Source organism: Sphingomonas degradans (genome assembly GCF_053502645.1).
Genome location: NZ_CP177172.1, coordinates 3,733,399 through 3,787,943, shown reverse-complemented (window position 1 = coordinate 3,787,943; position 54,545 = coordinate 3,733,399). Strand labels below are relative to the sequence as shown.

Here is a 54,545-nt window from a genome sequence, read left to right as displayed (position 1 = left end):
GGCACAGCGGGGGGCGGCGCGGCTCGATCTGGGGCCGAGCGCGATCGCGACGGTGCCGGTCGCGCACCGCAATTTTCGGCTCGCGCTCGACTGGCGCCAGCGCGTGGCGGGCGATGCCCGGCCCGGATCGGGGCTGGCGCTGACATTGGCGAGCGATTTCTAATCGCTGGCCTTTTACCCCGGGGCGCAAACACGGTATCGGCTGGGCACCATGGATTTGTACCTCCCGATCGCGAACCTTTCGGTCAACGCGCTGGTGATCGTGGCGCTGGGGCTGGGCGTCGGGCTGTTGTCGGGGATGTTCGGCGTCGGCGGGGGATTCCTGACCACGCCGATGCTCATCTTCTATGGCATCCCACCCACCGTCGCGGCGGCGTCGGCGGCGAGCCAGGTGACGGGCGCCAGCGTGTCGGGGGTGTTCGCGCATTTCCGGCGCGGCGGCGTGGATGTGCAGATGGGGGCGGTGCTCGTCGCGGGCGGCATTTTGGGCAGCGGGATCGGCGCGTGGCTGTTCACCGTGCTCCAGAACAGCGGGCAGATCGATGTCGTGATCGGCATCCTCTATGTCGTGCTGCTCGGATCGATCGGCGGGCTGATGTCGAAGGAAGCGGTACAGGCGATCCGCGTCCGGCGCGGTGCCGTGGCCCCGCGCCCGCGCAAGCGGCGGCACCATCCGCTGGTGTCGGCGCTGCCCTTTCGCTGGCGATTCTATGCCTCGGGCCTGTACATCTCGCCGCTCGCGCCGCTGATCCTGGGCGTGTTCACGGGGATATTGACGATGCTGCTGGGCGTCGGGGGCGGGTTCATCCTGGTGCCGGCGATGCTCTATATCCTCGGCATGGGGACGCAGACGGTGGTGGGGACGTCGTTGTTCCAGACGCTGTTCACCACGGCGGTCGCGACCATGGTGCACGCCACCACGACCAAGGCGGTGGACATCGTCCTCGCCGCGCTGCTGCTGCTCGGATCGGTGGTGGGGGCACAGCTTGGCGCGCGCTTTGCCCAGCGCGCGCGGCCCGAATATCTGCGGCTGATCCTGGCGCTGATCGTGCTTGGCGTAGCGCTGCGTATGCTGCTGGGGCTCGCGTGGCAGCCGGACGAGATCTATTCGGTGACGGCGGCATGAGGCGCGCGGCGGCGCTGGCGCTGGTTGCGCCGCTGGTGATGGGCCAGGCAAAGCCCGTGCTGGTGCCCGACGTGTCGCAGCGCGCGATCGAAATCGCCTACAGCTTTACCGGCGCCGAGCTGCTGCTGTTCGGCGCGATCCTCTATCCCGGCGGGCGCACCCAGCCGGGGGAGGGCGGGGCGGACATCGTGGTGGTGGTGAAGGGCCCGACCGAATCGGTGCAGGTGCGCGAGAAGGAAAAGGTCGCCGGCATCTGGGTCAATGCCGATCGGATGCGCTATCGCTCGGCCCCCAGCTTCTACGCCATTGCGTCGTCCCGGCCGATCGGCAAGCTGGTCGATGCGCGGACGCGGGCGATCTATGAACTGGGCGTCGACAGCCTGCAACTCTCCCCCGCGTCGAGCGCCGCGCCCGAGGATCAGCAGCGCTTCGATCGCGGGCTGGTCGACCTGCGCCGGCGTAGCGGGCTGTATTACGAGGCGCCCGGCGCGGTGGAGATCACCGACGGCGTGCTGTACCGCGCCCGGCTCAACATCCCGGCGCGGGTGCCGGTGGGGCGGTTCACGGCGGAGACGTTCCTGATCAAGGACGGGCGCGTGCTGGCGGCAGCGGTGCGCCCGATCGAGATCCGCAAATCGGGGTTCGAACGCTTCGTCGCGCGTAGTGCGGAGCAATATTCGATTGCCTATGGCCTGGTCGCCGTCGCGCTGTCGGTGTTGCTCGGCTGGGGCGCGGGCGCGCTGTGGCGGCGGTTTTAGCCGCGATGCGCCGATGGGCAAAACCGTTCGCTGGGAACCCAATATTTACCCAATGGCGGCAAGGGTTACGCCCTTAACCGGGGAGTATTCCGATGAACGGCCAGTTCGGCGCACCGCGCCTCGAAAATGCGGCGCCCATCCTGTCGGGCGCCCCGGGCCGTGCGACGCTGCCCCCGATCGGCGCGATTCTGGAGATTTCGGGCGCGTCGAGCACCGCGTTGTTCGACCTGGGCGAAGTCGAGGCGCTGGCCGACAGCACCGACATCGCCATCGCCCATGCCGGACAGGTCGGCAGCCAGGTGAAGGTGCGCGTCGGCAATGCCTGGCTGATCGCCAATGTCCGCGCGCTGAAGCTGGAAGGCAGCGACCGGATCGCCGCGCAGATCGATTTCCTGGGCGAAGGCGACGAGGAGCGGCTGACCGGCAAGCTCTATAATTTCCGTCGCGGCGTGACGCGCTATCCCACGCCCGGCTGTCCGGTGTTCCCGGTCTCCACCGCCGACCTCAAGCAGATCTACGCCGCCGACGACCGCGCGCATATCGAGATCGGCAATGTCTATCCGACCAAGGACATTCGCGCCGCGCTGTATGTCGATGCGATGCTGGGCAAGCATTTCGCGCTGCTCGGCTCGACCGGCACCGGCAAATCGACCGCCGCCGCGCTGATCCTGCACCGCATCTGCGAACTCGCGCCGCAGGGGCATATCGTCATGGTCGACCCGCACGGCGAATATGGCGCCGCGTTCAAGAGCATCGGCGCGCTGTACGACGTGTCCAACCTCCAGATGCCCTATTGGCTGATGAACTTCGAGGAACATTGCGAAGTGTTCCTGACGACCGAGGGCTCGGCCCGCCAGGTGGATGCCGACATCCTCGCGCGCTGCCTGCTCCAGGCCAAGGGCAAGAACCGGCTGGCGCAGGAAATCCCCAAGCTCACCGTCGATGCGCCCGTGCCCTATCTGTTGTCGGACCTGACCCAGATCCTCCAGCTGGAAATGGGCAAGATGGACAAGGCGACCGACACTGCCCCCTATCTGCGGCTGCGCAGCAAGATCGATGAGATCAAGAGCGATCCGCGCTATGCCTTCATGTTCTCGGGCATGCTGGTGGCGGATACGATGGCGAATTTCCTCGCCCGCGTCTTCCGCCTGCCGGGCGACGGCAAGCCGATTTCGATCATCGACGTGTCGGGCGTGCCCAGCGAGATCACGTCGGTGGTGGTCGCGGTGCTCAGCCGGATGGTGTTCGACTTTGCGATCTGGTCGCGCGGCGAGGCGCGGCGCCCGGTGCTGCTCGTGTGCGAAGAGGCGCACCGGTATGTCCCCAATGAGCGCAACGCCGATGGATCGTCGGTGGGACGAATCCTCAGCCGGATTGCGAAGGAAGGGCGCAAATATGGCGTCTCGCTGGGGCTGATCACCCAGCGTCCGTCCGACCTCGCCGAAGGCGTGCTGTCGCAGTGTGGCACGATCCTGTCGATGCGACTGAACAACGAGCGCGACCAGGCATTTGTCCGCGCGGCGATGCCCGAGGGCGCGCGCGGCTTCCTCGATGCCATCCCGGCGCTGCGCAATCGCGAGTGCATCGCGGTGGGCGAGGGCGTCGCCACGCCCATCCGGCTGCTGTTCGATCCGCTGGAGGAGAATAAGCGCCCTGCGTCCGAAGACCCGCTCTTCTCCGCGCTTTGGCGCCAGACCGGCGGCGAAGAGGAAATGCTGGCCCGCACGATTCGGCGCTGGCGGTCGCAGGGGAAGTAAGCGCGGCGTAGTGCGGGCGGCGTGCCGCCCGCGCCTCAATCGTCCTCGTCGCTGAGGCCGTGGCCCACCGGCACGCGCAGCATCGCGCCCAGCCGTGCCTTGAACTGGTTGAGGTCGCCGCCGGTCAGCTGGCGGACGGACGTGAACGCCACCGAGCGCGGGTTCACCGCCATGCCATTGCGATAGAGTTCGTAATGCAAATGCGGCCCGGTCGACAGGCCGGTATTGCCGATCGCGCCGATCTGTTGCCCCTTGCGGACATGCTGGCCGTTGCGCACCAGGATGCGGCTGAGATGGCCATAGCCGGTGCCGAACCCCCCGCCATGGCTGAGCTTGATGAAATTGCCATAGCCCGAGCTGCGCCCGGCGAACTGGACCACCCCGTCGGTCGCGGCGAACACCGGCGATCCCCAGGCGGCGGCGATGTCGATCCCCTTGTGCATCCGGGTAAAACCCAGCAGCGGATGGCGCCGCATGCCGAAGCCCGATGAAAAGCGGCCATTGGCGGGCATGCTCATCATGCCGGTCTTGTTGCCGCGCCCGCCGGCATCGAACCATTCGGTCTTGCCGTCGCTTTCCCACGGCGCGAGCTGGACGTTGTTGGCGCAGCCGGTGACGCCGGCATACATCAGCGTGCCCAGCTGGACCTCGCCGGTGGCGGCGCGCGCCTGGCCGACGATCAGGTCGAACTTGCACCCCGATCCCAGCCGCGAGACGGGCACCCGGCTCGCCACGGTCTTGATGAAGGATTCGACGGCCTTGGCAGGGGCGCCGGCGGCGCGGGCGGAGCGGTAGAGGCTCGATCCGATCACCCCCTGGATGCGCAGCGGGGTGCGATCGATCGCGATCGGGATCTGCTTGAGCGCCAGCGTGCCGCCATCGCGCGCCACTTCCAGCTTGAGGTCGAATTTCGCGCGGAACGCCAGTTTCTCCAGCGGGCGGGGGTGCGCCTTGTCCGGGCGGCGGCCGAGCGTCAGGTCCAGCATCGTGCCCGGCTGGATGTCGCCCAGCGACACTGCGTTGGCGATCAGGTTGCCGACCTGGCTCGCATCCGCCTGGCCCACGCCCGAACGCTGGAGCACCCCGACCAGCGCGGTGCCGGTGCCCAGCTTGGCAGTGGATTCGATGATCGGGCGCTCGGGCGTGTCGGTCAGCGGGGCGACCAGCCGCGTGGCGGCGACGCGGTATCCGGTGGTGGCGCCCTGTGCGAGCGGACGGATCGCCTGCGCGCGCGCATCGTCCCAGTCGCTGCCCTGGAGCGGGGCGGGGACATTGCCGTAAATCGGCGTCTCGAACCCCGGCGCCAGCAACAGCGTGACGGCGCAAAGCCCCAGGCACGTCGCCGCGCCGCGAAACCAGGTGAGGGTGCCGATGCGCGCGCCCAGATCGGGGGCGAAATCAAAGTCGGATGCGATCAGCGGGGCGCGCTTGCCAAAGCCGGTATTCCGCAGCGCCGGAACCCTGGCGGCGACTCCCGCAGAAGCGCCGCTCAGCTCCAGGCCATGGTCATTACGCAGGAACAAGGCGCGCTGCCCCCCGAAACTCAGATCGAAGCTGCCGTATCCCCCGGCACGGACACGATCACTGTGGAGGGCAAGGTTTAAAGTCAAATTAAGCAGGCCCGTTTTGCCCATCCGGTGCGGCGAGATGTGCCGTGTCCGAGATGAGGGGAAATTTCAGGATGAAGGCCAGTAAAACCAACACGGTTAATGCCTGTTTTCAACCGGGGGGAGTTGCTTAAGGGCCGGTCCGGGGCAATCTTGTGCGCGATGAGCCAGTTCGCGCGTTCCCCCATCACGGCCGTTCTGGGTCCCACCAACACGGGCAAGACGCACCTCGCGGTCGAGCGGATGTGCGGGCATTCCAGCGGGATGATCGGCTTTCCGCTGCGGCTGCTGGCGCGCGAGGTCTATGATCGCGTCGTCAAGCTGAAGGGCGAGGCGCAGGTCGCGCTGGTCACCGGCGAGGAAAAGATCGTTCCGCCCAAGGCGCGGTGGTTCCTGTGCACGGCTGAATCGATGCCGATCGGCGGCGCGCCGGGCGGGGCGGGAATCGACAGCGTGATTCCGGGCGAGCTGGCGTTCGTCGGGCTGGACGAGGCGCAGCTGGGCGCCGACCCGGAACGCGGGCATGTCTTTACCGATCGCCTGCTGCGTGCGCGCGGTCGCGAGGAGACGATGATCCTGGGTTCGGATTCGCTGCGTCCGATGCTCAAGGCGCTGGTGCCGGATGCCGAGGTCATCGGCCGCCCGCGCTTCTCGACGCTCAGCTATGCCGGGGCCAAGAAATTATCGAGGCTCCCGCGCCGCTCGGCGATCGTCGCCTTCTCGGCCGAGGAAGTCTATGCCGTGGCGGAGGCGCTGCGGCGGCTGCGCGGGGGCGCGGCAGTGGTGATGGGGGCGCTGTCCCCCCGCACCCGCAATGCCCAGGTGGCGATGTTCCAGGCTGGCGAAGTCGATTATCTGGTCGCGACCGACGCGATCGGCATGGGGCTCAACATGGACGTGGCGCATGTCGCCTTCGCCTCGCTTTCCAAGTTCGACGGGCGGCGCCAGCGGCGGCTGACCATCGCCGAAATGGCGCAGATCGCCGGGCGCGCCGGACGGCACCAGCGCGACGGCACCTTCGGCGCGCTGAACGAGGAAGGGCCGAACGCCTTCACGCCCGAGGAAGTGCTGGCGATCGAGGGGCATCAGGTGCCCCGGCTGGAGCATCTTTACTGGCGCGAGGGCGAGCCCGATTTCGACAGTATCGAGGCGCTGGTCGACAGCCTGGAGCGCAAGCCGCGCCACGACGTGCTGCGCGCCGCGCCCGAAGCGATCGACCTGGCGGTGCTCAAACGGCTGGCAGGCGAGGATTGGGTGCGCGCCCGCGTCCGCGCGCCGCGCATGGTCCAGCGGCTCTGGGCGGCGTGCGGGCTGCCCGATTTCCGCAAGCTGGGGGTCGATCCGCACGCGCGCTTCGTCGGGCGGCTGTTCGGGCATTTGTCCGAAGGGCATGGCCATGTCCCGCACCAATGGTTCGCCGACGAGATCCAGCGGCTCGACAACATGGCGGGCGATGTCGAGACGCTGGCCGGGCGGATCGCCGCCGCGCGCAGCTGGGCCTATATCGCCCACCGCGCCGACTGGCTCCAGGACCCGCGCCACTGGGCGGAGCGGACGCGCGCGATCGAGGAGAAGCTGTCCGACGCGCTGCACGCCAGCCTGACCCAGCGCTTCGTCGATCGCCGCACCACCGTGCTGCTGCGCCAGATCGGCGCCAACCCCGCCGACCTGCCGGTAACGATCGGGGCCGAGGGCGAAGTCACGGTCGAGGATCACCCGCTCGGCCGGCTGGAGGGATTCCGCTTCACCGTCACCCCCGATGCCCGCGCCACCGACAAGCGCATGCTACTCGCCGCCGCCGAGAAGCGGCTGGGGGGCGAACTGCGCAAGCGTGGGCGCGCGCTGGCCGAGGCGGAGGATGCGGCGCTGGCGCTGGTCGGCAGCGTGATCGCGTGGAACGGGCACGGCGTCGCCGCGCTGCAACCGGGGCCCACGCTGGCGCGCCCGCGCATCGTGCTCGATCGCCCGCTCGACGTGCTGGATGCACAGGCGCGCGCGGCGGTGCAGGCCCGGCTGGAGCGCTGGTTCGGCGATCGCATCGCCCGGCACCTGCCGGTGTTCGCCGCGCTGGATGCCACCACGCGCGATGCCGCAGCGGGGGCGCCGCTGCGTGCGCTGGCCACGGCGCTGCTCGAGGCGGGCGGGCTGTTGCCGCGCCGCGCGGCGGGGCCGCTGGTCGATGCGCTGGACGGCGATGCGCGCAAGCGGCTGCGCAAGATGGGGGTGACGATCGGCACGCTCGACCTGTTCGCGCCTGCGCTGCTCAAGCCCGGCGCGGCGCGCTGGCGGCGCGAGCTGATGGCGTTGGCCGATGCCCCGCGCGACGGGGCGACCGTGCTGCCGCGCGCCGCGCCCGGTGCCGATCTGCGCCACGGGTTTCGCCCGCTCGGCGCGCAGGCGGTGCGGATCGACCTGGTCGATCGGATCGCCCGCGCAGCGCATGATTCGCGAAAGGGGCGCAAGCCGTTCGCGCCCGATCCGGCGCTCGCGACGTCGATGGGGCTGCTCCCCGAAACGCTGGCGCGGTTGATGGCGCAGCTGGGGTTCCGCACCGCGCGGGGCGATGCCGCCGCGCCGCAACGCTGGATCTGGCAGGGGCTGGTGCCGCCCGCCCCGGTCAAGGCGCCGCCGCGCGACAATGCCTTTGCCGTGCTGGCCGCGTTGCGCGATGGCTGACCCCAGCGTCCGGCTCGACATCTTCCTGTGGTATGCGCGGCTGGCCAAGTCGCGCAGTGCGGCCCAGGCACTTTGCGAGAAGGGCACGCTGCGGCTCGACGGGCGCCGGATCGAGCGGTCTGCGGCGCCGGTGCGGGTCGGCTCTACCATCGTGTTCGTGCTCCACGGCACGGTCCGCGCGCTGCGGGTCGAGGCGCTTCCCCGCCGGCGCGGGCCGCCCGCCGAAGCAGCTGCGCTTTACACCCCCCTCGAAATCCAGCGTCCCAAGGCCGTTGACGGGGCGGAGGACGACGCATAGCAGGGGCGCGATTCTTCGTATCTGCCCAGGAGCCGACCCACCATGACCTATGTCGTCACCGACGCATGCATCCGGTGCAAGTACATGGACTGTGTCGAGGTGTGTCCCGTCGACTGCTTCTATGAGGGCGAGAACATGCTCGTCATCAACCCCAATGAATGCATCGACTGCGGCGTGTGCGAGCCCGAATGCCCGGCCGAGGCGATCCTGCCCGATACCGAGAACGGGCTGGAAAAGTGGTTGGAGCTCAACCGCGCCTATTCCGAGGAATGGCCCAACATCACCCAGAAGGGCGAAGCGCCTGCGGACGCCGACGCGTTCAAGGGCGAAGAGGGCAAGTTCGACAAGTATTTCTCGGCCGAGCCCGGCACCGGCAACTGATCGGCGCCGCGGCCTCGTCCGCGCCCGGTAACCGCGCGTAAACCACCAAAATCCGGGAACGGCACAGCTTTTGTGCCGTTTCACGGTGACGTTTGGCTGGTAATTTTATTACGAGCGTGTTAAATAGGCCACGACGAAGGTGGAGAATCGCCTTCGCCCGGAGAACTTGGGAAGTTGCCCCGATCCGCCGGTCCGTACCGCCTAGCGCGCTCGGGTCGACGCCGCAATCGTTCGGGGCCGGTAATTCACGGAAAGGTTTCTCGCACATGGCTGCAAAGGCGCTGTCCTTCGACGTCGGCGATTATGTCGTTTACCCCAAGCACGGCGTGGGCCGTGTCATCGAGCTGCAGAAACAGGAAATTGCGGGCATGCAGCTCGAGCTTTACGTACTGCGTTTCGAAAAAGAGAAGATGACGCTCCGCGTGCCGACCAACAAGGCCGAGAGCGTCGGCATGCGCAAGCTGTCCTCGGACAAGACGCTGCGCGAGGCGCTTGAGACGCTCAAGGGCAAGCCCCGCGTCAAGCGCACCATGTGGTCGCGCCGCGCGCAGGAATATGAGGCCAAGATCAATTCGGGCGACCTGGTGTCGATCGCCGAAGTGGTCCGCGACCTGTTCCGTGCCGAGGACCAGCCCGAGCAGAGCTATTCCGAGCGGCAGATCTTCGAAGGCGCCGCCTCGCGCCTCGCCCGCGAACTAGCCGCGATGGAACAGATCGACGAGCCCGCCGCGCTGGTGAAGATCGTCGATATCCTCAAGGTGGCGGCGGCCATCCACAACAAGGACAAGGTCCCGGCCTGAACGCCGGCACCCGTGCTGAAATAGCGAAAGGGGCAGTCGGCAACGACGGCCCCTTTTCCTTGCGCACCATCTGGTGTATTGTTGGTGCAATACACATTGTCGGGAGACCCTATGCGCATGTTCGTGATCGCTGCCCTGCTGCCGCTGGCGGCATGCCAATCCGCCTGGGAAAAGGACAGCCAGGCCGTGCCCGCCACGGGAACCGGCGCCACCCGCAGCGTTGCCGCAACCGGCTTCACGGCGGTGGAGCTGCGCGGGTCGGACGATGTGGACGTGACGATCGGGCCCAATTTCGCCGTCACCGCCGAGGGACAGGCCAAGGTGCTCGACCAGCTGGAGATCACCGTGGTCGATGGCCGGCTGCGCGTCGGGCGCAAGCGCAACAGTGGCAATTGGAACTGGAACGACGACAAGGGCGCCCGCATCCATGTCGTGATGCCGCGCCTGACCGGGGCGAGCGTCGGGGGATCGGGCAATCTGAGCGTCGCACGGGCCGAAGGCGCGTTTGAAGGCGGCGTGTCGGGTTCGGGCGACCTCGACATCGCCGACATGCAGGTCAGCGCCGCCACCTTCGCCGTCGCGGGCTCGGGCACGCTCACGGCGGCGGGCCGGACCGACAAGCTCGAAGTGTCGATCGCCGGATCGGGCGATGCCGACCTGGAAGGCCTGACCGCAAAGAGTGCGCAAATCTCCATCGCGGGCTCGGGCAGCCTGAATGGTAATGTCAGCGGCCCGGCAGAGGTGTCGATCGTCGGATCGGGCGACGTCACGCTCAAGGGTGGGGCCCAGTGCACCGTCCATGCCGTCGGCTCGGGCGAGGCGGACTGTAGCTGAGCGCTTGCGCAGCGGCACGCGCCGGGCGAGGATCGCGCGCATGCGCATCCTTGCCCTGCTCGTCCCGCTGCTGACGCTTGCCGCCGCGCCCCCGCTCGACGAGCGCAGCGTGATGGTGACCGGATTCGACCGCCTTCGCGTCGAGGGTCCCTTTACGGTGACAGTGGTCGACGGATCGCCCGGCGCCATCGTGCGGGGCGATTCCCGCGCGCTCGATCAGGTTGCGGTGCGCGTGCAGGGCACCACGCTGGTGGTCAACACCGGCACGCTCGGCTGGGAGCAGCGGGCGGGCGGGCGTGATGTCGCACCGGCGATCACCGTCTCGGCTACCGGGCTGCGCGGCGTGCAGGTCACGGGCGGTGCGCGCGTGCAGGTGGCGGGATTGCAGGGCACGCGCGTCGATGTCGGCGTCAATGGTGCCGGGGCGATCGACATCGCCCGCCTTTCCGCCGACGATCTCGCGGTGACGCTCACCGGCACCGGCCGCATCGCGATCGGTGGCGGCACGGCTGGGCGCGCGCGGATGCTCTCCTACGGCGCCGGCACGATCGATGCGGACGGCCTGACGGTGGGCGAGGCGAATGTGCGCGCGGAAAGCACCGGCGCGCTGGCGCTGGGGGTGCGGTACACCGCCACCATCGCCGCGCTGGGCGCGGGGCCGGTGCGGATCGTCGGCGCGCCCGAATGCACGGTCAGCGGCCCCGGCCCGGTCGATTGCGCCAATATCAAGCGGCGCTGAGCCTCGCGTTCACGCCGCGATCGGGAAGCGCAACAGCCGGTCCTCCAGCGCGACCAGTGCCTGCGCGCCGCTTCCCACGGCGCGGACGATTTCGGGATGGTGCGCGTCCAGCCCGCCGGTCAGCGCGCCAAAGGCGGGAAAGACCAGCTTGCTCCCGGTCGCAACGAAACACCGCCGCGCGACCGCCCGGCCCCGCACGCTGATCCGCAGCTTCGGGTGGAAATGCCCTGACATTTCGGGCCGCGTCTCGCGCGGATCGGCTTCGTGGCGCAGCACGATGCCGTCGATCACGGCTTCTTCCTCGATCCGCCCGCCGCAATGGTCGACGAACTGCGCGTCATGGTTGCCCGTGATCCAGCGCCAGTCGAGCCGCGCGGTCAGCCCGGTGAGCATCGCCCGTGCCGCCTCGGGCAGTCGCTCGCACCCGTCCGAATCGTGGAAACTGTCGCCCAGGCACCATAATTCGGTCGCGCCGGTGCGATCGACCAGCGCCGTCAGCGCGCTCAGCGTCGCGAGCGAATCATAGGGGGGCAGCATCTGCCCCTTGCTCGCAAACCAGCTCGCCTTTTCGAAATGCAGGTCGGCGACGAGCAGCGCGCGCCGTGCCGGCCAGTAGAGCGCGCCCTCGGGCAACGCGCTGAATTCCTTGCCAGCGAACGAAAGGGGAACCATGGCCCCGCTATCCGTCCGGCAGGCCCCGGCTGTCAACAGCGCAGGATCGGCACCCGCCGCTTTTCGAAGGTGATGACGCCGTGCCCGGCATCGATGCGCTCGACGCGATAGGTGCGCCGCGTCGGCGGGTCGAGCTTGACCGGCGCCTCGCCGCCATTCTCGAAGCGCTCGGTGACGGTTTCGGTCAGCATGTCACCCTCCAGCGCCCACCGCCCGACTTCGCCCGCATTGTCGAGCGCGCCATCGGCTTCGTAATGAATCACGAAATCGGTCGAGCAGGTCGCGTCGAACGACCATGCGCCGACGATCCAGTCGCGCAGGGGCGAGGCTGGACCGGGCGTGGTGGATGGCGTGGCGGGCGCAGCCTGTGGAGGCAAATCGCGCTTCTCGACCGCGTTCGCCGCCGGCGCGCCGGGCGAACATCCCGCCAGCGCCACCAGCGCGATTGCCGCCGCTATGTATCCCCGCTGCCCCATGCCGCCGCGTATAGCGGAATCGCCGCCGCGCGGGTAGCGGCGACGGCGTGCGCGATCAGTTGGCGGGCGTCTTTTTGGGGGTCACCCACACTTCGACCGGCGACACCACCTTGCCCGGTGCGGGCTTGCCGACATGGACGCGCTCGGCTGTGACGAGTTCGCCGGTTTCCAGCGTGAAGGAAGCCCATGGCTTCGGCATCCGGCCAAAGCTCATGCGTTGAATCGGTTGGCCGGTGGTCGTGTTCATGATCGTTGCGATGATACCCATCGCGGCCCGATAGCCACCCCGGCGGCGCCGTGTCCAGCGCCGCCGTGCAGGCGATCAGGAAGTAAAGACCGATCGGCTCAGCTGGTCGCGCACCAGCGTGCGCCCTTCTTCCATCCGCGCGCGCACCGCGCGTTCGGCCCGCGCCATCTCGGCGGCCAGCGCCAGCCGGCGGGCGCCGATCGCCTGGAATTGCGCGCGGTCGGCGGGGCTGTTGAACCCGAAATAGCCGCCCGCGTTGAACCAGCTGCGCCGCGCGAGCAGGGCGCACAATTCGCCCGAGGCATCGAGCATCGCGATCTGGTTGGCCAATAGCGTGTCCGTCGCCGGATCGGGATTGGTGGCTGCGGCGATCTGGAGCATCCCCTGCCGTGCCCGGGGCGGCAGCGTGGCGGCGGCGATCGCCGCGCGTAGCGCCGCGGCATCGGTGCCGCGCCTTGCCGATTGCTTGCGGGCTAGGTCCTTGATCGCGTCCAGCCCGGCGCAATGCTGGATCGCGCGCGGGTCCTGCTGGAGCAGATAGGGGCTGTTCAGCGCCCCCAGCCCGAATGCGCCCATCGCGTCCGCGAACGCGCGCTGGTCCGCCAGATCGGCCTTGAGCGACTGGACGAAGCGCGCGGACACCGGCCCGCGCGCGCTGGCGTCGGCGGGCATCAGCGGCGCGCCATTGGGGGCGAACTCGATTTCGGCAAAGCTGCTCGCATCGGCCCGCGCCCGCGTCTGGTACTGGGCGTGCGCGATCAGCCCCGCGCCCGCGCCGGCGGCGATCAGCAGCACCAGCGACCCCAGCTTCCACGCCAGTGACGCATAGCGGACGGTGACGACCAACCCCACCAGCCACAGCGCAAGGCCCAGCCCCCCGCCCCCCAGCACCAGCGCCGCCATCGGGCGCGGTGCCGCCAGCAGCGGCGCGGCCACGGCGGCCAGCACCAGCACGGCGTTCCCGCCCAGTATCGCCAGCACGGGATGGTCGTGCGGCGTCTGCGCTTCGTGAACGGCGTCCTCCATGTCGAAATCTCCCCCCGGATAGCGCGACTGTACGCAAGGCGGGGGCGGGCGCAATGCCGCGCGGGACGGTAAATACCCGGCGCGGGGCCTTGCCAGCGGCGGCACTCTCGGCGCAATCGGGCATGATGCACCGCACAACGCTTCCCGACGCCAAGGGCCTTCTGCTCGGCATCTGCGCCTATGTCATCTGGGGCGTGCTGCCGCTCTACTTCCACCTGCTGAAGGACGTGCCGCCGCTCCAGATCCTTGCGCATCGCGTGCTGTGGTCGGTGCTGCTGCTGATGGTCCTCGTCCTCGCGCTGAAGAAGGCGCGGCCGATCCTGGCGGCAGCGCGGGGGCGCACGCTGCTGCTGCTCGCCGCCAGCGCCGCGCTGATCGCGATCAACTGGTACACCTATATCTGGGCGGTCCAGCACAACCATGTGCTCGAGGCGAGCCTGGGTTATTTCATCAATCCGCTGCTCAACGTCGCGCTCGGCATGCTAGTGCTGCGCGAGCGGTTGCGGCGGTGGCAGGGGGTGGCGATCGCGATCGCCGCCGCCGGGGTCGTGGTGTTCGCATCGCAGGGGGGCGGGGCGCTGTGGATCTCGCTGGTGCTCGCGGCGTCGTTCGGCGTCTATGGCCTGCTGCGCAAGGTGGCGGCGATCGACGCGCTGGGCGGGCTGACGGTGGAAACGCTGCTCCTCGCCCCGCTGGCGCTGCTGGTGCTGTGGCAGGCATCGGCGACCGGGCAGGGGGCGATGGGGCATGACGCCCGCACCGACATATTGCTGGTCCTGGCGGGCATCGTCACCGCCGCGCCGCTGCTGATGTTCGCCGCCGCTGCACGGCGCATGCCCTATGCCACGCTGGGGCTGATCCAGTATATCGCGCCGTCGCTGCAATTTGCCGAAGCGGTGCTGTTCGGCGAGCGCGTGGGGCCCGCGCATGCGATCACCTTCGCGCTGATCTGGATCGGCTGCGGGCTCTATGCGTGGGACAGCCTGCGCAGCGCGCGCGCCGCGCCGCTGGTGATGGAGCCCGACTGACGGCGATTACCGCCGGCGCTGGATGGCACCCACCACGCGGCGCAGCAGGATGCGCGGGGTCAGCCGCGTCGAAAACGCCAGAACCGCGTTGCGCGCGCCCGATACCTTGATCGCGCGGTTCGCCTCCAGCGCGGCCAGCCCGTCGCGCACCACCGCCGCCGGATCACCCGCCAGCCGGCGCAGCGCGAAATCCTTCGCCGATCCCGCGACGTCGAAAAATTCGGTCGCGGTCGGCCCCGGACACAGTGCGGTCACGCGCACGCCCTGTCGCCGCACTTCCTCGTGCAACGCTTCGGACAGGCTCAGCACGAACGCCTTGGTCGCGTAATAGACCGCCATGCCCGGCCCCGCCTGGAACGCGGCGGTCGAGGCGACGTTGAGGATCGCGCCCTCCCGCCGCTCGATCATGGCCGGCAGCACCGCGTGGCAAAGCTCGGTGAGCGCGCGGCAATTGAGGTCGATCATCCGCACCAGCTGGCGCCGGTCCTGCCCGGCAAAGCCGCCGCCCAGCCCGAACCCGGCATTGTTGACGAGCAGGTCCACCGCCAGCCCGCGCCGCGCGATTTCGCCCATCAGCGCATCGGCGGCCCCGCCTTCGGCCAGGTCGAGCGCGATCACCTCCACGGCGACGCCGTGCGTGCCGCGCAGCCGCTCGGCCAGTGCCTCCAGCCGATCGGCGCGCCGGGCAGTGAGGATCAGGCGATGCCCCCGCGCCGCCAACGCCTCTGCGAACAGCGCGCCGAGGCCTGCGGAAGCGCCGGTGACGAGTGCCGTGCCGGTGGTTGTCATCGCGTGGTTCCCTTTCTTCCCGCTCAGTCGGTGAAGACTGGCGCGCGCTTCTGCATATTGGCCATCACCGCTTCGATCTGGTTGGGCGTGCGCAGCAGCGCGGCCTGTTCGCGGCTTTCGGCGAGCAGCGTGGTTTCGGCATCGCCCTCCATATTGGCAAGGCGCTTGGCGGCGCGGATCGCCTGGGGGTGGCGCGCGGCAATCGCCCGGGCCAGCGCCATCGCCTCGGCATGGGGGTCGTCGGCCAGCCGCGTGACGAAGCCCAGCGCCTGCGCCTCCTGCGCGGAAAACTCGCGCGCGGTATAGCTCAGCTCGCGCAGCACGTCGTCGCGCACGCTGCCGCGCCACAGCGCATATCCGGCCATGTCGGGGACGATACCCCATTTCATTTCCATCACGGCCATCCGCGTGTCGGGCGCGGCGATGCGGATGTCCGCGCCACTCGCGATCTGGAGCCCGCCGCCCAGCGCGACGCCGTGTACCGCCGCGATCACCGGCACCGCCAGCGTGCGCCAGCCCCAGGCGACCTGCTGGAAATCATTCGCCGCGCCGTGCGTGCGCACCATCAGGTCGGTGCCGCTGCCCGCGCTCGCCATGCTCGCCATGTCGAGTCCCGCGCAGAAGCCGCGCCCCTCGCCCGACAGCACCACCGCGCGCAGCCCCGGCATCGCCTCCAGCGTGGCAATCGTGTCGATGATGGCTGCGAACATCGCCGGGTCCAGCGCATTGAGCTTGTCGGGCCGCGCCAGCCGGACATCGGCGACGCCCTCGGCAAAGGCGATGGTGACGCGCTGCTCGGTCATGCTTCCTGCTCCTGGGCTCTTTTGCGCGAAGCATAGGCACGTTCGCCGGGAGCGGTCCATAGGAGTCAACGGTCCGCGACCAGCCGGTATCCGCGTCCGCGCTCGGTGTGGATCAGCGGCACGGCGTGTCCCCGGTCCAGCCGCGCGCGCAGCCGGGCGACATGGACCTCGACCACGTTGGTCCCCGGATCGAACCCCAGCCGCCACACCGCCGCGAGCAGCACGCGCCGCCCGACGCATTGCCCCTGCGCCCGCACCAGATGGAGCAGCAGCGCATATTCGCGCGGCAGCAGCGGCACCGGCTGTCCGCCGCGCCACACCGCGCGCGCGACCGGATCGATCCGCAGCGATCCGATCTGTATCGTCTGCAACGGCCGCAGCCGCGCCGCCACCCTCGCCGCGATCTCGCCGGCGCTGGCGGGCAGGGCGACGGCATCGTCCGCGCCGGCGTCGAGTGCTGCGGTCACGCCGCCCGCGTCGTCGCCGGGCAGCAGCACCAGTAGCGGCACCGTCCACCCCGCCCCGCGTAGCGCCGCGACGCGCGTGGCGGCATCGCCCCGCTCCAGCGCCATTATGGCGGCATCGGCGGTTGCCATGCCCTGGGAATCGAGCCCGGTCAGCCGCATCCCGCGCGCGTGCGCCGCGTCGGCCATGCCCGGAATGTCTAGCGCACACGCGATGATAGCGGCCACGCCGGCAGGCTAGCGGCGCGGGCGCTGCGGTCGATCCGATTCCTCCGTTATGGAGTTACTTGTGCTTGTTCGTGCAATGCCAGTCGCCGTCGGGCATGGCCGGCAACGGTGCGGCACGGCGACCCGGCTGCGGCCTCGAGCAGCGCCACGGCCTGTGCCGGTCGCGCGGAGGCCAGCGCGGCCAGCGCCGTCACCCGCATCCGCGCGCAGGGGTGCGCGCGCGCGAACCGCTCGGCCAGGTCGAGCCCGTTGGCGGTGTGGACGGCCACCGCCACCAATGCCTCCGCCGCCGTCGTCGTCAGGCCGGCGGCGATCGTCCCGCGCGCAGTGTCGAAGCGATATTGCTCGATCCAGGGCTGTTCGGGCGCGGCGCCGAGGATGTTGAGCGACACCGACAGGCTGTCCGGCGGCAATTGCACATGCACGTCGCGCCGCATCCGATACAGCATCAGCCGCCCCGGCTCGAGCCGCGCGCGCTCGACAAAGCGCAGCCCCGCATCCTCGCCCGGCACACCCAGCACGGCGTCGCCGTCATATTCGTAATAGTCGCTCCAATAGCCCGGCCCCAGATAGCCATAGGTGAGGAACGGAAAATTATGGTCGTGCGGCAGGTCGTAAAAGAACGCCGCCGTGCCGCTGGCGCGCACCACCGCATCGTCGCGCGCGGGCCAGAAATTGGCGCGCAGGACATAGCGGCCATTGGGCGGGCGCAGCAGGAACACCTGCGCGCCATAGCCCCGGCTGGCATGCTGGCCCTCGCACCGCGTCTTGAGTTCGTCGATCGCCATGTCCGCCAGGAAATCGGGGTTGCGGCCCAGCCGCGCGAGCAGCGGACCCAGCCGCGCGAAATCGTCTTCGTCGCGCGTGTCGAAGGGCGTGGCGTCGAGCGCTTCGACCAGTTCGTCCAGCGTGATGGCGTCACCCACACCGGGTTCGATCAGGCGAGGCATGGCACGCGCTCCAGCTTGGGCCGGACCACTGCCAGCGTGCGTGCCGCCGCCGCGCGGATGTCGGGATGGGGGTCGCCCGCCGCCATCTCGACCAGCCGGGGCAGCGCCGCCGCGCCGTCGAGCACCAGCCATTCGCGCATCGCCGCCCAGCGCAGCTGAAACGCGGCGTCTCGGGTGGCGGCGTCGAACGCCGCGCCTGCATCGCGCCGCCCCGCCAGCCGCAGGAACCCCAGCAGCATTTCGACGCGCGAGGCGCGATCGTCGGCGCTCGCCACCCGCGCCAGCGCGCCGCTCTCCACACTATGTTCGCGCACCAGCGGCGCCGCACCCGCGCGCAGCGTCGCCACCAGCGTGACGACATCGCCCTGCGCATCGTGGAGCCGCTGCGCCGTCGTCCTGCCATCGATGCGATAGACCGCGCCGTCGCGCAGCGCCCGCGTCTCGCCGCGCACGCACGGCGGCGCAGTCGAAGCACGAAACGCCGGCCCCGGCGCTGCTGCGTGCCACAGCGTCAGCGCCGCGCCGCCCGCGCGCACCACGCGCGTCACGGTCATCCGCCCGGTAAAGGCAATGCGCGGCGGCACCACGCGAGTCGCCGCCGCCTGCGTCACGCTCGCCGCGATCGACAGCGCGGGGCCGTCGTACAGGACAAGGCCCGTGCGCGCGGCGTCGCGCGCGACCTTGCATGGCGGCTCGAAAAACGGGTCCGCCGCCAGCGCTGCCACCAGCGGATCGAGCAATGCCGCAACCCAGCCGGCATCGCCCAGCAGCCGTTCGGCGCGCAGGGCGGCGGCCTCCGCATCGTCGGGGCAATCGGCAAAGGCGCGTTCGATCCCCCGAAACGCCGCACCATTCTGCCAGTGCGCGATCGCCGCGCGTGTCGTCGGGCGCGTGGCCTCGATTGCGGCGCGGATCGCCGCCGCGTCCATCGCGGCCTTCCTTACGGCGCGAGTTCGTAGATCAGCACGGCGATGCCGATGATAAGCTCGAACAAGTCGTCGATGCCCATCACTTCGCCCGCCTGCACTGCGCCATGGCACGCCACCTGCGTGCCCAGCTCGGCAATGTCCCCGAAATCTATCATGTCGCTGTCCCCCCTGATTGCCGGCGTTCGCCGTGGCGCCACGCTATGCAACGAAGGGAGCGGGCGCCCGTTACATCGCTGTAATCCGGGCGCGCGATGGCGCGGGTTTGCGCGGGCGGGGGCGGCGCGCTACGGGCCGGGGATGAGTGAGACCAGCGGCTTCGACCCCCAATGGATGTTCCGGCTTCGCCGCGAGAGCGGGCGGGGCGGGCATGGCGGGCGGCTGGGCATCGGCTATCGCGCGCACGGGCCCGACTGGTGCGAGCTGGAGCTGCCTTATGCCGCCGACATGATCGGCGATCCCGAATCGCAAGTGCTCGCCTCGGGGCCCATTTTGTCGGTGATGGACATGGCGACCAGCGTCGGCGTGTGGCTGAAGGCGGGCGGCTTTCGCAACCATGCGACGCTCGACCTGCGGATAGACTATCTGCGCCCCGCGCGGCCCGGCCATACCGTGATCGGGCGCGGCGAATGCTATCGGCTGACGCGATCGATCGCGTTCGTGCGCGGGCAGGCGCATGACGGCGATCCGCAAGACCCGCTGGCCCATGTCGCGGGCACTTTCATGGCCGTGGAGGGCTATTGGTGAGCCTGTCGCTGGACCGTATCCCCTATGCCGCGCTGCTGGGGCTGAGCATCGAGCCGGGCGAGGGCGCGCCGGTGCTGCTTATGCCCTTTGCCGACGATGTGCTGGGGCGCCCTGGCTTCCTGCACGGCGGCGCGATCGGCGGGCTGCTCGAAATGGCGGCGGTGGCCGCACTGCACCAGGCGCTGGAGAGCGAAGGCGGGGGCAAGGTAAAGCCGATCAACCTCACCGTCGATTACATGCGCGGCGGCCGCGACAAGCCGACGCGCGCCCGCGGCACCGTGACGCGGCTGGGCAAGCGCGTCGCCAATGTCGAGGCCGTGGCATGGCAGGACGAACCCGACCGCCCGATCGCGGCGGCCCGGATGAACTATCTGATCGTGCGCTGATCGGCGCTCACCCCGGCGTCAGCCGCAGCAGCCGGCCGTTGGCGCCATCCTCCAGCACCCATAGTGCGCCGTCCGGTCCCTGTTCTACTTCGCGGATGCGCTGATTCAGGGCGATTCGCTGGACTTCGGCGGCGCCGGTCTCGGTAAAGCGCACGCGCACCAGCCCCTGGCTGACCAGCCCCGCCAGGATCGCATCCCCCTGCCACGCCGCGAACAGGCTGCCCGAATAGCGGATCATGCCGCCCGGCGCGATGACCGGCGTCCACCATGCCAGCGGCGCGACATAGCCGTCGCCGGGGGCGTGATCGGGGATGTTGCCGCCGCCATAATCCTGTCCGTTCGACGCGTTGGGCCAGCCATAATTGCCGCCGCGCGCGACCAGGTTGAATTCATCGCCGCCCTCGGGCCCCATTTCGCTCTCCCACAGGCGCCCGGCGGGATCGAAGAACAGGCCATAGGGATTGCGATGCCCGAGCGACCAGATTTCGGGACGCGCGCCCGGCGTGGCGACGAAGGGGTTGTCGCCGGGAACGCTGCCATCGGCATTGAGCCGCACGATCTTGCCCAGCGTCTTGGTCAGGTCCTGGGCGGGCGATCCCTGTTGCCGCTCGCCGGCGGTGATGAACAAATGGCCCGAGGGTGCGAACGCCATGCGCCCGCCGAAATGGTTGGCGCCGCTCGCCTTGGGTGTCTGGCGCCAGAGCACGCTGGTGTTGCCGAGACGGGCGCCCGCGCCATCCTCGATCAGCGTAGCGCGCGCGACGGCAAGCCCCGCGCCGCCGGTCCCAGCCTCGGCATAGCTCAGATAGACCAGCCGGTTGGTCGCGAAATCGGGGTGCAGGGCCACGTCGAGCAGGCCGCCCTGGCCTGCCGCCACCACGGCGGGCACCCCGCCCAGCGGCTCCGATTTCGCCCCCGCCTGCGTCACGATGCGCAGCGTCCCGCCCTTTTCGGTGACGAGTGCGCGTCCGTCGGGCAGGAACACCATCGCCCAGGGCGCGGCAAAGGTCGCCACGACCTGGCTCTGGACGCTGGCGATCGGCGTGGGGCTGGGGCTCGTCGTCGGAGTCGGCGCCGGTGCTGTGGTCGCAGTGGGAGAGGGGGTGGGCGTCACGACAGTGCCGTCACTCCCGCCGCCGCATCCCGCCAGCGCGAGTGCGGCTACACCTGCGGCCGCGAACCGGCGCCGCGCGCTCACTTTGCCGGTTCCAGCTTGAGCAGCCGCCCCTGCGAACCCTGTGCGCCATCCTCCAGCACCCATAGCGCGCCGTCGGGGCCTTCCTCGACTTCGCGGATGCGCGCGCCCATCGGCCACTGGTCGCCCTTGGTCGCGGTCGTGCCGTTGACGTCGATCCGCAGCAGCGCCTTGCCGGAAAGCCCGCCGAGGAACAGGTCGCCCTTCCATTGCGGGAACATCTTGCCAGAATAGACGATCAGGCCGCCGGGGCTGATCGAGGGATTCCACCAGACCTTGGGCGCCTCATATCCGTCGCCGGCCTTGTGATCGGGGATGTCGCGGTCGTCATAATGGCTGCCGTTCGATGCGTTGGGCCAGCCATAGTTGCGGCCGGGCAGGATCAGGTTGATCTCGTCGCCGCCCTTGGGGCCCATTTCCTGCTCCCACAAATTGCCCTTCGCATCGAAGGCGATGCCCAGCAGGTTGCGGTGGCCATAGGACCAGATGGCGGGGTGGAATCCCTTCGCGGCCAGCGGATTGCCCTTGGCGGGCGTGCCGTCGTCGTTGAGGCGCAGCACCTTGCCCAGCGTGGCCTTGGGGTCCTGTGCGGGGGTGAATTTCTGGCGCTCGCCATTGGTGAAGAACAGATGCCCGTCGGGAGCGAAGGCGATTCGGCCAGAAAAGTGCCCGTTGCCCTCGACATAGGGCTCGGCGCGGAACAGCGTCTGGACGTTCTGGAGCGCGGGCGCCGCGCCCTCGGCCAGCGTGCCGCGCGCCAGCACCACGCCCTTGAGCCCCTCGGCATTGGCCTCCGAATAGCTGAAATAGACCAGGTGGTTCTGCGCGAATTTCGGGTGCAGCACGACGTCCATCAATCCGCCCTGGCCCTGCGCCATGACGGTAGGGACGCCGCTGACCGGGCTGCGCGTCTTGCCGTCGGCGGCGACGAGCAGCAGCGTGCCTGCCTTTTCGGTGACGAGCATCCGCCCGTCGGGCAGGAACGTCATCGCCCAGGGCGAGTCGAAATCGGCGACTTCGGTGATCGTGAACGGGCGAGTCGCCTGCGCGGCGCTGTCTTGCGCGGCGGCGTCGCCCTGCGGGTTGCACGCGGCGAGCAGTGCTGCGCCCATGACCATGCGGATGGCTGGCATCATCGATTCTCTCCCTGTGTGCGGCGTATATTCCCAGCCGCAACGCGCGGCGCCGACAACCGCTCCCTCGCGTGGCGGGGGCGGCGTTGCAAGGGCATCGCAACAGCCCTTGCCCATGGGCGCCCAACTGCGTATATCGGCGGTGCTTTCTCGACATCGTCAAACATGATCGAGGCCGAGCCCGCAGGGGCCCGGTCAGGGAAGCGGCTTATCCTGTTGCCGGAGAATTGCGTGGCGGACATCGCCCTGTTGACCAAGCTGATCGAGCCCGAGGCCCAGGCCCTGGGGCTGGCGCTCGTGCGCGTGAAGATGTTCGGCGGAGTCAGCGATCCGACGCTCCAGGTGATGGCCGAGCGCCCCGATACGCGCCAGCTGACGATCGACGACTGCGCCGATCTGTCGCGCCGCATCTCGGAGCGGCTGGACGAGTTGGAAGCGGCGGGCCGCGATCCCATCGATTATGCCTATCGCCTGGAAGTCAGCTCGCCCGGTATCGATCGCCCGCTGACGCGGCTCCAGGATTTCGAGGACTGGAAGGGGCACGAGGCCCGCATCAACCTGGTCGCGCCGACCGAGGACAACCGCAAGCAGCTGACCGGCATCCTGATGGGCGTGGCCGGCGATCAGATCACCATCGATGTCCGCAAGCATCGGGAAGTCACGCTGGGCTTCGCGCAGATCGCCGATGCCAAGCTGCTGATGACCGACGCGCTCATCGCCGCGACAGCGCCGCTGTCGGTCGATGGCGCCGACGAATTTGAAGAAGTCGAAGAACTGGATGCGTCCGACGACGCGCAGGTAGAAGGGTAAAGAGGATGGCCACTGCCATTTCCGCGAACAAGGCTGAGCTGATTGCGATCGCCGATTCGGTCGCGAAGGAAAAGCTGATCGACAAGGCCATCGTCATCGAGGCGATGGAGGACGCGATCCAGCGCGCCGCCAAGAACCGTTACGGCGTCGAAAACGACATCCGCGCCAAGCTCGATCCCGTCTCCGGCGATCTGCGCCTGTGGCGCGTGGTCGAAGTGGTCGAGGCGGTCGACGATTATTTCAAGCAGGTCTCGGTCAAGGACGCGCAGAAGCTGCAAAAGGGCGCAGTCGTCGGCGACTATATCGTCGATCCGCTGCCCCCGATCGAATTCGGCCGCATCCAGGCGCAGGCGTCGAAGCAGATCATCTTCCAGAAGGTCCGCGACGCCGAGCGCGATCGCCAGTTCGACGAATTCAAGGACCGCATGGGTGAGATCATCACCGGCGTGGTCAAGCGCGTCGAGTTCGGCCATGTCGTGGTCGACCTGGGCCGCGCCGAGGGCGTGATCCGCCGCGACCAGCAGATCCCGCGCGAAGTCGTCCGCGTCGGCGACCGCGTCCGCTCGATCATCCTCAACGTCCGCCGCGAAAATCGCGGGCCGCAGATTTTCCTCAGCCGCGCGCACCCGGACTTCATGAAGAAGCTGTTCGCGCAGGAAGTGCCCGAAATCTACGACGGCATCATCGAGATCAAGGCGGCGGCCCGCGATCCGGGCAGCCGCGCGAAGATCGGCGTCATCAGCCACGACAGCGGCATCGACCCCGTCGGCGCCTGCGTCGGCATGAAGGGCAGCCGCGTCCAGGCGGTCGTCCAGGAAATGCAGGGCGAAAAGATCGACATCATCCCCTGGTCGCCCGACACCGCGACCTTCGTGGTGAACGCGCTCCAGCCGGCGAATGTCAGCCGCGTCGTGATCGACGAAGAGGATGACCGCATCGAAGTGGTGGTCCCCGACGACCAGCTCAGCCTGGCGATCGGCCGTCGCGGCCAGAATGTCCGCCTCGCCAGCCAGCTGACCGGCAAGGCGATCGACATCCTGACCGAGGCGGATGCCAGCGAGAAGCGCCAGAAGGAATTCGTCCAGAACAGCGAGATGTTCCAGAACGAGCTCGACGTCGACGAGACGCTGGCCCAGCTGCTGGTCGCCGAAGGCTTTGGCGCGCTCGAAGAAGTCGCCTATGTCGAACTCGACGAACTGGCGTCGATCGAAGGGTTTGACGACGATCTGGCGGGCGAGCTCCAGAACCGCGCGCAGGAAGCGCTGGAGCGCCGCGAGGAAGCCAATCGCGAAGCACGCCGCGCGCTGGGCGTGTCCGACGAGCTGACCACCATGCCCTATCTGACCGAAGCGATGCTGGTCACTTTGGGCAAGGCCGGGATCAAGACGCTGGACGATCTGGCCGACCTCGCCACCGACGAGCTGGTGCAGAAGAAGCGCCAGGAGCCGCGCCGCCGCAACGAGGATGCGCCCAAGCGCGCCGAGGACAAGGGTGGGATTCTGGCCGAATATGGCCTGAGCGACGAGCAGGGCAACGAGATCATCATGGCCGCCCGCGCCCATTGGTTCGAAGACGAGGACGCGGCCCCGGCCGCAAGTTCGGAGGACGCAGTTGCGGAATCCGAACAATGATACCCCACGCGTAACCCGCGCTGAGGCGGCGGCGGATGGTCCCATCCGCCGCTGCATCCTGTCCGGCGAGCATGACGCGCGCGAGCATCTCGTGCGCCTCGCGCTGTCGCCCGATGGCGAGATTCTGCCCGATGTCCGTGCCAAGGCCCCCGGCCGTGGCGCGTGGATCGGCGTGACCGCCGCCGAACTCCGCACTGCGCAGGCCAAGGGCAAGCTGAAAGGCGCGCTGGCCCGTGCGTTCAAGACCGGCGACTTCCGCATTCCCGACGATCTGGCCGATCGCATCGCGGCCCAGCTTCAGCGCAGCGCGCTCGACCGGCTGGGACTCGAAGCCAAATCGGGCAGCCTGTTGACCGGCGGCGAAAAGCTGGCGGCGGCGGCGCGCTCGGGCAAACTCCACTTGCTCCTCCACGCGTCCGATGCGGGCGAGGACGGCGCTGGCAAGCTGGCCCAGGCATGGCGCGTGGGCTCGGATCGGGAAGGCAGCGACCTCAAGGGGTTAACATTGCCGCTCCCGCGCACCATATTGTCCTTGGCGCTTGGACGCGAAAATGTGGTACATGTCGGCCTGACCGACTCCAAAGCGGCTGCGAGGGTGAGCGAAGCGCTCGACCGGTGGCTGCACTTTATCGGACCCGAACCCGCTCCCAAGCCTTGCGAAACAGGCTCGCAGGGAGCATCGGCGCATTCTTCGGATGTGCCGCACGACGAACGACAGATTGAAGGACTTTAGGCAGCCGCATGAGCGACACCGATAACGAAAAGCCGAAACTGGGCATGCGCGCACCGCTGGGGCTGAAGCGCACGGTCGAGACGGGCAAGGTGAAGCAGAGCTTCAGCCATGGCCGCTCGAACACCGTGGTCGTGGAAGTCAAGCGCCGCCGGGTCCTTGGGCCGCAGGGTGGCCCCGCACAGGACGAAGGCGCGCCGCAGGCTGTCGAGGCCGCACCGGCGCCCGCGCCCGTCGCGCCCGCACCGCGTTCCGCCGCGCCCGCACCGGCGCCGCGCCCGCCGATGGACAATCTGTCGCCGCAGGAGCGCCAGGCCAAGCTGCTGCGCGAAGCCGACGAACAGCGCATGCAGGCGCTCGAGGATGCGCGCCGTCGCGACGAGCGCCTTCGCCAGGAAGCGCTTGAGGAAGAGCGTCGCCGCGTAGAAGAGCGCGCAAAGGCTGCGGCTGAGGCCGCCGAAGCCGCCAAGGCGCCCAAGCAGGAGGCTCCGGCCCCCGAGCCCGCACCCGCGCCTACGCCGGTAGTGGCGACGCCCGCGCCGGCCCCCGTCGCCGCGGCACCCGCTCCGGCGGCTCCCGCACCGGTGGCCGCCGCGCCCAAGCCGACGCCCGCACCTGCGCCCGCCGCAGCTGCGCCCAAGCCTGCGCCCCGGCCGGCACCGCGCCCTGCGCCGCAGCCGATCACGCTGGGCCTGGACCCCAATCGTCCGGCGCCGCGCCTGTTCACGCCGGTGCAGCGTCCCGAGATTCCCAAGCCCGAGCCGAAGCCGGAGCCCAAGCCCGAGCCGAAGCCCGTCGCCGCTGCTGCACAGCCCACCCAGGCACAGACGCAGGGCCAGCAGCCCGCGCGTCCGCAGCCTTCGGGGCTGGGTGCGCCCAAGCGCGCGGATCCGCCCGCGCGTCCGTCGCGCGGTCGTCAGGGTGATGATCGCCGCCAGTCGGGCAAGCTCACGGTCACGCGTGCGCTCGGCGACAATGACGGCGCCCGCGCCCGCAGCCTCGCCGCGCTGAAGCGTGCGCGCGAGAAGGAACATCGCCGCATGGGCGGCCCGCGCGAGCCGCAGGCCAAGCAGGTCCGCGACGTCGTGGTGCCGGAGGCGATCACCGTTCAGGAACTCGCCAACCGCATGGCCGAAAAGGGTGCGGATCTGGTCAAGGCGCTGTTCAAGATGGGCATGCCCGTCACGATCAACGCGACGATCGACCAGGACACGGCAGAACTGCTGGTCACCGAATTCGGCCACAACATCCAGCGCGTCAGCGACGCCGACATCGACCTGGTCACCGATACGACCGACGATGCCGAGGAAACGTTGCAGTCGCGTCCGGCCGTGGTGACGATCATGGGCCATGTCGATCACGGCAAGACCTCATTGCTCGACGCGCTGCGCGGCACCGATGTGGTGCGCGGCGAAGCCGGCGGCATCACCCAGCATATCGGCGCCTATCAGGTCACGCTGAAGGACAAGTCGAAGATCACCTTCCTCGACACGCCGGGCCACGAAGCCTTCACCGAAATGCGCGCGCGCGGTGCCAATGTCACCGACATCGTCGTGCTGGTGGTGGCCGCGAACGACGGGCTGATGCCGCAGACGATCGAGGCGATCAACCATACCAAGGCGGCGGGCGTGCCGATGATCGTGGCGATCAACAAGGTCGACCTGGACAGCGCCAACCCGCAGCGCGTGCGCGAGCGTCTGCTCGAGCATGAAGTGATGGTCGAGGAAATGGGCGGCGAAACCCAGGACGTCGAAGTTTCCGCGCTCAAGAAGATCGGGCTCGACGCGCTGGTGGAGAAGATCCAGATCCAGGCCGAACTGCTCGACCTCAAGGCCAATCCCGATCGCCCGGCCGAAGGCAGCGTGATCGAGGCGAAGCTCGACAAGGGCCGTGGTCCGGTCGCGACGATCCTGGTCAGCCGCGGTACGCTGCGCGTGGGCGACGTGTTCGTCGTCGGCGCCGAGAGCGGCAAGGTCCGCGCGCTGATCGACGACAAGGGGCGCCAGATCAAGGAAGCGGGTCCGTCGATGCCGGTCGAAGTGCTCGGTCTGTCGGGCGTGCCGATGTCGGGCGATCCGTTGCAGGTCGTCGAGAACGAGGCCCGCGCGCGCGAAGTCGCCGAATATCGTCAGGGCGTCGCGCTCCAGAAGCGCACGACCAATGCCCCCGCAAGCCTGGAGAGCATGTTCTCCGCGCTCAAGGAAAAGCAGGCGATCGAATATCCGCTGGTAGTCAAGGCCGACACGCAAGGGTCGGTCGAGGCGATCGTGGGCGCGCTCAACAAGATCTCGACCGAGGACATCCGCGTGCGCATCCTGCACTCGGGCGTCGGTGGCATCACCGAGAGCGACGTGACGCTGGCCGGTGCCTCGGGCGCGCCGATCATCGGCTTCAACGTCCGTCCCAATGCCAAGGCGCGCGAAATCGCCGATCGGCAGAAGGTGGCGCTGAAGTACTATGACGTCATCTACGACCTGACCGACGAGATCCGTGCGGGCATGGCCGGTACGCTGGGTCCCGAAGCGTTCGAGACGGTGGTGGGCCGCGCCGAGATCAAGGAAGTCTTCTCGGCGGGCAAGCACGGCAAGGCTGCCGGTCTGCTGGTCACCGACGGCGTCATCCGCAAGGCGCTCAAGGCACGCATCACGCGCAACGACGTCATCATCTATCAGGGTGAAATCGCGTCGCTGCGTCGCTTCAAGGACGATGTCGCCGAAGTGCGCGCCGGTCTGGAATGCGGTGTGACGTTCACGCAGAACTTCACCGACATCAAGGCGGGGGATTACCTCGAAACCTTCGAAGTCGAACTGCGCGAGCGCACGCTGTAACGAAACGCCCTCTCCCCCTGTGGGAGAGGGCCGATCGCACGGCCCAACGGCTTCTGTTCCCCTGCGAAAGCAGGGGGCCAGAGCCCCGCGTGCAACGCCTGTGATCCTGGACCCCTGCTTTCGCAGGGGAGCCTTTCGTCCCTCCGCCAGGCGAGACTGGAGTTTGGCCATGAAGCACACCGAAACCTCCGAAAACCGCTCGGTCCGCCTGCTCAAGGTCGGCGAACAGGTGCGCCATGTGCTGAGCGAGGTCCTCCAGCGCGGCGACGTGCACGACGAGACGCTGGCCAAGCATCTGGTGTCGGTCACCGAAGTGCGCATGTCGCCCGATCTGCGCCACGCCACGGTGTTCGTGAAGCCGCTGCTCGGCAAGGACGAGGCTGCGGTCCTCAAGGCGCTGCGCACCAACACCGCCTATCTCCAGCGCGAAGTCGCGTCGCGGGTGAAGATGAAATACGCAGCTCGGCTCAAGTTCCTGGCGGACGAGAGCTTCGACGAGGGCAGCCATATCGACAAGCTGCTGCGCGATCCCAAGGTCGCGCAGGATCTGGGCGCCGATACTCCCGACGAGTATTGATTTCGCTGGGGCATGGCGCATGATCGCGCCATGCGAACGCCGCTGCTCCTGCTCCTCTGCTGCACCCTGTCGGCCTTTCCGGCGCGCGCGCAGGTCGGCGCGCTCCAGACGGACTGCGAGCTTGGCGGCGGGCGCGACGAGGGCGGCTACCAATTCATTTCGACGTGCGCAGGCCGGGCAAAATCGCCGGATGGTCGCTTCGCCGTGGTCCAGCGCGCCTATCAAGACCGGCAGCCTCCTATCGAATTGCAGGATGCCAAGCGGCGGGTGGTCGCCAGGCTCGACAGCCTGAGCGACGACATGCCTTTCAGCGTCTATTGGGCGCCCAATTCGCGCTGGTTCTTCGTCAACCATCATGTCGGCTCCTTCATGGACGTGCTGCGGATCTTCGAGATCGTGGGCAAAAGGGTGTTCGAGCGCCCGGCGCTCGTCCGGTCCGCCGAGAAGGTCGCGGCGCGGCGCTATCCTTGCCTGCAGCCCGACATGATCCTGCCGAACGGCGCCCGCTGGGCGCGGGACGGTCGCCGCGTCGTGCTGGTGACGATCAGTCGACCGGACGCATGTAGCGCTGACTACGCCCGGAGACCGGGCAGCTGGCAGCCGCTCTGGATGATCGGTGACGTGCGCACCGGACTGATCCAGGCCGGGTCGGTCCGGCCGGACCGGAGCGACCGGGGCCTGCGCGAACCGCGTGAGGGGCTTTACTCGCGCCTCTGACGCTCCGAAGAAGATTGACGCGCTGCTGCGCGATCCCAAGGTCGCGCAGGATCTGGGCGAAGCTTAGGCGCGGCCGCGCTTCGCCGAGGCCAGCGCACTGACCCACAGGGTCGCGGCGGCCAGCAGGCCAGTCACCAGCGGGGTATCGCCGGCAGGCAGCAGCCAGCCGATGGCGCCGACCAGTATCAGCGCCGCGCCGGACCAGTAATAGATCCGCGCCGGAATCCCGCGCGCCAGCGGCAGGAAATGCAGCCCGACGATGATCGCCATCGTCGGCAGCAGCCGTTCGGCCATGTGCAGGTTGATCAGAACGTTCGCCGCGACGAAAATCGCCACGCCCTCGGCGCTGCTCCAGATCGCCACCAGCCGGCCGACATGCGAACGATCGGCGTCCTCGCTCCCGTCCGATGCATGCCGCGTCCACAGCAGGATCGCCGCGCTGATCGCGACCGCCGGCAGAACCCACCACAGCGGCAGGTGCGAGAAGTACAGGGCGATCGCACACCAGAGGGCCGCCATGATATTCAGAATCCACAGACCCGTGCGCATCGTCGTTTTCCCCCGGTTTCGACGATGCTAACCGATGGACCGCAGACGCGATAGCCGACATAGGATAGCCGCCATGGCCAAGCTCTATTTCTATTATGCGTCGATGAACGCCGGCAAATCGACCACGCTGCTCCAGGCCGATTTCAACTATCGCGAGCGGGGCATGCGCACGCTGTTGTTTACCGCCGGGGTCCATGATCGCGGCGGCAGGGGCGTGATCGATTCGCGGCTGGGCATTCAGGCGAGCGCGATTCCGTTCGAGCCCGGCACCGATCTGCGCGTGGTGACCGAGAATGAGCATTTCCGCGCGCCGATCGCGTGCGTGCTGGTGGACGAGGCGCAGTTTCTGTCGGCGGCGCAGGTGCGGCAGCTTGCGCACATCGCCGACGAGGTGGGCATTCCCGTGCTCTGCTACGGGCTGCGTACCGATTTCCAGGGCAAGCTGTTCCCCGGATCGGCCGAGCTGCTGGCGCTGGCGGACTCGCTGGTCGAGATCAAGTCGGTCTGCGATTGCGGGCGCAAGGCGACGATGAACCTGCGCGTCGATGCGGCGGGCAACGCCGTGCGCGAAGGCGCGCAGAAGGAAATCGGCGGGAACGAACGCTATATCGCGCTGTGCCGCCGCCATTTCATGCAGCGCACCGCCGCGCTGGGCTGAGCGCTGGCCCGGCGGGCGGGGCTGGGCTAGGGCACCGCCGATGCATGGTTGGATACTTCTCGACAAGCCGCTGGGGCTCGGCTCGACACAGGGCGTAAGCGCGGTGAAGCGCGTGCTGCGCGAGGGCGCGTACGGCAAGTTCAAGGTCGGACATGGCGGCACGCTCGATCCGCTGGCGACCGGCGTGCTGCCGATCGCGATCGGCGAGGCGACCAAGCTGGCCGGGCGAATGCTCGACAGCGACAAGATATATGCCTTCACCATCCGCTTCGGGGTGCAGACCGATACGCTCGACCTGGAGGGCAAGGCCGTAGCCGAGTCCGAGGTGCGGCCGACGGCGGCACAGGTGACGGCGGTGCTGCCGCGTTTCACCGGGCCGATCGCGCAGGTGCCGCCCGCCTATTCGGCGCTGAAGGTCGATGGCGCCCGCGCCTATGATCTGGCGCGCGCGGGCGAGGAGGTGGTGCTGGCAAGCCGCGCCGTCACGATTCACGCGCTCACCCTATCCTCCCCGGAACGGGGAGGGGGACCGTTCGCGGATGCGAACGGTGGAGGGGGCGGGCCGCACGCCGAGTCCTCCGGGGAGGCCCCCCTCCACCCCCAGCCTGCGGCTGGCGGTCCCCCTCCCCGTGCCGGGGAGGAATTGGACGAAATCACCCTCACCGCCCATGTCTCCAAGGGCACGTACATCCGCAGCCTGGCGCGCGACATTGCGCTGGCGCTGGGCACCGTCGGCCATGTCACCATGCTGCGCCGGACCAAGGCGGGGCCGTTCACGCTCGATTCCGCGATTTCGCTGGACAATTTGAACGAAGCGGGTAAGTCCCGCAGCCTTGAAGACTATATCCTGCCGCTGAGGGCGGGGCTGGACGACATCCCGGCTCTATCCCTCACCCCCGACCAGGCAGGGCTGCTCCGCAGGGGGCAGGTCTTGGCCGGGACCAACGTGGAAGATGGCCAATATTTCGCGTGCGCGGAGGACACTCCGGTCGCGCTGGTAGAGGCTGATGCCGGACTTGTCCGGGTCGTTCGCGGGTTCAACTTGTAACGCGATGTCGAAGGAAGAAACATGTCGATCACGCCAGAGCGCAAGGAAGCGCTCATCCAGGAACATGGCCGCGAGAGCGGTGACACCGGCAGCCCCGAAGTGCAGGTTGCGATCCTCACCGAGCGCATCGTCAACCTGACCGAACACTTCAAGACTCACGCGAAGGACAACCACTCGCGCCGCGGTCTGCTGATGCTGGTCAACAAGCGTCGTTCGCTTCTCGATTATCTGAAGAAGAAGGACGCAGGTCGTTACGGCGATCTGATCGCGAAGCTCGGGCTTCGCAAGTAACGGGACGGCGCCTTCGCGGCGCCGTTTCTGTATTCGGCCCAGGCGCAATTCGGCGCCGGGCCGGTCAGGCGGAACCTCCGCCACCCTGCCGGAACGTCCGGCACATAGGCCCCCTGCGCATAGGGCGCGGGGAGTGAAGGAAATCAAATGTTCGACACGAAGAAAGTGGAAATCGAGTGGGGCGGCCAGACCCTCACGCTCGAAACGGGCCGTGTTGCCCGTCAGGCTGACGGCGCGGTCCTCGCGACGCTCGGCGAAACCGTCGTGCTCTGCGCCGTAACGGCGGCACGCTCGGTCAAGGAAGGGCAGGATTTCTTCCCGCTCACCGTGCATTATCAGGAGAAGTATTCGGCCGCGGGACGCATCCCCGGCGGCTTCTTCAAGCGCGAGCGCGGCGCGACGGAAAAGGAGACGCTGGTTTCGCGTCTGATCGACCGTCCGATCCGCCCGCTGTTCCCGGAAGGGTTCTACAACGAAATCAACGTCATCGCCCAGGTGCTGAGCTATGACGGCGAGAACGAGCCGGATATCCTGGCGATGGTCGCGGCATCGGCCGCACTGACCATTTCGGGCGTGCCCTTCATGGGCCCGATCGGCGCCGCGCGCGTCGGCTATGTCGGGGGCGAGTATATCCTCAACCCGACGCTGGACCAGGTGAAGGAAGGCGATCTCGACCTCGTCGTCGCCGCGACCGGCGATGCCGTTATGATGGTCGAATCCGAAGCCAAGGAGCTTTCGGAAGAAGTCATGCTCGGCGCGGTCCAGTTCGCGCACAAGGCGTGCCGCACCGTCATCAACGCGATCATCGACCTGGCCGAACAGGCTGCGAAGGATCCGTGGGAAATGGCGGCCCAGGCCGACCTGACCGCCGCCAAGGACAAGCTGAAGAAGCTGATCGGCAAGGACATCGCCGCCGCCTACAAGGTGACCGACAAGTCCAAGCGTTCGGCCCTGCTGAACGAGGCACGCGCCAAGGGCAAGGCGGCGTTCGCCGACGCCACGCCGCAGGACCAGATGGCCGCCGGCAAGCTGATGAAGAAGCTGGAAGCCGAAATCGTCCGCGGCGCCATCCTCAAGGACGGCACCCGCATCGACGGCCGCACCACCACCCAGATCCGCCCGATCGAAGCGATGGTGCACTTCCTGCCCCGTGCGCACGGCTCGGCGCTGTTCACGCGTGGCGAAACCCAGTCGATCTGCACCACCACGCTGGGCACCCGCGATGCCGAGCAGATGATCGATGGTCTGAACGGGCTCAATTACGAGCACTTCATGCTGCACTACAACTTCCCGCCCTATTCGGTCGGTGAAGTCGGCCGCTTCGGCGCGCCGGGCCGTCGTGAAGTCGGCCATGGCAAGCTGGCATGGCGCGCGCTGCACCCGGTGCTGCCGAGCAAGGAAGAGTTCCCCTACACGATCCGCGTCCTGTCGGACATCACCGAGTCGAACGGCTCGTCGTCGATGGCGACGGTGTGTGGCGGTTCGCTGTCGATGATGGATGCCGGCGTGCCGCTGAAGCGCCCGGTTTCGGGCATCGCGATGGGCCTGATCCTCGAAGGCAAGAACTTCGCGGTTCTCAGCGACATCCTGGGTGACGAAGATCATCTGGGCGACATGGACTTCAAGGTCGCCGGCACGTCCGAAGGCATCACCACGATGCAGATGGACATCAAGATCGCCGGCATCACCGAAGAGATCATGCGCAAGGCGCTCGAGCAGGCCAAGGAAGGCCGCGCGCATATCCTGGGCGAAATGGCCAAGGCACTGGGTGAGACGCGTGGCGAACTGTCGGCGCACGCTCCCCGGATCGAGACGTTCACGATCGACAAGTCCAAGATCCGTGAAGTCATCGGCACCGGCGGCAAGGTCATCCGCGAGATCGTGGCGACCACGGGCGCCAAGGTCGACATCGACGACGAAGGCGTGATCAAGGTCAGCTCGTCCGACCCCGCGCAGATCGAGGCGGCGATCGCCTGGATCAAGGGGCTGGTCGAAGAGGCCGAAGTCGGCAAGGTCTATAACGGCAAGGTCGTCAACCTCGTCGATTTCGGTGCGTTCGTGAACTTCATGGGCGGCAAGGACGGTCTCGTCCACGTCTCCGAAATCAAGAACGAGCGCGTCGAGAAGGTCTCGGACGTCCTGAGCGAAGGCCAGGAAGTCAAGGTCAAGGTCCTCGAGATCGATCCGCGCGGCAAGGTTCGCCTGTCGATGCGCGTCGTCGACCAGGAAACCGGCGCCGAGCTGGAAGATACGCGTCCGGCACGCGAGCCCCGTGAAGGCGGCGATCGTGGTCCGCGCAGCGACCGTGGTGATCGCGGCGATCGCGGTGGCGACCGTCGTCGTGACGGTGGCCGTGGCGGCGATCGTGGTCCGCGTCGCGAAGGCGGCGGCGACCGTGCACCGCGCGGCGAGGGCCGTGGCCCGCGCCGTGAGTCGTCGGAAGGCGGCAAGGAAGATGGCGGCGATATTGGCCTGCCGGCTTTCCTCACGGGCGATCGCGACTGATCCGACCGAAAATCGTGCCAACCGGCACGGAACAGGGGGCTCGCGGCGACGCGGGCCCCTTTTTCGTTGAAGATTGCGGGTGGGGAAATCTGCGCGTGCGCGCTATACCTTGATCGAGATTAGGGCCGCGACGAGCAAGGTCACGCTAAGATGTTGGTGTGAAGGGGGAAAGCTTGCTGCCAAGCGAACCAGTGCGATGGATGGAAAGGCTGCCGATCTGGCGTGATCGCCCCGTGCTGACGGTGGCGGCAACGCTTGGTATGGTTGCGCTCGCGCTCGGCCTTCGTCTTGCGGTCGATCGGGTGATGCCGCCGGGCTTTCCCTATCTCACCTTTTTTCCTGCGGTGTTGGTGGCCAGCTTCCTGTTCGGCGCCGAGTTGGGCGCGGTTTCCGCCGTGCTGTGCGGCCTGTGCGCATGGTATTTCTTCATCCCGCCGGTACACACGCTGACGCTGTCGCTGGGGTCGGGCGTGGCGCTGACCTTCTACGCGTTCGTCACCGCCACCGACATTGCGATCGTCCACTGGATGCAAAAGGCCAATGGCCGGCTGCGGCACGCCCGCGAGCGTAACCGCGCGCTGGCCGACATTCGCGAATTGCTGTTCCGCGAGCTCCAGCACCGCGTCTCCAACAATCTCCAGGTCGCCGCCGGGCTGCTGACCCTCCAGAAGCGCCATATCGCCGATCCCGATGCCCGCGCGGCACTCGACGAATCCGCGCGGCGGATCGGCGTGATCGGGCGTATCAGCCGCCAGCTGTATCGCGACGATGGCGGCCAGATTCCGCTGGGCGACCTGCTGGGACCGCTGATCGGTGATGTCGTCGAGTCCTGGGGCAAGCGGATCGACGTCGCGATCCATGACCCGGCCGCATTGTTGCTGGCGCCCGATGCGGCGGTGCCGGTGGCGCTGGTGGTGGCCGAGTCGGTCGCCAACGCCATCGAGCACGGCTTTGCCGGACGCGAGGACGGGCGCATTACCGTAACCTGCGCCCGCGCGGGCCAGGAACTGCGGATTTCCGTGCACGACGACGGTGCCGGGTTGAAGCCGGATTTCGAGGCGCCGGGCAACGCCAGCCTGGGGCTGGGGATCGCGCGGATGCTCGCCGACCAGCTGGGTGGCCGGTTCGAGCTGCGCGGCGGTGCCGGCACCACGGCGCTGCTGGCGTTTCCCGCCTGATACTGGACACGAAAGGTCCAGGGGTTTCTGTTGCCCGGCCCCCCTGGTAGCCGCTGGTTTCCGCTTCTGTTGCCCGGTGCGGTCCAACCGCGCATTTTAGAATAACCTTAGGCCGTTAAGCCTTGGGGTTACGCCGCAATAGCGAGTGCTTCGTTATCGTTGGCACTTGTGTAATGGGCCGTTGCGGTGGTCCCATTCCGAGCGAAAGACGTCGCCTTTCAATACACGTCGATCCTGGTTCGGCCCCGTCAGAAGCCCCGTTTCCGGGGTTTTTGGTGGAGCCGCCGGGTACTGCCCCCGGGTCCGCTGCATCTAGTCTACGCCATCGTTTATCGCCATAGCCGGCCGAAGCCGGCAAAACCCTATATAGGGCAATATCGCTTAATGAAAAGGTCAGGTGAGGGCCTTCACAGTGCCGTAAACAATCGGCATGGGAGTTTATCATGTTGACGCAGCGTTCCCGCTACGCGCTACGCGCGATGCTCTTCCTCGCACAGGCGCCTGTCGGTGGCAGCCCGATCCCGATGAATCGTATCGCGGCGGAGGCGAATGTTCCGCGCAAATTCCTGGAACTGATCCTGGCCGACCTGCGCGAGGCGGGGTTCCTGTTCTCGACGCGCGGCAAGATGGGCGGCTATCGCCTGGCCCGCGCGTCGCACCTGATTTCACTGGGAGAGATCATCCGCGTGATCGAAGGGCCGCTGGCCCTCGTGCCCTGCGTCAGCCGCACGGCCTATCGCCCGTGCAATGATTGCAAGGACGAAGCCGCCTGCGCGATTCGCCAGGCCATGGCGCGGGTGCGCGACGAAACCGCGCGAATCCTGGACGGCACCAGCCTGGCCGATGCCGTCGCCGAGGATCTTGCGGCGGCTTAAGCCGCGGGCTTGTTCACTAGCGCGTCGCGGATTTCGCGGAGGAGCTTGACGTCCTCCGGATCGGGGGCGGGCGCTGCCTCGCCGGCGGCCTTTTCCTTCTCGACCACGGCGATCGCGCGGTTGACGAAGCGGACCAGCAGAAACACCATGAAGGCGAGGATCAGGAAGTTGATCACCACGGTGATGAACTCGCCATAGCCGAACAGCGGCACGCCCGCCGCCTTGAGCGCGGCGTAATCGTTGGGGGAGCCCGTATAGGTCGCCGGCACCGCGCCGAGGCGCACGAAATAGCTCGAAAAATCGAACCCGCCGAAAACCGCGCCGATCAGCGGCATGATGAGGTCGTCGGTCAGCGACTTGGTAATCGTGCCGAACGAGGCGCCGATGATGACACCCACCGCCAGATCCAGCACGTTGCCGCGCGCGATGAAGGTACGGAACTCCTTCCACATGGCGTCATTATCTCCCTTGGCTGCCAATCGCGGATACCATGTCCGATTTCGCTTTCTGGCTCCAGTGTTGCTGCCGTATAAGACACCGACGACCCAGGATCCGGAGGATCGAGAAGTGATGAAGTTTCGTGCCGCCCTTGCCATTGCCGCCGCCGCGCTGCTGTCCGCATGCGGTCTCAACAGCGTGCCGACCGCCGAGGAAAACGCCAAGGCGAAATGGGCCGATGTCCAGACCTATTATCAGCGCCGCGCCGAGCTGATCCCCAATCTGGTCGCGACGGTTAAGGGCGCCTCTGCGTCCGAGGGCAAGATCCTGAACGACGTGGTGAGCGCGCGGGCGCGCGCATCGCAGGTGCAGTTGAGCGGTGAAGACCTGACCGACCCGGCCAAGGTGGCGGCGTTCAACCAGGCGCAGAACGGCCTGTCGCTGTCGCTCCAGCGGCTGCAGGAAGCCTATCCGCAGCTTCAGAGCCAGGGCAATTACAAGACGCTGATGGACCAGCTGGAAGGCAGCGAGAACCGCATCGCCATTGCGATCCGCGACTACAACACCGCGGTGCAGGAATATAACACCCGCATCCGGACCTTCCCCGACGCAGTGGGCGCCAAGATCTTCTACGGCGCCAAGCCGATGACCCCGTTCCAGGCCAAGGCGGGGGCGGATGTCGCGCCGACCGTCGATTTCGGGAACACCAACTGATCGTCAGGACGCTCCTGATCTGCGCGGGCGTTGCGGGCTGTTCGTCCGCCGCGCCTGCGCGGACGCCGCCGCCCGGCTATGCCTTTCCGGCTTTGACCGGGCGTGTGGTGGATGGTGCCGATTTGTTGCCGCCCGCGCAGGAAGCGGCGCTTGCAGACCGGCTCGCCGATGCCGAGGCGCGGACGAAGCACCAGTTCGTCGTCGTGACCGTGACCGGGCTCGGCGGGCACGCGATCGAGGATTATGGCCGGGCGCTCGGCAATTTCTGGGGAATCGGCCGTGCGAGGGTGAATGACGGCGTGCTGCTGATCGTCGCGCTGAACGAACGCAAGACGCGCGTCGAGGTCGGCTATGGCCTGGAAAAGGCACTGACCGACGGCGAGGCGGCGCACATTATCGACTCCGATATCCTGCCATCGTTCCGGCAGGGCAAAATGGCTGACGGCATCCTCGCCGGCAGCAACGCGATTATCCGTGAGACCACGCCATGAGCCTTGTTCGCGTACTGCTCGCCCTGTTGCTCGCGCTGGTGCCCATTACGGCGCAGGCGCAGCCGACTTTCCCCAAGCTCACCGGCCGCGTGGTCGATGCGGCGAACCTGCTGAGCCCGGCCCAGGAGGCCGAACTGACGGCGCTGTCCGAAACGGTCGAAAAGGCATCGACTCGCCAGTTGGTGGTGGCGACCATCCCCGACCTGCAAGGCTATCCGATCGAGGACTATGGCTATCAGCTCGGTCGCGCCTGGGGCATCGGGCAGAAGGGCAGCAACAACGGCATCATGCTGATCGTCGCGCCCAACGAGCGCAAGGTGCGGATCGAAGTCGGCTATGGGCTGGAGCCGATCATGACCGATGCGATGTCGAGCACGATCGTCAACGACACGATCCTGCCCCGTTTCAAGGCAGGAGACATGGCCGGCGGCATCGTCGCGGGCGCGCAGGCGATCGGCGCGCAGATGAAGCTGCCGCTCGAAGCCGCAGAGGCCCGCGCCAAGGCAGAGGCCGACAAGGCGGCGGCGCAGGCGCCCGCCCGGCGGCAACAGCGCAGCGGCGGCTTTCCGCTGGGCCTGCTGTTCTGGGGCATCATCCTGCTGTTCGTGCTGATCCCGATGCTGACGCGCGGCAGCAAGCGGCGGCGCGGCCCTTGGGAGTCCAAGGCGTATCGCAGCAAGGGCGACAGCGGCGTGCTGCCGGTGATCCTGTGGACGATCGCAAGCGAGCTGGCCAAGGGCGGCGGCCGGGGCGGCGGTTCCGATTGGGGCGGCGGTGGCGGCGGCTGGGGCGGCGGCGGTGGGGGCGGTGGCTTCTCCGGCGGCGGTGGATCATTCGGGGGCGGTGGCGCCTCGGGGAGCTGGTGATGCGTTTGACCGAAGCCGATGCCCGGCGCGTGGCCGCTGCGGTGACTGCCGCCGAACAGGGCACCGATGGCGAGATCGTCACGATCGTGGCGGGCCGTTCGGATGCCTATCACGACGTCGCGCTGCACTGGGCCGTGCTGGCGATGCTGTTCGTGCTGGCGCTGCTCGCGTGGCAGCCTGCGCCGGTCGAGTGGCTGCACGCCGCGCTGGTCGACAGCTGGGCGCAGACCGTGGCGCCGCGCTGGTATCTCACCTTTGCGCTGGTGCTGATGGCGGCGACGTTCCTGGTGGTGCGCGTGGTGCTTGCCTATGACGCGCTGCGCATGGTGCTGACTCCGGCGGCGACAAAGACGCGCCGCGTGCACGCCCGCGCGCTGACGCTGTTCCGGACGAGCGCCGAGAGCCGGACCAGGGCCTCTACCGGCGTGCTGCTGTACCTGAGCCTGGCCGAGCACCGGGCCGAGATCCTCGCCGATGTGGCGATCCATTCCAAGGTTGCCCCCGAAGTGTGGGGCGAGGCGATGGCAGCGCTGATCGCCGCGGTGAAGGACGATCGCCCGGCCGATGGCATGGCCGAGGCCGTGCGTCGCATCGGGCTGGGCCTCGCCGAACATTTCCCGCAGAGCCGGGGCGATACCAACGAACTTCCCGATCGGCTGATCCTGTTATGAGCGTACTCGACCTTCCCCTGGAAACCCCCTGGCAGGGCGACTGGATCACGGTGAAGCGGCAGGGCACGTGGGAATATGTCTCCCGCGCGCGGGGCATTCAGGCGGTGGTGATCGTGGCCATCGACGATGCGGACCATGTGCTGCTGGTCGATCAGTTGCGCGTGCCGCTGGGCAAACGGTGCCTGGAGCTGCCGGCGGGGCTGATCGGCGATACGCAGGCGGGCGACACGGTCGAGGCGGCGGCGCGGCGCGAGCTGGAAGAGGAAACCGGCTATCGCTGTGACCGCGTGGAATCGCTCGGCACCTTCTATGCGTCGCCCGGCATGGTCAGCGAGAGCTTCACGCTGGTGCGCGCGCACGGACTGACCCGCATCGGCGCGGGCGGCGGCGTCGACGGGGAGGACATCATCGTCCATCGCGTTCCCCGGGCCGGGATCGCCGCCTTCGTCGCGCAGAAGCGCGCGGAAGGGCTCGGCATCGACGTGAAGCTGTTGCTGCTCCTCGCCGACGCCCTCCTCGCGGGCTGATTCTCAGCCGCTGTTGCGCAGCGCAGTAGCGATCGCGTTGATCGACAACAGGATGCCCTCGCCGATGCGCGCATCGTCCTCGCCCGCGCGGTGGCGCTTGAGCAGCTCGATCTGGAGCAGGTTGAGCGGCTCGATATAGGGCAGGCGCAGGCGGATCGAGTTTTCGAGCGCCGGATGCTTTTCCAGCAGGCGGGTCTGGCGCGTGACGGTGAGCAGCCCGTCATGCGTCGCCTGCCAGCCATCGCGGATGCGCCCGAACACCGAATCGCGCAGGGCCGCGTCCTCGACCAGCGCGGCATAGGTCTGGGCGATGGCCATGTCCGACTTGGCCAGCACCATTTCCATATTGGCCAGCGCCGAGGCGAAGAACGGCCAGCCCGCCGCCATCTCTCGCAGCAGCCCCTTGTCCTCGAACGCATTGATCGCCGCGCCCACGCCGTACCAGCCCGGTAGCATCACCCGCGCCTGTGCCCAGCTGAACACCCAGGGGATCGCGCGCAGATCCTCGATCGCGTCCGATTTCTTGCGGCTGGCCGGGCGCGAGCCGATCTTGAGCCCCGCGATCTCGGCAATCGGCGTTGCCTGGCGGAAGAAGGTCCGGAAGCCCTCGGTCTCGTATACCAGCCCGCGATAGGCGCGGAACGCGGTGTCGGAGAGCGTGTCCATCGCGGCGGCAAAGCGCGCGGCGTCGGCGGGAGCGAGCTTTTCCGGCTCGAGGCTGGCGATCAGCGTGGCGGATGCCATCGCTTCCAGATTGGTCATCGCGCTTTCGCGGGTGCCATATTTGGCGGCGATGACTTCGCCCTGCTCGGTGATGCGGATGCGGCCCTGCACGGTGCCGCGCGGCTGCGCCAGTATCGCCGCGAACGACGATCCGCCGCCGCGCCCCACCGCGCCCCCGCGCCCGTGGAACAGCTGCATCGCGATACTGGCCTTTTCGAACACCGGCTTGAGCGCAGTCGAGCCGCGCGACAATTGCCAGGTGGAGGTGAGATAGCCCCCGTCCTTGTTCGAATCGGAATAGCCGATCATCACTTCCTGATGCCCGCGCGCGGCGGCGATGGCCGCGACTTCGGGCAGCGCCAGCCAGCTTTCCATGATCGCGGGGGCGCTCTCCAGATCGCCGATCGTCTCGAACAGCGGGATCGCCATGATGTCGGCGCGCGGCGTCTCGCCCGGGACGTACAGCCCGGCTTCCTTGAGCAGGACATGGACTTCGAGCAGGTCGGACACCGACTGCGCCATCGATACGATGTAATGGGTGATGCACTGCGGCCCGTAGCGGCCATGCGCCTCCGCCGCCGCCTTGACGATCGCCAGCTCGGAGGCGGTTTCCTCCGAATAGGCGGCATAGGGGCTGGTGAGCAGGCGCGGGCTTTCCAGCTCGCGGCGCAGCAGCGCGATCCGGGCATCCTCGTCCAGCGCAAGATAGTCGTCGACCACGCCCGCCGCCTTGAGCAGTTCGGCGACGACGCGCTCGTGCACGGCGCTGTTCTGGCGCATGTCGAGCGTTGCGAGGTGGAAGCCGAAGGTCTCCACCGCGCGGATCAGCCGCCCCAGCGCGCCGCCGGTGGCGAGCGGGCCGCCGGCGCCTTCCTCCGCCAGCCCGCGCGCGATCGCCGCCAGCTCGTCGCGGAACTCGCCGGGCGTCGCATAGGGCGCGCCCGAAATCGGCGCGGGACGCGGTGCGGGCTTGCCGGTCAGCGCCTCGTGCGTGGCCGAAAGCCGGGCGTAGATGCCCGACAGCGCCCGGCGATAGGGCTCGTCGGCGCGGCTCTTGGCATTGTCGTGGCTCGATTCGGCGAGCTTGAGCACGGCGTCGCTGATCGCGGTGTGCTCGGTCGAGATCGACAGCTCTGCGCCGAGCGCGTGGACCGACTCCAGATAATAGGCGAGCACGGTCTCCGCCGCGCGGGCCAGCGCCAGCCGCATCGATTCGGCAGTGACGAAGGGATTGCCGTCGCGGTCGCCGCCGATCCAGCTGCCGGCGCGCAGGAAGCTGGGCCCCCGTTCGCCCAGTGCCCGGTCCCAGCGGGCATAGAGCGCGGGCAGTACCGGCAGGAACACGTCGCGCAGATAGGACAGCGCCGTCTCGACCTCGTCCGCCACGCCCAGCTTTTCGCGGCGCAGGACGCGCGTCTGCCACAGCAGGGCGATCTGGCGGAGGATGGCCTCTTCCACCCGATCGCCGTCCTCGGTTTCCTCGACTCCCATGTCCTTCAGCGCCATCAGTTCGGCGATGCGGTTCTTGTGGTCGATCATCGACTTGCGGCGGACTTCGGTGGGGTGCGCGGTCAGCACCGGCACGATCAGCGCATGGTCGAGCAGCGCCATCACTTCGGCATGGCCGATGCCCTGTGCCTCCAGCCGGGCGAGCGCGCTGGCGACATCGGCCTCGCTCTCGGCTGCGACGCCCTGCCGGTCCTCGGCAAGGTTGGCGAGCATCGAGAACAGCATGAAGCCGCGCACGAAATCGAGCGTGTCGTCGAGCGAGAGCCGGTCGAGCCCCGAATCGATCGTGCTCGCCCCCGCAACGCCGCGATGGCGATCGACCGAGGTGGCGCGGATATATTCGATCCGCTTGAACAACGCCTCTCCGCCATAGGCGCGGATCACGTCGCCGAGCAGGCGACCCAGGAAGCGGATGTCGGGATTATTGGTGATTGCGAGACTGGCCATAGGCGCGGATTGCTGCACTGCCGAAGGCTTGCGGTCAATGAATCGTTCGTTTCAGGCGCCCGTATTGACCTTTCATTACGCGAGCGATCTCAGGGCGCCAGGGGCCGCTGTACCAAATGCGCACCGGTCGCATTGGCGGTCATCGTCACGCCGACTTTCCCGCAATGCACCAGAAAAGCCCCTTGCCCGCACGGCACGGGGTCGCCGTTCTGGAACAGCCGCGCGACGCGCACCTCGGCCGCCTCGCGCCCGGCGCCGCGCTCGACAAAGGGCACGCGGTAGCGATCGGCCTCGCGCAGCGCGCAGACGACGATTTCGTTCTCCGTGCTCTCCTTGCAGCGGACGTCTGCGCGCATCTTTTCGCGATAGGCGGCCATGGCCGCATCCGCCGTCACTTCCTGCGCGAGCAGCAACATCGCGAAGATCATCCTGGTCCCTCCTCAAGATGCCGAAGCTTCGCGCGAAGTTGTGGCAAAATTACGGGAGCATAACGATGCCGACAGCGTTAGCGGCCTCGACAGCGACGGTTCGGCCACCTATCGCGGCCGCAATCATTACGAGAGGGTTTCTCCAGCATGCAGACCGCCAGCCACGTCCTCGATCGTGTCCTCGTGCTCGAAATGGTGCGCGTCACCGAAGCCGCCGCCATTGCCGCCTCCACGCTGGTCGGTCGCGGCGACGAGAAGGCGGCCGATGCCGCGGCGGTCGAGGCGATGCGCGAGGCGCTGAACCAGCTGTACATGGACGGCACCGTGGTGATCGGCGAGGGCGAGCGCGACGAGGCGCCGATGCTGTTCATCGGCGAAAAGGTCGGCTCCGCGATCGGCAAGGGGCCCAAGATCGACATCGCGCTCGATCCGCTGGAGGGCACCACGATCACGGCGAAGGCCGGGCCGAACGCTTTGGCGGTGCTGGCGGTGGCGGAGCAGGGCGGGCTGCTCAACGCGCCCGACGTGTATATGGACAAGATCGCGGTCGGCCCCGGCTATCCCGAGGGCGTTATCGACCTGGCCAAGACGCCGACGGAGAATATCTGTGCCGTCGCGGCGGCTAAGGGCGTGGAGCCGCACGAAATCATCGTCTGCGTGCTGGATCGCCCGCGCCACGAGGCGCTGATCGCTGAACTCCGGGGCCTGGGCTGCGGGGTGATGCTGATCGGCGATGGCGACGTGGCCGGCGTGATCGCCACCACCGATCCGTCGACCACGATCGACGTCTATATGGGCTCCGGCGGCGCGCCCGAAGGCGTGTTGGCCTGTGCGGCGCTGCGCTGCGTCGGCGGGCAGTTCAAGGGGCGGCTGTTGTTCCGCAACGATGACGAGCGCGCACGCGCCCGCAAATGGGGCATCGAGGATCTCGACAAGATCTATGACCTGACCGAACTGGCCAAGGGCGACTGCATCTTTGCCGCGACCGGCGTGACCGACGGTTCGCTGCTCGCCGGCGTGAAGCGGCTGACGACCAAGATGACGACCGAGAGCGTGGTGATGCGCGCCAGCTCGGGCACGGTGCGCTGGGTGAAGGGCGAGCACCGCCTCTGATGCTGGTGCCGGCGCTGCTGCTGGCGGCGGCGGTGTTGGGGTGCGTGCGGCTGATGCGGCGCGACCGGGTGGCGTTCGCGCGCTTTCGGGTGATCGAGGACAGCGCCGCGCGCCGCCGGGTGCTGTGGCGCTGGCTGGCACAGGCGATGCTGCTGTTCCTGGCGATGCCGCTGGCCGGGCTGGCGCTGCTGGGGCAGATCGATGCCATTGCCACGCCGCCCATGGCCTTTGCCCCGCTGATCGCGCGGGTGCCCGCACTGCCGCCTTTGCCGCCCGCGATCCTGTGGAGCTATGCGGCGGCGCTTGCCGTCGGGGGCTTGGTGGGCGGGCTGATCGCCGCGCGGCGTCGCCGCAAGCCCGCCCCCGTCGAAGCGCTTGCGCCGCGCAACGGGCGCGAGGCGCTGGCCGTCGCAATGCTCGGCAGCCATGCGGCGGTGGCGGAGGAGCTGTTCTTCCGGCTGTATCTGCCATTCCTGTTGACGATGATCGGCCTGCCGCCGCTCGCCGGCTTCGCCGGCGCGCTTCTGCTGTTCGTCGCGATGCACCGCTATCAGGGCGCGCTGGGCATGGCGATGACCGGGCTGCTCGGCGCGCTCTTCGCCTTTGCCTATCTGGCAAGCGGCGGGCTGGCGCTGCCGATCGGGCTGCACCTGGCGATCAACCTGAACGCGCTGCTGCTGCGTCCTGCCGTCGCCGCATGGGCGCGGCGCGGGGGCGATTGACAGCGCGCGGGCGCCACCGTCTATTCCCGCCCCAACGGAGGGAAACCCAATGCGCAGCATGTTCCTATTTCTCGCGTCGGCGATGACCGCCGCGCTGCCGATGGCGGCGGCGAGTGCCCAGCCCGCAGGCGCGGCCGCACAGGCCGACGCATCGCCCTTCATCGTCGAGGAAGCGATGATCCCGATGCGCGACGGCGTGAAGCTCCACACCGTCATCCTGCGCCTTCGCGACCAGAAGGGGCCGCTGCCGATCCTGCTCCAGCGCACGCCCTATGGCGCCAGCAACCGTGCGCCGCGCACCGTGCCCGCGAGCTGGGCAGCGCTGGCGAAGGACGGCTATATCTTCGTCAGCCAGGACATGCGCGGCCGCTTCGGCTCGGAGGGGACAAAGTTCACGCTTTCGACCGAAGTGAAGACCGGCAAGGGCGCGACCGACGAGTCCACCGATGCCTATGACACGGTCGACTGGCTGGTGAAGAATGTGAAGCCCAACAACGGCAAGGTCGGGATGTGGGGCGTGTCGTATCCCGGTTTCGCCGCCGCCATCGCGCTGGCGCGCCCGCATCCGGCGCTGAAGGCCGTCAGCCCGCAGGCGGCGTGGATCGACTACTGGCTGAACGACGATCTCCATCGCTACGGCGCGATGCGGCTGACCTATGCGACCGACTGGGTCTCCAGCCTGCAAATGACCAAGGACAATTGGGATTTCCCGTACGACCGGTTCGACACCTATCAATGGTTCCTGCAGGCGGGCTCCCCGGCGGACATCGAGGCCAAGTATTTCAAGGGTGCGGTGCCGCGCTATCAGGAGATGATCGACCATCCCGATTACGACCAGCATTGGAAAAAGCAGCGCTGGTCCGACAGCCTGAAGCGCACCACCGTGCCGACGCTGAACGTCGCCGGCTATTGGGACCAGGAAGACCCGTGGGGCAGCTGGCAGATCTTCTTCAAGCAGAAGCAGGACGATCCCGACAATCTGGCGCTGATGGTGGCAGGCCCCTGGGCGCACGGGACCTGGCACAGCCCGGCCAACGCGTTGGGCCGCATTCCGTTCGGCGTGAACAGCGGCACCCAGTTCATGGAGCAGGTCGAGGCGCCGTTCTTCGCCTATTGGCTGCACGGCAAGGGCAGCAAGCCCGACTATGCGATGAAGAGCTTCCAGAGCGGATCGTGGCAGTGGAAGACGTACCAGCGCTATCCGCTGCCCGGTGCCAAGCCGACCGATCTGTACCTCCACACCAATGGCACACTCAGCTTCGACGCGCCCACGGGCGGCGCGCAGTGTCGCGACTATGTGAGCGATCCCGCCCGCCCGGTGCCGTTCCGCCCGCATCCGATGTCGGCCACCTATGCCACGCCCGACTGGCGCTGGTGGGAAGCGGAGGACCAGCGCTTCGTCGACGACCGGCCCGACGTGCTCAGCTATGTCAGCGCGCCGCTGACCGAGGATCTGACCATCACCGGCAATGTCGCGGCAAGGCTGATGGCATCGACCAGCGGCACCGACAGCGATTTCGTGGTCAAGCTGATCGACGTGTTCCCCGAGGATTATGAGGACGCGAAGCGCGATCCGGGCGCCTATGCGCGCTCGCTCAACGGCTATGAACTGCCGATCGCGATGGAAGTGCGGCGGGGGCGCTATCTCAAGAGCTTCGAGACGGCGACGCCGCTGGTGCCGAACCAGGTGGTGGCGTGGGACGTGCCGCTGCGCGACCACGATCATGTGTTCAAGAAGGGGCACCGGCTGATGGTGCAGGTCCAGTCGAGCTGGTTCCCGGTGATCGACCGCAACCCGCAGACCTTCGTGCCCAATGTCTACAAGGCCAAGCCGGGCGACTACGCCAAGGCGACGCAGAAGGTGTGCGCCGGGTCGGTGGTGACGCTGCCGGTCGTGCGCTGAAGCGCGGGTAAGGGTCGCCGCGCTTCAGCCGAGCGTGGCGACCATTGCGTCCCATGCGGCGATTTCGTCTTCGCGGCGGGCGTGGATCTGGGCGATGCCCGCGCGGCCCGCGTCCAGGTCGACTTCGACATCGGCCTCGTACAAGAAGGTCGCGTTGCCGCTGATCGTGACGACGCGATCGGCGCTGGCCGTGCCGCGCACCATCCCGCCCTTGTTGAACACGCGCACCTCTTGCCCCAGCGGCACGCGGCCGGTGAGCCCGGCGGACAGTACCGACGCCGCCATTGCGCTGCCGCAGCTGTCGGTCAGCCCGACGCCGCGCTCGAACGTGCGCACGAACAGGTCGCCGCCCCGCATCTCGACGAACGAGACATTGGCGCGGGCGGGGATCAGCGCCGGCCCCGATTCGCACCATTGGCCCAGCGCCACCAGTTCCGCCTCGTCGACCTGCTCGACAAAGGTCACGAGATGGGGGTTCGGCATCGCCACGGCAGTGAATGCCCGCGCGTTGGGCAACCCCGCGATCGGGGCGTCGATCACTTCGGGCGCCTCGACGTGCAATCCCACATCGGCGGGAGCGATCGACGCGGGGCCGACGATGGTCCGCACGGTATAGACCCCCGGCGCCAGATCGGGCTGGCGCGACACATCGGCGCTGCTGGTCTTGAGCCGCACCCGCGCGCTGTCGATTCCGAGCACTTCGAACCCGCGCCGCGCGACGCAGCGCAGGCCGTTCAGGCACGTCTCCGCCTCGGACCCGTCCGAATTGAACATCCGCATCCCGAACGCATGGTCCTCGTCGCCCGCAGTAAGCGCGAGCAGCCCGTCGCCGCCGACCGGCCCGTTACGGTCGGCCAATGCCCGCGCCAGTGCTGCCCATTGGGGCTCGCCCAGCGACAGCGCGCGTGCGTCGATCAGGGGGAAATCATTCCCCGAACCATGGCATTTGATGAAAGCGATCCGCATCGCGCCGCTTTAGGCGCGGGCGCGGCGCTTGGCCAGATCAGCCGTCCGCTTCGGCGAGCACCGGCCCGCCCATCGCATCGACGAAAGCCTGGTCCTTGACGAGGATCGCCGCGAAGCTGGGCCGGGCATGGATCGCGTCGACATAGGCTGCGCTGCGGGGATAGCGGGCTGGGTCGATCCGCGTGCCGATACATGCCAGCGTCGCGAACGGACCGGCGACGGCAAGGTCGGCGAGCGTGATGCGGTCCTCGACCAGAAAGCCGCTGTCGGGGATTACGCCTTCCAGATAGTCCAGGATCGGCGGGAGGAGTTTTGTCTCCGCATCATGGGCGGCAGCATGGTCGCACGGCATCTTGAGCACGCGGGGGCGCACGAAGCGATTGCCGAAGATCGCGCCGCCGGCCGCCATGACCAGCGTGTCGGACATTTCCTCGAACCAGATCGTCCGGGCGCGGGCGCGCGGCTCGGCGGGGATCAGGTTGGGCTCGGGGAACTTGGCTTCGAGATAATGGACGATCGCGCTTGAGTCCGAGATCAGGAAATCCTCGTCCTTGAACCCGGGCATTTTGCGGAACGGGCTCGCCGCTTCGAAATCGGGGTCGCCCCGGCCCATGCCGGCGGCCTTCAGTTCGATCTCCAGCCCCTTCTCCACGCCGAATGCCCAGCATTTCCGGACATAGGGCGAAAGGGTGGAACCATATAGAATCATGGGCTAAATCCTCTCTGCCATGCGCCACAAAACCCTACCAAGCGCACCCGCATTGCCCAGGCGACGCGACAGCGACCCCACGCTGTGCCAAGGAGAGAGGCAGTGAACAGCTTCACGATCCTTCTCGCCCTTGTGGGCGCCGCGGCCTTTTATGTGGTCCTGCGGCGCATCGCCGTTCTGGAACAGGAAGTGCGGCGCGTCGAGTCCCTGCTTGTCGAATCCGAAGATCGGGTACGGCGGCCCGCGCCGGCGGCGCCGGTGCCGGTGCTGGTGCCCGATATCGCCGCTCCCACGCCCGCCCCACAGCGGGTCACAGCCTCGGAGCGCCCGCCCGAAGAGCCTCCGCGCGTCCTTTGGGTGCGGCCGAATTTCGAATCGCTGGTTGGTGAAAGGCTGCCGATCTGGATCGGCGCCGCCGCGCTCGTTCTCGCCGGGTTCTTCCTGGTGCGCTATTCGATCGAATCCGGATTGCTGGGCCCTGTCACGCGCACCGTTCTGGCGGCCGGGTTCGGTGGTGCGCTTGTTGCCGCGAGCGAGGCGGCGCGGCGCCTGGCCGCCACGCGCGACGATCCCCGAATCGCCCAGGCGCTGGCAGGTGCAGGAATCGCCAGCCTGTACGGCACGCTCTATCTGGCGGCGGCACTCTACCATTTGATCGCGCCGTTGCCCGCCTTTGTCGCGATGCTCGGGATCACTGCGGCGGCACTGGCGCTGTCGCTGCGCCACGGGCCGCCAACGGCGGTCATGGCGCTGATCGGCGGTTTCGCCGCGCCGCTGGTCGCCGGGTTCGATGCGGCGGGGATCGGGCCGTTGCTTGCCTATCTCGCGCTGTTCGTTGCCGCGCTGTTCGGGCTGGCGATTCATCGCGGGTGGAACTGGCTGGTGCTTGCCGCGAGCGTCGTCGGATTCGGGTGGATCAATTTCCTGGCGGTCATGCTGAGCGGCCGCAGTGGAGAGCTGGGCGGCGTCGCAGCCTTTACGCTGCTGCTGGCGGCGGGCGCCACCGCTGCGATACCGGCCAGCGGGCTGCGCAACCAATGGCTGCGCATCGCGCCGCTGGTGGCGGGGTTTATCCAGCTGGTGGCGCTGGCCCCCGCGCTCGATTTCTCGGCGCTCGCCTGGAGCTTCTACCTGGTGCTGGCGGGTGCCGCGCTGTTCCTTGCCGCACGGGAGGCGTTGTATACGCCGGCGGCACTGGCCGCGCTCGCGCTGCTGCTGCTGCTCGAGGCGATCGCCTTGCTCCAGCCGGAGCACCGCGCGACGCCCATCGCCGCGCTGGTCGCGACGCTGCTGTTGGCGCTGCCCGGACATTGGCGCGCGCTCCGGGATCGGGACTGGGCGCTGCTAGCGATTGGCGGGACGGCCGGGCCGTTGCTCGTCGCCCATGGCTGTGCGCCGGCGCTGCTGGCTGATGCGGGATGGGGTGTGCTTGAGCTTGCCGCCGCTGCGGGCTGCGGGAGCATCGCGTGGCGGATGCGCGGGCAGCCCGAGCATCCGGCTTTGCTCGCCGGTACGGTGGTCGCAGGGTTCGCGGCGACGCTGGGGCTGGCGCAGTTCGTGCCCGGCGCATGGCTGGCGGTGCCGCTGTCGGCGGTGCTGGTCGCACTAGCCTATTGGGCGCGTGCGACTCAGGCGCCCCGGCTGTTTGCATTGCCCGTGTCGCCATTCGCGGCGGCACTGGTGGCGGCGGCGCTGCCGATACTGGGATTGGCGGACCTGATCTTCGCCTCGATCGCGGGCGATCCTCTGCCCTATGTGCGGCTGCCCGCGCTTGGCGATCTGTTCCGGACGCTGGCGTTGCCGGTAGCGGCGCTGTTGGCGACGCTGGTCGACCGCCGTGCGCTTGGGCCGCTGCGGCGGGGCGCCGGCACGGTCGCGATCGGCCTTGCGCTGATGCTCGCTTATGCGCTTGCCAAGCAGGGGCTGGCGATCGACACCGAGGCGCGGTTCCTGGCCTGGGGCTTTGTCGAGCGCGCGGTTATCACGCAGATGTGCCTGGGGGCGGGGTGGGTGCTGCTGCGCCGGAACCTCGCGCCGAGTCTGGGCGGCGTGCTGTTGATGCTCGGGCTGTGCCGATTCGTCTGGTTCGACCTGATCGTGCTCAACCCGGTGTTCCAGCCGCAAGCCGTCGGGGCACTCCCGCTGCTCAACGCCGCAGTCCTGCATGCGGCGCTGGTGGCGTTCTGGCTATGGACGCTGGCGCCTGCGCAGTGGTTTCGCAGCGGCGCGGCAGTGGCGACGCTGGTGGCGGTGCTCGCCGCAGTGCGACAGGCTGCGCACGGCACGATGCTGACCGGGCCGGTCACCACCGGCGAGAACGGCGGATATTCCGCAGTGCTGCTGGGGCTGGCGCTGTTCTGGCTGTGGCGCGGCATTGCCGCTGCGCGCCACGACCTGCGGCTGCTCGGGCTGGGCCTGCTGACGGCGGCGACGTTCAAGGTGTTCTTGATCGACGCCGCCGCGCTGGACGGTGCGCTGCGCATCCTTTCCTTCCTGGCGCTGGGACTGGCGCTGATCGGGATCGGTTGGGCCTATGGCCGGTTTCTGGGCAAGGGCGCTGCGCCGTCAGGGCAGCCGGTAATGGTCGGCGACGCGATCGAGCGCCAATAGCAGCACCAGCTTTCCCGCGCGGCTGGGCCAGCCCAGCGCGCGTTCCGCCGTGGCGAGCCCTTCGCCCGCGCACACGACGCGCCACAATATGTCGGCGAGGCCGGGGCCGGCACACCGGACCGCCGCGTCGAAGCGCCGCTTTGCATCGATCTGCGCCAGCGTGGCGTCGGGCGTTTCGGGCGGGCCCTTTCGCGCCTTGCCGCCTGCGCCGGGCTCCCAGCGCATCGTCACGCGCCGGCCGAGCGACGCCATCTCGTAGTCGCTGCGCAGCCGGTCCCCGGCCTCATATTGCCGCGCGTCGAGAAGCCCGCGCGCGCGCAGCCACGAAAGCGGCGATTCCGCCAGATTGACGGTGACGGAGCGCGGCGCGCGCTTCGTATCCTTGCCGATCGGGTCGAGCGTTCGTTCCACCAATTCGCGCATTGCCGTCTCCCATTTTCGAGTCGCGGCCACTCTTGCCATCGGGGCACATCTGTAGGACAGTGAAAAACCAAACCGGTTAGGAAGCGCCATGATAACCGCCATTCGGGAAGTGCGTCGCGCCAAGGGATTGACGCTGGAAGAGGTTGCCGCGCGCTGCGATCCGCCGACCACGGCGCAGACCATCGGTCGGCTGGAGACGGGGACGCGCACGGTGTCCGTCGGCTGGCTGAACCGGATCGCCGCTGCGCTGGAAGTCGATGCGGCCGATCTCGTCCGGCTGCCCGATCGCCCCGACATCCCGGTTGCGGCGATCCTGGACGGCGCCGGTGTGCAGGCGCCGCGCCGTGCCGCTGCGGTCGTCCCGCCGCATGCGCAACCGGCGATGGTCGCGGTGACCGTCAGCGGGGGGATCGGCGACTATCGCGCCGGTGACGAGATCTGGTGCGAGCGGCTGGCGCCGGACAGCTTCGGGCGGGCGCTCAATCGCGATGTGCTGGTGCCGCGACCGGCGGGACGTTTCCTGTTCGGCCGGTTGCTGGGGCGCGAGGGAGGCAAGCTGCACCTGCTGCCGCTTGGCGCCGGCGGCCGGCAGCAAGTGGTCGCGGACCCGCCCTGGATCGCGTCCGCCACGCGGCTGATACGCTTGCTGTGAACGCCGCGCGCCGCCGCTGGCAATAGGGAGCAGTACGCACTTGCCCCACCGAGCGGACGGGCGCATTTTGGGCATACGACAGGAGGGGAAAGAACATGATGAAATGGGCTGCAACCGCACTGGCCGTGTTGGTCGTCGCGACACCGGCATGGGCCGATCCCTGGGACTTCATTCTGGTCAACAGCACCGGCAAGGCGATCAAGTCGGTCGAAGTGTCGCCCGGCGGCGCCGGCACCTGGGTCGCCAACAAGGTGGACGAAGATCTGAAGAAGGAAGCGCTGGTCAAGGCGGGGGGCCGCATGACCGTGCACTTCGACAAGGGCTCGGGCTGCAAATATGACGTGAAGGCCGTTTTCGAAGATGGCACCAACGCCGTCTGGTCAGGCGTGAACGTGTGTGACAACTCGTATGTCACGGTGAAATATGCGGGCGGTACGCCCACCTTCACGGCGAACTGAAGCGCGTGCGAAGCAGCTGTCGTATCCAGGCGATGCGATGGCTGCGCACCGCGTGGGTGATGCGCTGAAAATGGTGGGCGGTGACGGGTTCGAACCGCCGACCCTCTCGGTGTAAACGAGATGCTCTACCAGCTGAGCTAACCGCCCTGATGGGAGCCCGATGCCAAAAGCCGGGCGCGGGGGCAAGCCAAACCGCACATCGGCTTACACGATATGCAGCCCCGCGCGCTTTACGGCGGCGATATAGCTGCGCATCCCCTCCAAGCCCTTGGCGCTGAGCGCGATATAGGCGCGGCGGCGGTCGGTGGGGTCGGCCTGGCGCTCGAACAGTCCGGCGTCGTGCATCGTCCCGATCCAGCGCAGCGCGGTGGTGGGCGGCACCGCCGCTGCGATGCAGAGGCTGGACACCGATACGCGGCGGCGCTCCATATCGGCGGCGAACAGGTCGAGCAGCATGTCCCACGCCGGATCGGCGAACAATTCGCCGTGGAAGAACTGCGCGCGCAGCCGCCGCGCGCGGATGACTGCGCGCAGTTCGGTCGCCGTCGCCTCGCCCGCGCTGCCCACCGTTTCGGGCCCGCGATAACCGAGCCCATTGTCGCGCACCCCGCCGCGACTCGGCTCTTCGCCGCGCGTCAGGCGGGCGAGCGTATCCGCGATCCGGGCAACTTCCTCGTTCAGCCGCTGCAGCCGCGCCGATTCGGGCTCCCGCGTGACGTCGTTGATCGTGCCGCGCGCCGTCCATTTGATCGCAGTGATCGCGGTGACGCGCTCTGCCGTGCTCGGATCGCACAGCAACTGGACGCGCGGGCCGAGCAGGTGCGCGGCGGCGGCATCGATCTGGTCCGCGCGGATCGCGGCTACGACGCCCAGCGCGCGTTCACGGGCAACGGTGTCAGCCCGCGCCAGCACGATATCGAGCAGCCCGTCCGGGGCGTGCTCCGCTTCGATCACGATCAGGTCCAGCCCGTCGAAACTGGCGGGATCGTGCGCCGCATCGGTCCAGCGGACCTGCCGCGCGCGGCATCCTGCCAGTTCCACCGCATGCGCCGCCGTGTCCGTGGCGGCGCCGGTTTCGGCGATCACCAGCGCGCGGGGCGCCCCCGTTCCATAATCAGCGCTATGCGGCATCGAACCCATCCCCCGTCGCCCGTATCCTTCGCCGCGCGTCCACCCCGGTCGCGCTGCCCGAGTCTGTCAAGTTCATCTTCTGTTCCAAGATGCCGCATCGCTCCGAAACGGTTGAGCCCATATTCCTCCATTTCGGAGGCTGGCACGTCCGCCGGGGCCGCTATGGTTGCAATACGCTCCGGAACGGACCAGCCTGGGTCGGGGGCAGCGGATCAAAAGGGCTCGACCCCTTTCTCGAACGGCTCGCCGGCATCGTCGAGCAACTCGCGCGCAGCGCTCGCCTGGACCCCGGTGGCCAGCGCGAATCCCAATGCCAGAAAGGTGAGAATCGCCACGATGAACAATACCTGGAGCATCGGCGGCATGTGCGTCACCCGCACGGCCATCTGTACCCCGCCCAGGCCGATCGCGTTCGGATCGCCGTGCGCCCTTGCCACGGCAAGCAGCAGGTCGCCGAAGAAGGCGAGCAGCAGGGCAAGCCAGCCCAGCACGAGCAACGCGACCACCGCCAGCTGTGCGGCGAAGATCGTCCAGAAGTGCCCGCGCGTCAGATCCCATGCCTCATCGACGGTGAGCCTGCCGCGATAATAAGTGAGCGGGA

At 68.2% G+C, this 54,545-nt stretch carries 58 protein-coding genes, 1 tRNA gene and 1 other RNA gene (2 of these 60 only partly in view); 36 read left to right on the top strand and 24 right to left on the bottom strand.

Annotated features, from left to right (window positions below; all coding sequences use genetic code 11):
- The 4 genes from ACG3SL_RS17465 to ACG3SL_RS17450 all read left to right on the top strand — a co-directional run.
- Positions 1-163: the final stretch of a hypothetical protein gene (locus tag ACG3SL_RS17465; RefSeq protein WP_448662437.1), read on the top strand. The gene continues 659 nt to the left of window position 1, outside the view; the window shows 163 of its 822 coding nt (coding positions 660-822); its start codon lies beyond the left edge, outside the window; it ends in the stop codon at positions 161-163.
- A 48-nt stretch (positions 164-211) separates the two neighbouring features.
- Positions 212-1,126, top strand: coding sequence for a sulfite exporter TauE/SafE family protein (locus tag ACG3SL_RS17460; RefSeq protein WP_448662436.1), 915 nt, complete (start codon positions 212-214; stop codon positions 1,124-1,126).
- Positions 1,123-1,884 carry a TIGR02186 family protein gene (locus tag ACG3SL_RS17455; protein WP_448662435.1) on the top strand — a complete coding sequence of 254 codons (762 nt, stop codon included), beginning with the start codon at positions 1,123-1,125 and terminating at the stop codon, positions 1,882-1,884. Before ACG3SL_RS17460 ends, ACG3SL_RS17455 begins: the two co-directional genes overlap by 4 nt.
- Before the next feature lie 92 nt (positions 1,885-1,976).
- Entirely contained in the window at positions 1,977-3,641 is a 1,665-nt protein-coding gene (locus ACG3SL_RS17450; RefSeq protein ID WP_448662434.1) for an ATP-binding protein, read from the top strand.
- A gap of 35 nt (positions 3,642-3,676) precedes the next feature.
- Here the strand turns inward: ACG3SL_RS17450 and ACG3SL_RS17445 are convergent, their stop codons facing one another.
- On the bottom strand, positions 3,677-5,164 hold the full coding sequence (locus ACG3SL_RS17445; protein ID WP_448662433.1) for a M23 family metallopeptidase: 1,488 nt from the start codon (positions 5,162-5,164) through the stop codon (positions 3,677-3,679).
- 246 nt (positions 5,165-5,410) lie between these two features.
- Between ACG3SL_RS17445 and ACG3SL_RS17440 the strand changes: the two genes are divergently transcribed.
- The 6 genes from ACG3SL_RS17440 (at position 5,411) to ACG3SL_RS17415 (ending at position 10,976) form a co-directional block, all read left to right on the top strand.
- A complete protein-coding gene (locus ACG3SL_RS17440) occupies positions 5,411-7,924 on the top strand; it encodes a helicase-related protein (protein ID WP_448662432.1) in 2,514 nt (837 codons plus the stop codon).
- On the top strand, positions 7,917-8,222 hold the full coding sequence (locus ACG3SL_RS17435) for a S4 domain-containing protein (protein WP_448662431.1): 306 nt from the start codon (positions 7,917-7,919) through the stop codon (positions 8,220-8,222). The genes ACG3SL_RS17440 and ACG3SL_RS17435 overlap by 8 nt, the downstream gene beginning before the upstream one ends.
- 42 nt (positions 8,223-8,264) lie before the next feature.
- Complete coding sequence (gene fdxA / locus ACG3SL_RS17430) at positions 8,265-8,603, top strand: ferredoxin FdxA (protein ID WP_448662430.1); 339 nt, start codon at positions 8,265-8,267, stop codon at positions 8,601-8,603.
- A 266-nt stretch (positions 8,604-8,869) separates the two neighbouring features.
- Positions 8,870-9,403, top strand: coding sequence for a CarD family transcriptional regulator (locus ACG3SL_RS17425; RefSeq protein WP_448662429.1), 534 nt, complete (start codon positions 8,870-8,872; stop codon positions 9,401-9,403).
- A 111-nt stretch (positions 9,404-9,514) separates the two neighbouring features.
- Positions 9,515-10,237, top strand: a complete 723-nt coding sequence (locus ACG3SL_RS17420; RefSeq protein WP_448662428.1) for a head GIN domain-containing protein — start codon at positions 9,515-9,517, stop codon at positions 10,235-10,237.
- Between the two features lie 40 nt (positions 10,238-10,277).
- Complete coding sequence (locus tag ACG3SL_RS17415) at positions 10,278-10,976, top strand: GIN domain-containing protein (RefSeq protein WP_448662427.1); 699 nt, start codon at positions 10,278-10,280, stop codon at positions 10,974-10,976.
- A 9-nt stretch (positions 10,977-10,985) separates the two neighbouring features.
- Here ACG3SL_RS17415 and pdeM read toward each other — a convergent pair whose 3' ends face one another.
- The 4 genes from pdeM to ACG3SL_RS17395 are packed head-to-tail and all read right to left on the bottom strand — an operon-like array spanning position 10,986 to position 13,397.
- Positions 10,986-11,648 carry a ligase-associated DNA damage response endonuclease PdeM gene (gene pdeM / locus ACG3SL_RS17410; RefSeq protein ID WP_448662426.1) on the bottom strand — a complete coding sequence of 221 codons (663 nt, stop codon included), beginning with the start codon at positions 11,646-11,648 and terminating at the stop codon, positions 10,986-10,988.
- A 32-nt stretch (positions 11,649-11,680) separates the two neighbouring features.
- The gene (locus tag ACG3SL_RS17405; RefSeq protein WP_448662425.1) at positions 11,681-12,124 is read right to left on the bottom strand and encodes a hypothetical protein; all 444 of its coding nucleotides are present in this window, start codon (positions 12,122-12,124) and stop codon (positions 11,681-11,683) included.
- Between the two features lie 55 nt (positions 12,125-12,179).
- Positions 12,180-12,392, bottom strand: coding sequence for a hypothetical protein (locus tag ACG3SL_RS17400; protein WP_448662424.1), 213 nt, complete (start codon positions 12,390-12,392; stop codon positions 12,180-12,182).
- A 54-nt stretch (positions 12,393-12,446) separates the two neighbouring features.
- On the bottom strand, positions 12,447-13,397 hold the full coding sequence (locus ACG3SL_RS17395; protein WP_448662423.1) for a hypothetical protein: 951 nt from the start codon (positions 13,395-13,397) through the stop codon (positions 12,447-12,449).
- Positions 13,398-13,519: 122 nt separating this feature from the next.
- Between ACG3SL_RS17395 and rarD the strand changes: the two genes are divergently transcribed.
- Positions 13,520-14,425: an EamA family transporter RarD gene (gene rarD / locus ACG3SL_RS17390; RefSeq protein ID WP_448662422.1), complete on the top strand. Its 906-nt coding sequence runs from the start codon at positions 13,520-13,522 to the stop codon at positions 14,423-14,425.
- A 6-nt stretch (positions 14,426-14,431) separates the two neighbouring features.
- Here rarD and ACG3SL_RS17385 read toward each other — a convergent pair whose 3' ends face one another.
- The 6 genes from ACG3SL_RS17385 to ACG3SL_RS17360 form a co-directional block, all read right to left on the bottom strand.
- Positions 14,432-15,214, bottom strand: coding sequence for an SDR family NAD(P)-dependent oxidoreductase (locus ACG3SL_RS17385; RefSeq protein ID WP_448662421.1), 783 nt, complete (start codon positions 15,212-15,214; stop codon positions 14,432-14,434).
- Positions 15,215-15,237: 23 nt separating this feature from the next.
- Positions 15,238-16,017 carry a crotonase/enoyl-CoA hydratase family protein gene (locus ACG3SL_RS17380; RefSeq protein ID WP_448662420.1) on the bottom strand — a complete coding sequence of 260 codons (780 nt, stop codon included), beginning with the start codon at positions 16,015-16,017 and terminating at the stop codon, positions 15,238-15,240.
- Positions 16,018-16,082: 65 nt separating this feature from the next.
- The gene (locus ACG3SL_RS17375; RefSeq protein WP_448662419.1) at positions 16,083-16,709 is read right to left on the bottom strand and encodes a winged helix-turn-helix domain-containing protein; all 627 of its coding nucleotides are present in this window, start codon (positions 16,707-16,709) and stop codon (positions 16,083-16,085) included.
- A 47-nt stretch (positions 16,710-16,756) separates the two neighbouring features.
- A complete protein-coding gene (locus tag ACG3SL_RS17370) occupies positions 16,757-17,659 on the bottom strand; it encodes a transposase (protein ID WP_448662418.1) in 903 nt (300 codons plus the stop codon).
- On the bottom strand, positions 17,647-18,588 hold the full coding sequence (locus ACG3SL_RS17365; RefSeq protein ID WP_448662417.1) for a hypothetical protein: 942 nt from the start codon (positions 18,586-18,588) through the stop codon (positions 17,647-17,649). The genes ACG3SL_RS17370 and ACG3SL_RS17365 overlap by 13 nt, the downstream gene beginning before the upstream one ends.
- An 11-nt stretch (positions 18,589-18,599) precedes the next feature.
- Positions 18,600-18,743 (bottom strand): hypothetical protein, encoded by a 144-nt coding sequence (locus ACG3SL_RS17360; RefSeq protein ID WP_448662416.1) that lies wholly within the window; start codon positions 18,741-18,743, stop codon positions 18,600-18,602.
- A 142-nt stretch (positions 18,744-18,885) separates the two neighbouring features.
- On the opposite strand from ACG3SL_RS17360, the gene ACG3SL_RS17355 reads away from it, so the two are divergent.
- Entirely contained in the window at positions 18,886-19,332 is a 447-nt protein-coding gene (locus tag ACG3SL_RS17355) for a PaaI family thioesterase (RefSeq protein ID WP_448662415.1), read from the top strand.
- On the top strand, positions 19,329-19,718 hold the full coding sequence (locus tag ACG3SL_RS17350; protein ID WP_448662414.1) for a PaaI family thioesterase: 390 nt from the start codon (positions 19,329-19,331) through the stop codon (positions 19,716-19,718). Before ACG3SL_RS17355 ends, ACG3SL_RS17350 begins: the two co-directional genes overlap by 4 nt.
- A 7-nt stretch (positions 19,719-19,725) precedes the next feature.
- On the opposite strand, the gene ACG3SL_RS17345 is transcribed toward ACG3SL_RS17350, so the two are convergent.
- Together ACG3SL_RS17345 and ACG3SL_RS17340 are read right to left on the bottom strand one after the other, a co-directional pair.
- The gene (locus ACG3SL_RS17345) at positions 19,726-20,916 is read right to left on the bottom strand and encodes a PQQ-dependent sugar dehydrogenase (protein WP_448662413.1); all 1,191 of its coding nucleotides are present in this window, start codon (positions 20,914-20,916) and stop codon (positions 19,726-19,728) included.
- Positions 20,913-22,049, bottom strand: coding sequence for a PQQ-dependent sugar dehydrogenase (locus ACG3SL_RS17340; protein ID WP_448662412.1), 1,137 nt, complete (start codon positions 22,047-22,049; stop codon positions 20,913-20,915). Before ACG3SL_RS17340 ends, ACG3SL_RS17345 begins: the two co-directional genes overlap by 4 nt.
- Positions 22,050-22,277: 228 nt before the next feature.
- Here ACG3SL_RS17340 and rimP point away from each other — a divergent pair, with 228 nt between their 5' ends.
- From rimP to ACG3SL_RS17310, 6 genes are all read left to right on the top strand, one after another.
- Positions 22,278-22,856 (top strand): ribosome maturation protein RimP, encoded by a 579-nt coding sequence (gene rimP, locus ACG3SL_RS17335; RefSeq protein WP_448662411.1) that lies wholly within the window; start codon positions 22,278-22,280, stop codon positions 22,854-22,856.
- 5 nt (positions 22,857-22,861) lie between these two features.
- Entirely contained in the window at positions 22,862-24,487 is a 1,626-nt protein-coding gene (gene nusA / locus ACG3SL_RS17330) for a transcription termination factor NusA (RefSeq protein WP_448662410.1), read from the top strand.
- Positions 24,468-25,220 carry a DUF448 domain-containing protein gene (locus ACG3SL_RS17325; RefSeq protein WP_448662409.1) on the top strand — a complete coding sequence of 251 codons (753 nt, stop codon included), beginning with the start codon at positions 24,468-24,470 and terminating at the stop codon, positions 25,218-25,220. The genes nusA and ACG3SL_RS17325 overlap by 20 nt, the downstream gene beginning before the upstream one ends.
- 8 nt (positions 25,221-25,228) lie before the next feature.
- Positions 25,229-28,045 carry a translation initiation factor IF-2 gene (gene infB, locus ACG3SL_RS17320; RefSeq protein WP_448662408.1) on the top strand — a complete coding sequence of 939 codons (2,817 nt, stop codon included), beginning with the start codon at positions 25,229-25,231 and terminating at the stop codon, positions 28,043-28,045.
- Between the two features lie 169 nt (positions 28,046-28,214).
- Positions 28,215-28,622: a 30S ribosome-binding factor RbfA gene (gene rbfA, locus ACG3SL_RS17315; RefSeq protein ID WP_448662407.1), complete on the top strand. Its 408-nt coding sequence runs from the start codon at positions 28,215-28,217 to the stop codon at positions 28,620-28,622.
- Between the two features lie 12 nt (positions 28,623-28,634).
- Positions 28,635-29,339, top strand: coding sequence for a hypothetical protein (locus ACG3SL_RS17310; protein WP_448662406.1), 705 nt, complete (start codon positions 28,635-28,637; stop codon positions 29,337-29,339).
- A 63-nt stretch (positions 29,340-29,402) separates the two neighbouring features.
- Here the strand turns inward: ACG3SL_RS17310 and ACG3SL_RS17305 are convergent, their stop codons facing one another.
- Positions 29,403-29,858, bottom strand: a complete 456-nt coding sequence (locus tag ACG3SL_RS17305; RefSeq protein WP_448662405.1) for a DUF7010 family protein — start codon at positions 29,856-29,858, stop codon at positions 29,403-29,405.
- 103 nt (positions 29,859-29,961) lie between these two features.
- Here ACG3SL_RS17305 and ACG3SL_RS17300 point away from each other — a divergent pair, with 103 nt between their 5' ends.
- The 5 genes from ACG3SL_RS17300 (at position 29,962) to ACG3SL_RS17280 (ending at position 35,568) form a co-directional block, all read left to right on the top strand.
- Entirely contained in the window at positions 29,962-30,546 is a 585-nt protein-coding gene (locus tag ACG3SL_RS17300; protein WP_448662404.1) for a thymidine kinase, read from the top strand.
- A 40-nt stretch (positions 30,547-30,586) separates the two neighbouring features.
- Positions 30,587-31,594: a tRNA pseudouridine(55) synthase TruB gene (gene truB / locus ACG3SL_RS17295; RefSeq protein WP_448662403.1), complete on the top strand. Its 1,008-nt coding sequence runs from the start codon at positions 30,587-30,589 to the stop codon at positions 31,592-31,594.
- 21 nt (positions 31,595-31,615) lie between these two features.
- Positions 31,616-31,885 carry a 30S ribosomal protein S15 gene (gene rpsO, locus ACG3SL_RS17290; RefSeq protein ID WP_448662402.1) on the top strand — a complete coding sequence of 90 codons (270 nt, stop codon included), beginning with the start codon at positions 31,616-31,618 and terminating at the stop codon, positions 31,883-31,885.
- A gap of 147 nt (positions 31,886-32,032) precedes the next feature.
- The gene (gene pnp, locus ACG3SL_RS17285) at positions 32,033-34,390 is read left to right on the top strand and encodes a polyribonucleotide nucleotidyltransferase (protein ID WP_448662401.1); all 2,358 of its coding nucleotides are present in this window, start codon (positions 32,033-32,035) and stop codon (positions 34,388-34,390) included.
- Between the two features lie 200 nt (positions 34,391-34,590).
- Positions 34,591-35,568 carry a sensor histidine kinase gene (locus ACG3SL_RS17280; RefSeq protein ID WP_448662400.1) on the top strand — a complete coding sequence of 326 codons (978 nt, stop codon included), beginning with the start codon at positions 34,591-34,593 and terminating at the stop codon, positions 35,566-35,568.
- A 55-nt stretch (positions 35,569-35,623) separates the two neighbouring features.
- On the opposite strand, the gene ssrA is transcribed toward ACG3SL_RS17280, so the two are convergent.
- Positions 35,624-35,963, bottom strand: a transfer-messenger RNA (tmRNA) gene (gene ssrA, locus ACG3SL_RS17275).
- Positions 35,964-36,011: 48 nt separating this feature from the next.
- Here ssrA and ACG3SL_RS17270 point away from each other — a divergent pair.
- The gene (locus tag ACG3SL_RS17270; protein WP_448662399.1) at positions 36,012-36,443 is read left to right on the top strand and encodes an RrF2 family transcriptional regulator; all 432 of its coding nucleotides are present in this window, start codon (positions 36,012-36,014) and stop codon (positions 36,441-36,443) included.
- Here the strand turns inward: ACG3SL_RS17270 and mscL are convergent.
- Positions 36,440-36,895, bottom strand: coding sequence for a large conductance mechanosensitive channel protein MscL (gene mscL / locus ACG3SL_RS17265; protein ID WP_448662398.1), 456 nt, complete (start codon positions 36,893-36,895; stop codon positions 36,440-36,442). The two genes, ACG3SL_RS17270 and mscL, sit on opposite strands and share 4 nt — an antisense overlap.
- Before the next feature lie 118 nt (positions 36,896-37,013).
- Here mscL and ACG3SL_RS17260 point away from each other — a divergent pair, with 118 nt between their 5' ends.
- The 5 genes from ACG3SL_RS17260 (at position 37,014) to ACG3SL_RS17240 (ending at position 40,150) form a co-directional block, all read left to right on the top strand.
- Positions 37,014-37,595: a LemA family protein gene (locus ACG3SL_RS17260; RefSeq protein WP_448662397.1), complete on the top strand. Its 582-nt coding sequence runs from the start codon at positions 37,014-37,016 to the stop codon at positions 37,593-37,595.
- 107 nt (positions 37,596-37,702) lie between these two features.
- Positions 37,703-38,086, top strand: coding sequence for a TPM domain-containing protein (locus tag ACG3SL_RS17255; protein WP_448662396.1), 384 nt, complete (start codon positions 37,703-37,705; stop codon positions 38,084-38,086).
- Entirely contained in the window at positions 38,083-38,952 is an 870-nt protein-coding gene (locus ACG3SL_RS17250; protein WP_448662395.1) for a TPM domain-containing protein, read from the top strand. Before ACG3SL_RS17255 ends, ACG3SL_RS17250 begins: the two co-directional genes overlap by 4 nt.
- Positions 38,952-39,623, top strand: coding sequence for a TPM domain-containing protein (locus tag ACG3SL_RS17245; RefSeq protein WP_448662394.1), 672 nt, complete (start codon positions 38,952-38,954; stop codon positions 39,621-39,623). Before ACG3SL_RS17250 ends, ACG3SL_RS17245 begins: the two co-directional genes overlap by 1 nt.
- Complete coding sequence (locus ACG3SL_RS17240; RefSeq protein ID WP_448662393.1) at positions 39,620-40,150, top strand: NUDIX hydrolase; 531 nt, start codon at positions 39,620-39,622, stop codon at positions 40,148-40,150. Before ACG3SL_RS17245 ends, ACG3SL_RS17240 begins: the two co-directional genes overlap by 4 nt.
- 3 nt (positions 40,151-40,153) lie before the next feature.
- On the opposite strand, the gene ppc is transcribed toward ACG3SL_RS17240, so the two are convergent.
- Positions 40,154-42,829, bottom strand: coding sequence for a phosphoenolpyruvate carboxylase (ppc, locus tag ACG3SL_RS17235; RefSeq protein WP_448662392.1), 2,676 nt, complete (start codon positions 42,827-42,829; stop codon positions 40,154-40,156).
- Positions 42,830-42,918: 89 nt separating this feature from the next.
- Positions 42,919-43,245: a hypothetical protein gene (locus ACG3SL_RS17230; protein ID WP_448662391.1), complete on the bottom strand. Its 327-nt coding sequence runs from the start codon at positions 43,243-43,245 to the stop codon at positions 42,919-42,921.
- Positions 43,246-43,404: 159 nt separating this feature from the next.
- Here ACG3SL_RS17230 and glpX point away from each other — a divergent pair, with 159 nt between their 5' ends.
- The 3 genes from glpX to ACG3SL_RS17215 are packed head-to-tail and all read left to right on the top strand — an operon-like array spanning position 43,405 to position 46,995.
- Complete coding sequence (gene glpX, locus ACG3SL_RS17225; RefSeq protein WP_448662390.1) at positions 43,405-44,370, top strand: class II fructose-bisphosphatase; 966 nt, start codon at positions 43,405-43,407, stop codon at positions 44,368-44,370.
- Positions 44,370-45,092, top strand: coding sequence for a CPBP family intramembrane glutamic endopeptidase (locus tag ACG3SL_RS17220; protein ID WP_448662389.1), 723 nt, complete (start codon positions 44,370-44,372; stop codon positions 45,090-45,092). Before glpX ends, ACG3SL_RS17220 begins: the two co-directional genes overlap by 1 nt.
- 58 nt (positions 45,093-45,150) lie before the next feature.
- Positions 45,151-46,995, top strand: coding sequence for a CocE/NonD family hydrolase (locus ACG3SL_RS17215; protein ID WP_448662388.1), 1,845 nt, complete (start codon positions 45,151-45,153; stop codon positions 46,993-46,995).
- Between the two features lie 24 nt (positions 46,996-47,019).
- On the opposite strand, the gene dapF is transcribed toward ACG3SL_RS17215, so the two are convergent.
- Positions 47,020-47,961, bottom strand: coding sequence for a diaminopimelate epimerase (dapF, locus tag ACG3SL_RS17210; protein ID WP_448662387.1), 942 nt, complete (start codon positions 47,959-47,961; stop codon positions 47,020-47,022).
- Between the two features lie 37 nt (positions 47,962-47,998).
- Positions 47,999-48,670 (bottom strand): glutathione S-transferase family protein, encoded by a 672-nt coding sequence (locus tag ACG3SL_RS17205; RefSeq protein ID WP_448662386.1) that lies wholly within the window; start codon positions 48,668-48,670, stop codon positions 47,999-48,001.
- 102 nt (positions 48,671-48,772) lie between these two features.
- On the opposite strand from ACG3SL_RS17205, the gene ACG3SL_RS17200 reads away from it, so the two are divergent.
- Positions 48,773-51,280 carry a DUF2339 domain-containing protein gene (locus ACG3SL_RS17200; RefSeq protein WP_448662385.1) on the top strand — a complete coding sequence of 836 codons (2,508 nt, stop codon included), beginning with the start codon at positions 48,773-48,775 and terminating at the stop codon, positions 51,278-51,280.
- Here ACG3SL_RS17200 and ACG3SL_RS17195 read toward each other — a convergent pair.
- A complete protein-coding gene (locus ACG3SL_RS17195) occupies positions 51,236-51,703 on the bottom strand; it encodes a DUF6456 domain-containing protein (RefSeq protein ID WP_448662384.1) in 468 nt (155 codons plus the stop codon). The genes ACG3SL_RS17200 and ACG3SL_RS17195 overlap by 45 nt on opposite strands.
- Before the next feature lie 88 nt (positions 51,704-51,791).
- Between ACG3SL_RS17195 and ACG3SL_RS17190 the strand changes: the two genes are divergently transcribed.
- Positions 51,792-52,355 carry a helix-turn-helix domain-containing protein gene (locus ACG3SL_RS17190; RefSeq protein ID WP_448662383.1) on the top strand — a complete coding sequence of 188 codons (564 nt, stop codon included), beginning with the start codon at positions 51,792-51,794 and terminating at the stop codon, positions 52,353-52,355.
- Between the two features lie 95 nt (positions 52,356-52,450).
- The gene (locus ACG3SL_RS17185) at positions 52,451-52,813 is read left to right on the top strand and encodes a hypothetical protein (protein ID WP_448662382.1); all 363 of its coding nucleotides are present in this window, start codon (positions 52,451-52,453) and stop codon (positions 52,811-52,813) included.
- A gap of 71 nt (positions 52,814-52,884) precedes the next feature.
- On the opposite strand, the gene ACG3SL_RS17180 is transcribed toward ACG3SL_RS17185, so the two are convergent.
- From ACG3SL_RS17180 to ACG3SL_RS17170, 3 genes are all read right to left on the bottom strand, one after another.
- Positions 52,885-52,960, bottom strand: a tRNA-Val gene (locus tag ACG3SL_RS17180).
- A 57-nt stretch (positions 52,961-53,017) separates the two neighbouring features.
- Positions 53,018-53,944 carry a winged helix DNA-binding protein gene (locus ACG3SL_RS17175; protein ID WP_448662381.1) on the bottom strand — a complete coding sequence of 309 codons (927 nt, stop codon included), beginning with the start codon at positions 53,942-53,944 and terminating at the stop codon, positions 53,018-53,020.
- Positions 53,945-54,156: 212 nt separating this feature from the next.
- Positions 54,157-54,545, bottom strand: partial view of a hypothetical protein gene (locus ACG3SL_RS17170; protein WP_448662380.1) — the end only. It continues 520 nt past the right edge of the window; 389 of the gene's 909 nt are visible here — the last part of the coding sequence; its start codon lies off the right edge, out of view — the gene reads right to left on this strand; the stop codon is at positions 54,157-54,159.

Bases quoted from the DNA above. Each gene is read 5' to 3' on its own strand.
- ACG3SL_RS17460 (WP_448662436.1), top strand. From the start codon at position 212: ATGGATTTGTACCTCCCGATCGCGAACCTTTCGGTCAACGCGCTGGTG.
- ACG3SL_RS17455 (WP_448662435.1), top strand. From the start codon at position 1,123: ATGAGGCGCGCGGCGGCGCTGGCGCTGGTTGCGCCGCTGGTGATGGGC.
- ACG3SL_RS17450 (WP_448662434.1), top strand. From the start codon at position 1,977: ATGAACGGCCAGTTCGGCGCACCGCGCCTCGAAAATGCGGCGCCCATC.
- ACG3SL_RS17440 (WP_448662432.1), top strand. From the start codon at position 5,411: ATGAGCCAGTTCGCGCGTTCCCCCATCACGGCCGTTCTGGGTCCCACC.
- ACG3SL_RS17435 (WP_448662431.1), top strand. From the start codon at position 7,917: ATGGCTGACCCCAGCGTCCGGCTCGACATCTTCCTGTGGTATGCGCGG.
- fdxA (WP_448662430.1), top strand. From the start codon at position 8,265: ATGACCTATGTCGTCACCGACGCATGCATCCGGTGCAAGTACATGGAC.
- ACG3SL_RS17425 (WP_448662429.1), top strand. From the start codon at position 8,870: ATGGCTGCAAAGGCGCTGTCCTTCGACGTCGGCGATTATGTCGTTTAC.
- ACG3SL_RS17420 (WP_448662428.1), top strand. From the start codon at position 9,515: ATGCGCATGTTCGTGATCGCTGCCCTGCTGCCGCTGGCGGCATGCCAA.
- ACG3SL_RS17415 (WP_448662427.1), top strand. From the start codon at position 10,278: ATGCGCATCCTTGCCCTGCTCGTCCCGCTGCTGACGCTTGCCGCCGCG.
- pdeM (WP_448662426.1), bottom strand. From the start codon at position 11,648: ATGGTTCCCCTTTCGTTCGCTGGCAAGGAATTCAGCGCGTTGCCCGAG.
- ACG3SL_RS17405 (WP_448662425.1), bottom strand. From the start codon at position 12,124: ATGGGGCAGCGGGGATACATAGCGGCGGCAATCGCGCTGGTGGCGCTG.
- ACG3SL_RS17400 (WP_448662424.1), bottom strand. From the start codon at position 12,392: ATGGGTATCATCGCAACGATCATGAACACGACCACCGGCCAACCGATT.
- ACG3SL_RS17395 (WP_448662423.1), bottom strand. From the start codon at position 13,397: ATGGAGGACGCCGTTCACGAAGCGCAGACGCCGCACGACCATCCCGTG.
- rarD (WP_448662422.1), top strand. From the start codon at position 13,520: ATGATGCACCGCACAACGCTTCCCGACGCCAAGGGCCTTCTGCTCGGC.
- ACG3SL_RS17385 (WP_448662421.1), bottom strand. From the start codon at position 15,214: ATGACAACCACCGGCACGGCACTCGTCACCGGCGCTTCCGCAGGCCTC.
- ACG3SL_RS17380 (WP_448662420.1), bottom strand. From the start codon at position 16,017: ATGACCGAGCAGCGCGTCACCATCGCCTTTGCCGAGGGCGTCGCCGAT.
- ACG3SL_RS17370 (WP_448662418.1), bottom strand. From the start codon at position 17,659: ATGCCTCGCCTGATCGAACCCGGTGTGGGTGACGCCATCACGCTGGAC.
- ACG3SL_RS17365 (WP_448662417.1), bottom strand. From the start codon at position 18,588: ATGGACGCGGCGGCGATCCGCGCCGCAATCGAGGCCACGCGCCCGACG.
- ACG3SL_RS17360 (WP_448662416.1), bottom strand. From the start codon at position 18,743: ATGATAGATTTCGGGGACATTGCCGAGCTGGGCACGCAGGTGGCGTGC.
- ACG3SL_RS17355 (WP_448662415.1), top strand. From the start codon at position 18,886: ATGAGTGAGACCAGCGGCTTCGACCCCCAATGGATGTTCCGGCTTCGC.
- ACG3SL_RS17340 (WP_448662412.1), bottom strand. From the start codon at position 22,049: ATGATGCCAGCCATCCGCATGGTCATGGGCGCAGCACTGCTCGCCGCG.
- nusA (WP_448662410.1), top strand. From the start codon at position 22,862: ATGGCCACTGCCATTTCCGCGAACAAGGCTGAGCTGATTGCGATCGCC.
- infB (WP_448662408.1), top strand. From the start codon at position 25,229: ATGAGCGACACCGATAACGAAAAGCCGAAACTGGGCATGCGCGCACCG.
- rbfA (WP_448662407.1), top strand. From the start codon at position 28,215: ATGAAGCACACCGAAACCTCCGAAAACCGCTCGGTCCGCCTGCTCAAG.
- ACG3SL_RS17310 (WP_448662406.1), top strand. From the start codon at position 28,635: ATGGCGCATGATCGCGCCATGCGAACGCCGCTGCTCCTGCTCCTCTGC.
- ACG3SL_RS17305 (WP_448662405.1), bottom strand. From the start codon at position 29,858: ATGGCGGCCCTCTGGTGTGCGATCGCCCTGTACTTCTCGCACCTGCCG.
- ACG3SL_RS17300 (WP_448662404.1), top strand. From the start codon at position 29,962: ATGGCCAAGCTCTATTTCTATTATGCGTCGATGAACGCCGGCAAATCG.
- truB (WP_448662403.1), top strand. From the start codon at position 30,587: ATGCATGGTTGGATACTTCTCGACAAGCCGCTGGGGCTCGGCTCGACA.
- rpsO (WP_448662402.1), top strand. From the start codon at position 31,616: ATGTCGATCACGCCAGAGCGCAAGGAAGCGCTCATCCAGGAACATGGC.
- pnp (WP_448662401.1), top strand. From the start codon at position 32,033: ATGTTCGACACGAAGAAAGTGGAAATCGAGTGGGGCGGCCAGACCCTC.
- ACG3SL_RS17280 (WP_448662400.1), top strand. From the start codon at position 34,591: ATGGAAAGGCTGCCGATCTGGCGTGATCGCCCCGTGCTGACGGTGGCG.
- ACG3SL_RS17270 (WP_448662399.1), top strand. From the start codon at position 36,012: ATGTTGACGCAGCGTTCCCGCTACGCGCTACGCGCGATGCTCTTCCTC.
- mscL (WP_448662398.1), bottom strand. From the start codon at position 36,895: ATGTGGAAGGAGTTCCGTACCTTCATCGCGCGCGGCAACGTGCTGGAT.
- ACG3SL_RS17260 (WP_448662397.1), top strand. From the start codon at position 37,014: ATGAAGTTTCGTGCCGCCCTTGCCATTGCCGCCGCCGCGCTGCTGTCC.
- ACG3SL_RS17250 (WP_448662395.1), top strand. From the start codon at position 38,083: ATGAGCCTTGTTCGCGTACTGCTCGCCCTGTTGCTCGCGCTGGTGCCC.
- ACG3SL_RS17245 (WP_448662394.1), top strand. From the start codon at position 38,952: ATGCGTTTGACCGAAGCCGATGCCCGGCGCGTGGCCGCTGCGGTGACT.
- ACG3SL_RS17240 (WP_448662393.1), top strand. From the start codon at position 39,620: ATGAGCGTACTCGACCTTCCCCTGGAAACCCCCTGGCAGGGCGACTGG.
- ppc (WP_448662392.1), bottom strand. From the start codon at position 42,829: ATGGCCAGTCTCGCAATCACCAATAATCCCGACATCCGCTTCCTGGGT.
- ACG3SL_RS17230 (WP_448662391.1), bottom strand. From the start codon at position 43,245: ATGTTGCTGCTCGCGCAGGAAGTGACGGCGGATGCGGCCATGGCCGCC.
- glpX (WP_448662390.1), top strand. From the start codon at position 43,405: ATGCAGACCGCCAGCCACGTCCTCGATCGTGTCCTCGTGCTCGAAATG.
- ACG3SL_RS17220 (WP_448662389.1), top strand. From the start codon at position 44,370: ATGCTGGTGCCGGCGCTGCTGCTGGCGGCGGCGGTGTTGGGGTGCGTG.
- ACG3SL_RS17215 (WP_448662388.1), top strand. From the start codon at position 45,151: ATGTTCCTATTTCTCGCGTCGGCGATGACCGCCGCGCTGCCGATGGCG.
- dapF (WP_448662387.1), bottom strand. From the start codon at position 47,961: ATGCGGATCGCTTTCATCAAATGCCATGGTTCGGGGAATGATTTCCCC.
- ACG3SL_RS17205 (WP_448662386.1), bottom strand. From the start codon at position 48,670: ATGATTCTATATGGTTCCACCCTTTCGCCCTATGTCCGGAAATGCTGG.
- ACG3SL_RS17195 (WP_448662384.1), bottom strand. From the start codon at position 51,703: ATGCGCGAATTGGTGGAACGAACGCTCGACCCGATCGGCAAGGATACG.
- ACG3SL_RS17190 (WP_448662383.1), top strand. From the start codon at position 51,792: ATGATAACCGCCATTCGGGAAGTGCGTCGCGCCAAGGGATTGACGCTG.
- ACG3SL_RS17185 (WP_448662382.1), top strand. From the start codon at position 52,451: ATGATGAAATGGGCTGCAACCGCACTGGCCGTGTTGGTCGTCGCGACA.
- ACG3SL_RS17175 (WP_448662381.1), bottom strand. From the start codon at position 53,944: ATGCCGCATAGCGCTGATTATGGAACGGGGGCGCCCCGCGCGCTGGTG.